51 protein-coding genes and 2 tRNA genes (1 of these 53 only partly in view) are annotated in these 43507 nt (G+C 39.3%); 9 read left to right on the top strand and 44 right to left on the bottom strand.

What is annotated here, in order from left to right; all coding sequences use genetic code 11:
• On the bottom strand, positions 1-554 hold the 5' portion of the coding sequence (locus RZO55_RS25490) for an acyl-CoA-like ligand-binding transcription factor (protein ID WP_318067060.1). It extends 79 nt beyond the left edge of the window; 554 of the gene's 633 nt are visible here — the first part of the coding sequence; it begins with the start codon at positions 552-554; its stop codon lies off the left edge, out of view.
• A gap of 133 nt (positions 555-687) precedes the next feature.
• Here RZO55_RS25490 and RZO55_RS25495 point away from each other — a divergent pair, with 133 nt between their 5' ends.
• Positions 688-834, top strand: coding sequence for a hypothetical protein (locus RZO55_RS25495; protein ID WP_318067061.1), 147 nt, complete (start codon positions 688-690; stop codon positions 832-834).
• A 32-nt stretch (positions 835-866) separates the two neighbouring features.
• Here the strand turns inward: RZO55_RS25495 and RZO55_RS25500 are convergent, their stop codons facing one another.
• From RZO55_RS25500 to rlmD, 19 genes are all read right to left on the bottom strand, one after another.
• The gene (locus RZO55_RS25500; protein WP_439100089.1) at positions 867-1631 is read right to left on the bottom strand and encodes a Fic family protein; all 765 of its coding nucleotides are present in this window, start codon (positions 1629-1631) and stop codon (positions 867-869) included.
• 107 nt (positions 1632-1738) lie between these two features.
• A complete protein-coding gene (locus tag RZO55_RS25505) occupies positions 1739-2215 on the bottom strand; it encodes a hypothetical protein (protein WP_318067063.1) in 477 nt (158 codons plus the stop codon).
• 311 nt (positions 2216-2526) lie between these two features.
• The gene (locus tag RZO55_RS25510) at positions 2527-3291 is read right to left on the bottom strand and encodes a DEAD/DEAH box helicase (RefSeq protein ID WP_318067064.1); all 765 of its coding nucleotides are present in this window, start codon (positions 3289-3291) and stop codon (positions 2527-2529) included.
• 477 nt (positions 3292-3768) lie between these two features.
• Entirely contained in the window at positions 3769-4785 is a 1017-nt protein-coding gene (locus tag RZO55_RS25515) for a DUF7309 domain-containing protein (protein WP_318067065.1), read from the bottom strand.
• 96 nt (positions 4786-4881) lie between these two features.
• A complete protein-coding gene (locus RZO55_RS25520) occupies positions 4882-4971 on the bottom strand; it encodes an SEC-C metal-binding domain-containing protein (RefSeq protein ID WP_318067066.1) in 90 nt (29 codons plus the stop codon).
• Entirely contained in the window at positions 4968-6386 is a 1419-nt protein-coding gene (locus RZO55_RS25525) for a hypothetical protein (protein WP_318067067.1), read from the bottom strand. The genes RZO55_RS25520 and RZO55_RS25525 overlap by 4 nt, the downstream gene beginning before the upstream one ends.
• A gap of 33 nt (positions 6387-6419) precedes the next feature.
• Positions 6420-7373, bottom strand: a complete 954-nt coding sequence (locus RZO55_RS25530) for a HipA domain-containing protein (protein WP_318067068.1) — start codon at positions 7371-7373, stop codon at positions 6420-6422.
• Positions 7366-7824, bottom strand: coding sequence for a helix-turn-helix domain-containing protein (locus tag RZO55_RS25535; RefSeq protein ID WP_318067069.1), 459 nt, complete (start codon positions 7822-7824; stop codon positions 7366-7368). Before RZO55_RS25535 ends, RZO55_RS25530 begins: the two co-directional genes overlap by 8 nt.
• Positions 7825-8116: 292 nt before the next feature.
• Positions 8117-8470 (bottom strand): multidrug transporter, encoded by a 354-nt coding sequence (locus RZO55_RS25540; protein WP_318067070.1) that lies wholly within the window; start codon positions 8468-8470, stop codon positions 8117-8119.
• 213 nt (positions 8471-8683) lie between these two features.
• Positions 8684-10183, bottom strand: coding sequence for a hypothetical protein (locus RZO55_RS25545; protein WP_318067071.1), 1500 nt, complete (start codon positions 10181-10183; stop codon positions 8684-8686).
• A gap of 148 nt (positions 10184-10331) precedes the next feature.
• A complete protein-coding gene (locus RZO55_RS25550; protein ID WP_318067072.1) occupies positions 10332-11480 on the bottom strand; it encodes a hypothetical protein in 1149 nt (382 codons plus the stop codon).
• 538 nt (positions 11481-12018) lie between these two features.
• The gene (locus RZO55_RS25555; RefSeq protein WP_318067116.1) at positions 12019-13206 is read right to left on the bottom strand and encodes an amidase family protein; all 1188 of its coding nucleotides are present in this window, start codon (positions 13204-13206) and stop codon (positions 12019-12021) included.
• Positions 13207-13218: 12 nt separating this feature from the next.
• Complete coding sequence (locus tag RZO55_RS25560; protein WP_318067073.1) at positions 13219-13356, bottom strand: hypothetical protein; 138 nt, start codon at positions 13354-13356, stop codon at positions 13219-13221.
• A 249-nt stretch (positions 13357-13605) separates the two neighbouring features.
• The gene (locus RZO55_RS25565) at positions 13606-13824 is read right to left on the bottom strand and encodes a hypothetical protein (RefSeq protein WP_318067074.1); all 219 of its coding nucleotides are present in this window, start codon (positions 13822-13824) and stop codon (positions 13606-13608) included.
• Positions 13825-14058: 234 nt separating this feature from the next.
• Complete coding sequence (locus RZO55_RS25570) at positions 14059-14847, bottom strand: PHP domain-containing protein (RefSeq protein ID WP_318067075.1); 789 nt, start codon at positions 14845-14847, stop codon at positions 14059-14061.
• A gap of 322 nt (positions 14848-15169) precedes the next feature.
• Positions 15170-15499 carry a RhuM family protein gene (rhuM, locus tag RZO55_RS26095; protein WP_500683317.1) on the bottom strand — a complete coding sequence of 110 codons (330 nt, stop codon included), beginning with the start codon at positions 15497-15499 and terminating at the stop codon, positions 15170-15172.
• Positions 15500-15619: 120 nt separating this feature from the next.
• Positions 15620-15778 (bottom strand): hypothetical protein, encoded by a 159-nt coding sequence (locus RZO55_RS26100; RefSeq protein ID WP_500683318.1) that lies wholly within the window; start codon positions 15776-15778, stop codon positions 15620-15622.
• Positions 15779-15841: 63 nt separating this feature from the next.
• Positions 15842-16525 (bottom strand): hypothetical protein, encoded by a 684-nt coding sequence (locus tag RZO55_RS25580; RefSeq protein ID WP_318067076.1) that lies wholly within the window; start codon positions 16523-16525, stop codon positions 15842-15844.
• Between the two features lie 351 nt (positions 16526-16876).
• Positions 16877-18283: a 23S rRNA (uracil(1939)-C(5))-methyltransferase RlmD gene (rlmD, locus tag RZO55_RS25585; protein ID WP_318067077.1), complete on the bottom strand. Its 1407-nt coding sequence runs from the start codon at positions 18281-18283 to the stop codon at positions 16877-16879.
• Between the two features lie 153 nt (positions 18284-18436).
• Between rlmD and RZO55_RS25590 the strand changes: the two genes are divergently transcribed.
• On the top strand, positions 18437-19027 hold the full coding sequence (locus RZO55_RS25590) for a prolyl-tRNA synthetase associated domain-containing protein (RefSeq protein ID WP_318067078.1): 591 nt from the start codon (positions 18437-18439) through the stop codon (positions 19025-19027).
• A 55-nt stretch (positions 19028-19082) separates the two neighbouring features.
• On the opposite strand, the gene RZO55_RS25595 is transcribed toward RZO55_RS25590, so the two are convergent.
• Complete coding sequence (locus RZO55_RS25595) at positions 19083-19982, bottom strand: GGDEF domain-containing protein (protein WP_318067079.1); 900 nt, start codon at positions 19980-19982, stop codon at positions 19083-19085.
• Between the two features lie 171 nt (positions 19983-20153).
• Between RZO55_RS25595 and RZO55_RS25600 the strand changes: the two genes are divergently transcribed.
• Positions 20154-20495 carry a helix-turn-helix transcriptional regulator gene (locus RZO55_RS25600; protein WP_439100090.1) on the top strand — a complete coding sequence of 114 codons (342 nt, stop codon included), beginning with the start codon at positions 20154-20156 and terminating at the stop codon, positions 20493-20495.
• A gap of 22 nt (positions 20496-20517) precedes the next feature.
• On the opposite strand, the gene RZO55_RS25605 is transcribed toward RZO55_RS25600, so the two are convergent.
• Genes RZO55_RS25605 through RZO55_RS25615 form a run of 3 tightly spaced genes read right to left on the bottom strand, consistent with a single transcriptional unit; the run spans position 20518 to position 24528 of the window.
• Positions 20518-22305 carry an aminopeptidase P family protein gene (locus RZO55_RS25605; protein WP_318067080.1) on the bottom strand — a complete coding sequence of 596 codons (1788 nt, stop codon included), beginning with the start codon at positions 22303-22305 and terminating at the stop codon, positions 20518-20520.
• Positions 22250-23734 carry a dihydrolipoyl dehydrogenase gene (lpdA, locus tag RZO55_RS25610; RefSeq protein WP_318067081.1) on the bottom strand — a complete coding sequence of 495 codons (1485 nt, stop codon included), beginning with the start codon at positions 23732-23734 and terminating at the stop codon, positions 22250-22252. Before lpdA ends, RZO55_RS25605 begins: the two co-directional genes overlap by 56 nt.
• A complete protein-coding gene (locus tag RZO55_RS25615) occupies positions 23734-24528 on the bottom strand; it encodes a Cof-type HAD-IIB family hydrolase (protein WP_318067082.1) in 795 nt (264 codons plus the stop codon). Before RZO55_RS25615 ends, lpdA begins: the two co-directional genes overlap by 1 nt.
• 134 nt (positions 24529-24662) lie before the next feature.
• Here RZO55_RS25615 and RZO55_RS25620 point away from each other — a divergent pair.
• Positions 24663-24736 (top strand) — tRNA-Pro (locus tag RZO55_RS25620).
• A 74-nt stretch (positions 24737-24810) separates the two neighbouring features.
• Positions 24811-24883: transfer RNA gene (locus tag RZO55_RS25625), tRNA-Val, on the top strand.
• 113 nt (positions 24884-24996) lie between these two features.
• On the opposite strand, the gene RZO55_RS25630 is transcribed toward RZO55_RS25625, so the two are convergent.
• Positions 24997-25164, bottom strand: a complete 168-nt coding sequence (locus tag RZO55_RS25630) for a hypothetical protein (protein ID WP_318067083.1) — start codon at positions 25162-25164, stop codon at positions 24997-24999.
• 517 nt (positions 25165-25681) lie between these two features.
• On the opposite strand from RZO55_RS25630, the gene RZO55_RS25635 reads away from it, so the two are divergent.
• Positions 25682-26008 carry a hypothetical protein gene (locus tag RZO55_RS25635; RefSeq protein ID WP_318067084.1) on the top strand — a complete coding sequence of 109 codons (327 nt, stop codon included), beginning with the start codon at positions 25682-25684 and terminating at the stop codon, positions 26006-26008.
• 71 nt (positions 26009-26079) lie between these two features.
• Here RZO55_RS25635 and RZO55_RS25640 read toward each other — a convergent pair whose 3' ends face one another.
• From RZO55_RS25640 to RZO55_RS25650, 3 genes are read right to left on the bottom strand one after another with little or no spacing between them, the layout of a single operon-like run.
• On the bottom strand, positions 26080-26637 hold the full coding sequence (locus tag RZO55_RS25640) for a hypothetical protein (protein ID WP_318067085.1): 558 nt from the start codon (positions 26635-26637) through the stop codon (positions 26080-26082).
• A 31-nt stretch (positions 26638-26668) separates the two neighbouring features.
• Complete coding sequence (locus tag RZO55_RS25645) at positions 26669-27889, bottom strand: acyltransferase family protein (RefSeq protein ID WP_318067086.1); 1221 nt, start codon at positions 27887-27889, stop codon at positions 26669-26671.
• Positions 27879-28754 carry an SDR family NAD(P)-dependent oxidoreductase gene (locus RZO55_RS25650; protein WP_318067087.1) on the bottom strand — a complete coding sequence of 292 codons (876 nt, stop codon included), beginning with the start codon at positions 28752-28754 and terminating at the stop codon, positions 27879-27881. Before RZO55_RS25650 ends, RZO55_RS25645 begins: the two co-directional genes overlap by 11 nt.
• 200 nt (positions 28755-28954) lie before the next feature.
• Between RZO55_RS25650 and RZO55_RS25655 the strand changes: the two genes are divergently transcribed.
• Together RZO55_RS25655 and RZO55_RS25660 are read left to right on the top strand one after the other, a co-directional pair.
• Positions 28955-29560 carry a TetR/AcrR family transcriptional regulator gene (locus tag RZO55_RS25655; RefSeq protein ID WP_318067088.1) on the top strand — a complete coding sequence of 202 codons (606 nt, stop codon included), beginning with the start codon at positions 28955-28957 and terminating at the stop codon, positions 29558-29560.
• A gap of 180 nt (positions 29561-29740) precedes the next feature.
• On the top strand, positions 29741-29941 hold the full coding sequence (locus RZO55_RS25660) for a cold-shock protein (RefSeq protein ID WP_097003956.1): 201 nt from the start codon (positions 29741-29743) through the stop codon (positions 29939-29941).
• Positions 29942-30102: 161 nt separating this feature from the next.
• On the opposite strand, the gene RZO55_RS25665 is transcribed toward RZO55_RS25660, so the two are convergent.
• Positions 30103-30300, bottom strand: a complete 198-nt coding sequence (locus RZO55_RS25665) for a hypothetical protein (RefSeq protein ID WP_318067089.1) — start codon at positions 30298-30300, stop codon at positions 30103-30105.
• A 354-nt stretch (positions 30301-30654) separates the two neighbouring features.
• A complete protein-coding gene (locus RZO55_RS25670) occupies positions 30655-30792 on the bottom strand; it encodes a hypothetical protein (protein WP_318067090.1) in 138 nt (45 codons plus the stop codon).
• 108 nt (positions 30793-30900) lie between these two features.
• Between RZO55_RS25670 and RZO55_RS25675 the strand changes: the two genes are divergently transcribed.
• Entirely contained in the window at positions 30901-31047 is a 147-nt protein-coding gene (locus RZO55_RS25675) for a hypothetical protein (RefSeq protein ID WP_318067091.1), read from the top strand.
• A 113-nt stretch (positions 31048-31160) separates the two neighbouring features.
• On the opposite strand, the gene RZO55_RS25680 is transcribed toward RZO55_RS25675, so the two are convergent.
• The 14 genes from RZO55_RS25680 to RZO55_RS25745 form a co-directional block, all read right to left on the bottom strand.
• Positions 31161-31454, bottom strand: a complete 294-nt coding sequence (locus tag RZO55_RS25680) for a hypothetical protein (RefSeq protein ID WP_318067092.1) — start codon at positions 31452-31454, stop codon at positions 31161-31163.
• A gap of 99 nt (positions 31455-31553) precedes the next feature.
• Positions 31554-32438, bottom strand: coding sequence for an ROK family protein (locus tag RZO55_RS25685; protein ID WP_318067093.1), 885 nt, complete (start codon positions 32436-32438; stop codon positions 31554-31556).
• A 13-nt stretch (positions 32439-32451) separates the two neighbouring features.
• The gene (locus RZO55_RS25690) at positions 32452-33384 is read right to left on the bottom strand and encodes a type I phosphomannose isomerase catalytic subunit (protein WP_318067094.1); all 933 of its coding nucleotides are present in this window, start codon (positions 33382-33384) and stop codon (positions 32452-32454) included.
• An 86-nt stretch (positions 33385-33470) separates the two neighbouring features.
• Positions 33471-34268 carry a DUF7402 domain-containing protein gene (locus RZO55_RS25695; RefSeq protein WP_336624365.1) on the bottom strand — a complete coding sequence of 266 codons (798 nt, stop codon included), beginning with the start codon at positions 34266-34268 and terminating at the stop codon, positions 33471-33473.
• On the bottom strand, positions 34265-35014 hold the full coding sequence (locus tag RZO55_RS25700; protein ID WP_336624366.1) for a GntR family transcriptional regulator: 750 nt from the start codon (positions 35012-35014) through the stop codon (positions 34265-34267). The genes RZO55_RS25695 and RZO55_RS25700 overlap by 4 nt, the downstream gene beginning before the upstream one ends.
• A 73-nt stretch (positions 35015-35087) precedes the next feature.
• Positions 35088-35894 carry a gluconate 5-dehydrogenase gene (locus tag RZO55_RS25705; RefSeq protein WP_318067095.1) on the bottom strand — a complete coding sequence of 269 codons (807 nt, stop codon included), beginning with the start codon at positions 35892-35894 and terminating at the stop codon, positions 35088-35090.
• Between the two features lie 257 nt (positions 35895-36151).
• Complete coding sequence (locus RZO55_RS25710) at positions 36152-36433, bottom strand: hypothetical protein (protein ID WP_318067096.1); 282 nt, start codon at positions 36431-36433, stop codon at positions 36152-36154.
• 81 nt (positions 36434-36514) lie between these two features.
• Positions 36515-38590 carry a ribonucleoside triphosphate reductase gene (locus RZO55_RS25715; protein WP_369293261.1) on the bottom strand — a complete coding sequence of 692 codons (2076 nt, stop codon included), beginning with the start codon at positions 38588-38590 and terminating at the stop codon, positions 36515-36517.
• A gap of 11 nt (positions 38591-38601) precedes the next feature.
• Entirely contained in the window at positions 38602-40623 is a 2022-nt protein-coding gene (locus RZO55_RS25720; protein WP_318067097.1) for a cell division protein FtsA, read from the bottom strand.
• 200 nt (positions 40624-40823) lie between these two features.
• Positions 40824-41342 carry a GNAT family N-acetyltransferase gene (locus RZO55_RS25725; protein WP_318067098.1) on the bottom strand — a complete coding sequence of 173 codons (519 nt, stop codon included), beginning with the start codon at positions 41340-41342 and terminating at the stop codon, positions 40824-40826.
• 212 nt (positions 41343-41554) lie between these two features.
• Entirely contained in the window at positions 41555-41902 is a 348-nt protein-coding gene (locus RZO55_RS25730) for a VOC family protein (protein ID WP_318067099.1), read from the bottom strand.
• Positions 41903-42238: 336 nt separating this feature from the next.
• Positions 42239-42448 (bottom strand): helix-turn-helix transcriptional regulator, encoded by a 210-nt coding sequence (locus RZO55_RS25735; RefSeq protein ID WP_097003946.1) that lies wholly within the window; start codon positions 42446-42448, stop codon positions 42239-42241.
• A gap of 126 nt (positions 42449-42574) precedes the next feature.
• Positions 42575-42994: a putative ABC transporter permease gene (locus RZO55_RS25740; protein WP_318067100.1), complete on the bottom strand. Its 420-nt coding sequence runs from the start codon at positions 42992-42994 to the stop codon at positions 42575-42577.
• A 103-nt stretch (positions 42995-43097) separates the two neighbouring features.
• Positions 43098-43507 (bottom strand): manganese catalase family protein (locus tag RZO55_RS25745; RefSeq protein ID WP_318067101.1); only part of this gene is annotated, 410 nt, incomplete at its 5' end.

Raw genomic sequence — 43507 nt, forward strand, 5'->3', positions numbered from 1 at the left:
ACATCTTTCTCTGTACTAAGCCATGCAGCGCTCCATATTCCGCCAATAACACCGGCAAAGTTACATACTTCAAAGTCATCCGACTTTCGACCAGTCCGTTTTGCTATCATTTCGCTGATTATTCTGGTTTTTCCGGGAAAATAATTCATAGTAGCAACGCGCAACTCTGGAACCGTACGCAATAAAATTACCCGCTCTTCAAGCATCTTCAGACTTTCGTCGGGGCTTTTTAGATACAATTGGGAAAGCGCTGTGCGCAGGGCCTGAATGACACTCATTTTTGCAGGCTCCGACAGTGTAGTCTCAATAACAGTATTATCCATAAAGTCAAGGTCACAAAGAACAACTTCGGCCTTCGTCGCAAAATATCGGAAGAAAGTTATGCGTGAGATTTCCGATGCCTCCGCTACCTGTTCTATCGTTGTGTCATTATACCCTTGTTTTGTGAATAGTCTCAGTGCTTCACGCTGAATAGTGGCTCTTGTCTTGGCCTTCTTCTTGTCCATCCACCCAAAAGACGGCTGAACGTCACCATATATGTTATTTTTTTTCATCACTATATTCTCCCAACTGGGTAATTTCTTTATAATATTATATCACACTGAATTCATTATGCGATCGAAAAATGATTTGTATGGTAATGATTCCATATTAACATAAAAAATCAGGCATACAGACCGGCACGATTTGGAGAAAGAGATCATCCGCAGACACGCCGCCTGTGAAGATGTAACAGAGGAAACCAACATTGAAGTAACGGCAATTGCACCTACGAGGACAAACACTTATGCCTATATTACAAACGTTATGCTTATGGGGCATGGAGAATATTGATGATCCCCCATGATTACTGGAGGTCTTTCTCTTTAAAGTTGTTGCTGTGTTTGTTCCTGTGAAATTGCCATTCCAAGATAGCGGTCAAGCTGCTCTTCCTCTAGGGATGCAATCATATTGGAAAATGGTTCAATATCCCGTTCTACTGCATAAGCTTCCAGAACATTAAAATATTCCAGACGGTTTTCCTTTGCGATAGATATTGGCAAAAAGCCATGAGCCATCAGCTGATAGTTCATAATCAATCTGGAGGTTCTTCCATTTCCATCAGCAAACGGATGAATTCTCACAAACTCAGCATGGGTCCAGGCCGCAAGTTCAATTACATTTTCTATAGCTCTATCCTGCAAATCCATATAAAATGCTTTTACCTGACGATACATTTCGTTAGGGCTCGGTGGAGTATGGGAGGCACCAGAAATATAAACATCTACGTTCCGATATATTCCTCCAATCATAATATTCTCCATTAAAATAGCATGTAAGTCCTTAATGATATGCTCGTCCAAAGACTTCTTTTCTGAGATGCAATCTTTTACATGCTGATAGGCTTTGTTATGATTGATGACCTCATAAATCTCTCGAAGTTTTTTTCCACCTACGGACAGCCCCTCCTCCAATACCACCTTAGTTTCCAGAAGGGTAAGTGTGTTCCCTTCAATTGCTGTAGAATTATGTGTATATTGTAGTTCAAATTGCTGTGAGTAGCTTCTTACCGTTATTTCAGGGAGTGAATCTTTAATTTGTTCGTAGTCACCTCTCTTTTGAAGTAATACTTTATAATCCAAGCTATCCACTCCTTTCTTCTCATTCCTAATATGATATTTTACCATGTTTTGGTTATTTATTCAATGCAAGACTAAGATCTTAATCATATACCATATTAATCTTGAAAAAGTAGTTTTTATGTCTTTTGTTTTCTATTCGACAAATAAATTATAATTGGAATAATAAAAATAATCCAAAACAATACATTACGATGTAGAATTCTCCATCTCCCAAAGCCTTCTGTTAATTCATACCTATTAAAAATTTGTATAAATATCGAAATCCCAATTATCTGAATTACTTCAAATAGTAAATATGAACATAGGTACATTTTTAAATTGATTTTTCTTGTAAGCAATATAATTCCGATAATAATCAGGAAGAAAAAGTTGGCTAATAAAAATGCATTTGTACAATATTGTGAATAATTTTTAAGATTTTCGGCTTGTACGACAATTTCTTTTTGCTTTTCGCCTGTTAGTCCATTTGCACTCAGCATTAATCCTATATAATTATATATAAATTTTAGAGCAAGCATATGAAAAGATAACACTAATATGGATAAGGCTGTAACACCACCAAAATACATCTTTGTTTTTTTATTTATCATCATTCTTTTAGTTTCCCGCTTCTGCACTCATATTTAGAAATTCCCATAGCATTTACAGCTGGCCTATTTTCTATACTAATCTCCACACGATAACTCAGTCTAGAAACATTACTTTCTATATAATTCCGAATTCTTTGATAATCCTTATATTTTATCGCCATTACCATTGCCTTGGCAATAGTAAAATTGCTACTCAATTCGTAAGTGATCCCAAAAAACAACATTTTTCAGAGAATACCAGATTATGCTATACTCCCTGGTCACCGGATATCCCGGATTATTGCAGGCTTCAGCAAATACTTTTCTTTCAATTTCTACTCAACAACAGTTTTTGTCATATCTTTCAATAAACCTGCTGCTGTTTTTTCACTTCCAGTAAGACATTCGCTGTCACCAAATACTAAAAATGAATCCTTTGCTCTTGAAACTGCAACATTCATTAAATTTGCTGCCTTATTAATAAAGAAGCAGCCATCCTCATTACCATATACACTTGAAAATATGATTACTTTTCGCTCTGCGCCTTGAAAGGTATGTACTGTCCCAACATCAATAAATTGTGCATAATCTGGAATCTCTTTTTTTATTATCGTCTTAATCAGAATACTTTGACTTTTAAACGGAGTAATAACGCCAACCAGATCCTTTTCATTGATGTCAGTCTTGCTCTTTTTGCTATAGCAGTCTGCTATGGTGGTATAATGATATTTTAACCAGGTAACAATCTGCACGGCTTCCTCTTTATTCCGTCTGCTTGTACCAGATTTCTGCGATTTTGACACTATAATTTGTTTATGTCCCATTGCCGGGAGAAAATCTATAAGTGCATTCTTGTTGTCCTCAAAAAAGCTTCCACGTTTCGGCTCCAATTTTTCTTCATATACCAATTTATTACAATATGCCACAATCTCATTGTAGCATCTACGATGTTCACTTAAGAATAGACCTTTTTTATATTTATCAAATGCACAGGATAATGCTGCTACCTTCATAATACTGGACTGTGAGCAATTCAGCCCATTTATTTCAAGTTTTTCGTATTGTGTTTTGTCTTCGATAACCCCATTGCTTATTGCCATAGCCTCTTTCTGATTTTTTCAAAAAAACAAACTCCCAGAATTATTTAGAACATAATTCAAGGAGTCATTTTTTTATTGATATGCGATATATTTACTTAACTTTATTATTTTATCTTTCATTAAGTTTAATTCTCCATATTTACCATTCTAATTCTGTATAATCTACCCCAAAAAACCAGACATATGATAGTAAGTCAGCTTTATCAAACAAGTTACTCCTATTTTACCATATTATTGGAAAAAGGTATATTACATATATCTAGTTTTTGTTCGACATATCTCGACAATTATTTCTGTATGTGTTGATGCTGTAATACTGATTCCTGAAAGGCGCACTTTATCCCTGGCGTAGACAATCGATTAACTAATACTAAAGTATATTTCTTATTTCATCTAATAATGGTTTAATAATTTTATTGATTCAACAAATCTCGGTTTCTTTATAAATGGCATTCCGCATCCAACTTTACCGGAATGCTATCTAAACTTTCTCATAGAATTTAGAAAATCATCCATTGCATGCAATCTTTTCACCCTTCTAAGCTTAATTCCGCATATTTCACAGATTTGTTCCAATGCTGCTTCAACAATTACATTCGAGACTCGTATTTCTCTTGGCAAACCATATTTAAAAATAAAATCTATTAGACTATTCGCCAGAATCACAAGAGAATCCTCTTCCGGTTCATTCATTTCAAAGGAAATAGCCATTCCACTTGATGCATCTACGATTCCACTAAGCATTGGATTGGCTGGTCTATCATATTTTTTATCTGTCACTGATGCACCAAGTGGACTTACTTCCATCTCTAAAACAGCTTTACGCTTCGGTGCCTTCTTTAATTTTGCAAGCAAGTCTTCGTCTGTTATAATAAGATTCCCGAAGCTAAAGCTCGTTAATGGCAGTGGTTCTTCTTCAAAATGCCACTTTTCTCTGTCTTTTGATATAAAAAATAAAAACATATTTCCATTCTCAAAATCTATCTGTATCTTTTTTTCTAAATAGTAAGTAAATGCTAATTGAAAATTTTCCAGATGACTCGTTAATCGAAGCACTTCATTTCGATCTAAATTATAAGGATAATAACCTGGTTCATATGACATGAAATACAGCCAGTTGTTTTTCCCTCTAAATTTATACCCCATATCACTTATAATCGCTCTTTGTTTGGTTGACAGTTCCTCTCTGGCTCCCCAATAACAACTCATGCATTTCTGATTGGACATGGCATATTCTACAGATATATTCATACGTTCCTGCATTGTCAACATCATATAGCTATTAAATGCTTCATATCCTTCATAAATAGATATTCCAATACAGCTTCCACCTCTTCCCAATACACTATAGAATACTGTTTCTTCACGAATATCACCGGTCAGTATTCCAAAGATATCCATATCCCACAAGAATTCCCACGGTTTTAACGTCTTAATCCGTGTTGCGATCTCATATAATTTATTCCATTCTTCTATTGTTGCTTCCGTTCTCATATACACTCCCAGCTCTATGCCAACTACACACTGATTATCTAAGTTCAAATTACATTTGCATAAACTTAACTTACCGTTATCTTTTATTACAATGCTTTAAAACTTACCACAGCACTTTTTAAATTTCTTTCCACTGCCGCAAGGACATAAATCATTTGGGTATACTTTTCTCGTAATCTTAGTCATTTTTCCATTAATTCCATTTTCAAATGAAAGAGATGAAATATCAGTTGCAGTTGCATCAAGATCGATATACCCATTTGACCTAACTGTTCCTGCCCTTCAGTCAGGATTGCTGCTGCTCGTGAACTTCCTGGCACAATTGTAGTAACTTCCGGGTGTATTGGTGTCTCTCGCAACACTTCATCAGGGGTACACCCATGGTTGTACCACATTCTAACAGAATTCATAACCTTTATCGCATATCCGAGAAATTCATTTGCTTGATCAATATTTTCAATATCAATGCCATACCCTTGCATGGCTGCAAATACAAACTGTACATATTCCTGTGGATCTCTTTCTTCTCCGGATTTTCCTATGTCGGTTGCCTGATCATGGATTTCCGTGATAAAATCATCCATACATTCTTTTACGGTTACACCGACCTTTTGTGCTACATTTATAAAGTGAGGCAGAAACTTTTTCTCTATATACCTTTGCATTTCTTTTTCTGCATTGGATATTTCATAATAATTTTCATCCGTATAGCGCAGAAACTCCTTTTTAGATGGAAGATATCTCTTCTTTAAACCCGCCTCCTGATATAGCTGTCTAAAAGAAGAATAGCTTACGGATTTATAAAAACGTTCGAGATCTTTTTCTGTTAATCCGCGTTTTGTTCCTTTAAAAAACCGCAACATTTTTACATGTTCATTCTTATATGAATCCCGAAAGCAACTATGAAGCAAAAATCCATCCATCGTTGTACATATGACCGGAACTGAATCTCCAATCAATTGATGCAGCGTACATGTACATACAAATTCAGGAGTAAACATCACTGTATTTTTATAGCTGCCATCTACATGGTTATATCCCTTCTCATCAAATTTATTCTCATATTTATGTATTAGCGTCACCAGTTCTGTAACATGTATCACGCCGTAAAGATTCACAGCTGCCATTGCATAGTCTGCTATGATACGCATGTATTTTTTTCTCTTTTGATACACTTTATTTTGCGCTAATTCGTTATACCTTTCCAGGCAGCCATAATCTTTGCATAACTGCTGCAATGAATCATCTGCTTCATAAAAAGCCAAACAAAATCCTTCAAAAAGAGTATCATCTCCCAGGACCTCTGCCAGCAGCTCCACTCGCTGCGCTTTCTTAAGTCTACTCTCTGAAAATTCCAGTTCTTCTATTTTCTTAAATAATTTTACCGATTCTTTCCCTATTATGGTGTCTAATTTGTAATCTATCCTTTTACCAGTTTCTCTCTCTATTACAGGAATCAGATCATCTTTTCCCGCATTTTCTACCAAACGGAAATCATTATTTTCTAATAGAATTTTAACCATCAGCTCATATAATACTTTCACATCCTGTGCTTTGTATTGTTTTATATAATTTGCAATTTGTTCTCTGCTTTCTCTCATTTTTCTCCTATCCATGGAATTGAATAATACTCATCAGATATGTCGCATGGTAAACTGTTGACCACTGCTTTTTAGTTCCTCTTGTTCTGACTCCTGTCCGTTCAGTTTAATAAGCTGTTTCATGCTGTAATCAAGAATCTTTGCCTTTCGCTCTGAAATCATTACAGAATAAAAATCCTTTTGTATTGGAAGCAGTGTCGGCGTTTCATTAATGAGCATGCATATTTTTTCCATATCAATCCGCGCGGAAATTCTTTTTAGGGCCGCTATGCAGTCCGGATTTTTCATAGAAGAGATAAATTCGAAGTAGGAAATCTTCTTTCCATCCTCCTCAACAGACGAGGCAGGGAAAACATATACCCGCCTGTCGATCTCATCTTCACTGTCTAGAATTGCCTCCATATCCTTGGCTGCAAGCTGCGGGTAAAGGCAGGAACCACAGTCGTAAACAGGAGCAATTTCCGCTGTCTTGGACTGTTCATCTACGAGAATGCCCCAGTTACCATTGTGCCTGTCAAAATTACCAAGCAGTGCATCGGCAATAAACATATCCCAAAAGAACTCCCTAAGTTGATGCGGCGGCAGAAGCGTCTGTTCGTCTATTGCCTGTAGGATGGAGGAAAGCTCTGTGCCATATCCATTCTGTTCACTGCTGATACAGGTATTCTTCAGATGTGCAAACTCAATGAGTTTTTTGCCGCCTTCGGTAAAATCTCCACAGGCTACTACTACCTTTTCCTTCCCACGTGAATCAGTATAAGTTCCGAGCAATGTCTCCTGGGTTTTGAATCCGAGGGAGGCAAAAATATGGCAGGCAAGATATTCACTGATACACCCATTAGTGTAACTCATGGTCTTATTACGGCATGGGACAGGCGGAAATTTAAGCATGTAGCTATTGCCCTCATAAAGAATATTAATTTTATTTCCATTTGCTCCACCGTAGGCTCTGAATTTATTTACCTCACACGATGTAAAATCAATCATTAATGATATTCTCCTTTCCCTCTGTACCAAGATATTTTGCACGCAGATAGCTTGCCTGTTCCTCAGTAATTAAGTCAGCCCAAAGATTGGAATTAATGGCTCCATATAATTCGCCCCACAAGCAATCAAGATAGAGCACCTGTTCCTTTTCACCTTGTAAATATTCTTTTATTGCTTTTTCAACACTCTCCGGCAGTCCGGATTCCAGATAAGTTTTTCTGTTTGGTTTTCCCGTGACTGTGTTTTCTTCCGGTTCTGTTTCCAGTACCAGCAGTTCCTCAATAGTTAGACCAAGTGTTTTGGACAGTTTGGAGAGCGTTCCTGCGCCACAACGGTTAAGATGGGTTTTTCCTGAATAAATATCTGCAAGAGTGGCCCATGGAATCCCGCTGATTTTTGATAAACGATAACGGGACATTTGAGTATCCTGTAAAAGCTGTTGTATTGTCATTTTCATCACCTACAGTCATTATATCGGTGTTCCGATATAGTGTCAATAGAAGTTCCCTTCCCAAATTCAGCAGTTAATGTGTTTTAGAAAATTGTTTTAATGTATCAACTTATCTGTCATAACATTGACTTATCAGAAATATTGCTATTTTCGACAAATCTCGACACAAATCTCACAATGTGTTGATGCTGTAATAAAGATTCCTGAAAGGCACACTTAGTCCTTGGCGTAGACAATCGATTACTAATACTTATTATAAAAAGGATACCTCGCTGAACTCATATATTACAAACTATCTCTCAACAAAGGCACTTACAGTTTCCTTCAGCTCATCACTGAACTCTTCGAGATCTTCGTAGCTAATTGCACCCCCGTTTATAAGTGAAATAATATTATAAATAAGGTTCGACCGGCTCATTTCTAATTGAACACCAGTTTTCTTCCTATCTTCCTTTATTCTCTTGTCCAGTCTCCAAAACTTATCTGATGGATTAGCGTCTTCACTTAATAATTCTATATATTCCTTATTGAGCCTGTTCATATAGCTTTCCTGCCAATCAGCAATATTATTTTTAAAAAGCGTCCAGTCCTTTTTTGTATATCTCTGCTCCTGCAAGACCTCAAACCTCCCAATAGCTTCTTTCATATCCGAATTATAAAATCCCTTTTCCCGGGACAGTTCACAATTTTTTACAACCTGTCGGAATTTCCGACAGATTGATTCTTGGTTAACATGGCAGTTCACAGCAGTTGTTCGGGATTTCCAAACAACTTAAAACCTCCTATCGTAGTTATCCTACAACAGGAGGTCTTTTTGTTATTGCCCTCTTTGGGAAGCAACCCTTTTGGTAATAGCTTATTAAGCATATGCCTCCCAATTGTAATTTTGTTCATACTGGTTAATATTTGAATAATTCAGCCGGTCTGATGATAAGTCACCATTACTCCCAAGCATTAAATCTATATTCTGTATATCACCATTATCAACACTCTGTTTAAAATGATTAATTGTTATCGTATATTTTTGCAAATCACTCATATTTAAAGCATAGGGATTATCTTGCTTGCTTTGGAAAAAGTTATCCCAAGTATATGTATTGAGTATGTTACTCTGATAACGTGCCATGCTTTCATAGGCACTGCTGTCCACTTTTTTATCATACTGCTCTTTTCCATACTGCGCTCCACTTCCCAAAGCTTGCAACATATCACCAGACTTTTGGTATTGATTCATTGTATATTGATAAACAGCGTGAACTGCAGAATGATCCAAGGGAGCATACAATTGCTTACTATTTGAAATCATCGAATGATTAGCATCTTTTTTTAACTGCTCATCAATTTTTTCTAGATAGTTTTCCATATATCCATCAAACGTACGATTAATAAGGGAAGCCATCTTATTGCTGATACCAGAATTTTTAGTAAGATAATCGGTTTTCATGGATTGTACTGCCAGATCAAGACCAATGCTTTCCTCGTTACGGATAACCCCTGTATGCTCCAGGGATTCATACTGTTTCGAAGTCTGTTGCACATAGATACCCGCGACCTCCAGATCGCGCAAAGAATATACCGCTGATTTCGATTCTTCTGATGTTTTTTCCACTACGAGAGAATTATCCATCTTTTCCCGTAGATGCGCTGCCATGTAACCATCATCCTGAAGCAGCCATTTATCGCTATCCGAATCAATTTCGGCATAATTTCGATTGCTTTGTATATAATCAGAATATTCTTTAACACGGTTATTAATTCCAGCATAAATACTATCTCTCAGATTTGCCGTTTCATCTCCTACACCATTTTCTTCCAAGAAACTGCCTACTACATCAACATAAGAATCTACAAGCAATTCTTTTGACTTAGAAAATAAGGTATTCAGTTTGCCCATTTGCTCATCCAGTTCTTTGCCGGAATAATCTGCATTAATGCGATCCTGCAATACAGTATAGCGAGAAGCTATATAATCTGCTTTATTGCTGAATTGATCAACGGTATTTAGTTCAACATCTGTGGAAGAAAAGTCATATTGCACGCTATTCCAATTGATTTCATTCCCAAGGCCTTTTTTCTCCAGATTTTGGCGGAAGGTTTCTACTGCTTTCAAAAAAGTATCATTATCTTCTAAATTTGGCAACCCCAAGCCTTTTATCTCAGCTTTGCCGCTTGCAAGCTCGTCAATCGTAGAGTTAATATCGTATTGTCTATTATACTGATAAATGACCGCATCTTCTTTCGTATAAGTAGTCTCAGATGATACTCCAATACTTTTACTTAATCGAGAATCTGACTGACCAAGTCTTGCAAAATCATGCAAAGAAGGCATCTGCTTCATGCCCAAACCAGATATTTGCATATACTACACCCCTTTCTCATTAATATCTAAATAATATATCGACACATTAATTCCATATTTAACCAATTTTATATATAAATTTTATAACGAAAAAGCAGCGAAAAATGATACCCGCTGCTTTTTCGTATTGAAAATGATTAAATTATTATTAATCAATTTGAGTGATATTACTTAATGAATAAGTTCTTCCACCCTCATTTGTGTAATGGTAGTTAAACGGGCTTAAGAATTCCACTACCTGGAACGTATCAAGATCAATAACAATATAGTGACTACCCCAATTAAAATCTGTAGCCGCTTCTCCTAACCATCTTGGTGTCTTTAAACCAGAAGGATCTGTATAATCTATGACATGCACTACTTCACCTTCGTTATTTCTATAATAACTATTAGAGTAAAGATATGAACCTCTTGATACCTCAATGAACAATGCATTATTGACCGTATAAGGCTTGCTGCTTGTGAAAGAGCCCAAATAAGTTCCACTTGAAGTTATACTGTCAATTACCATATCTCTTGCACTATACCCAAGAGGCAAATACCACGTTTCATGTTCTTCCCATTTTAAATCGGTCATAATATTTGTTCCATTACTCCGAATTATATTATTGCTATAAAATAAAACGACTCGCGAAAGATCTGATGTTCTGTCAATAATGCTACTTGCACCTGAAGGATTGGAAGAATTCCACATCAAAGTGTATGTGCCCGTAGCATTTCCACTAGAAGATCCGATTGCAATTGCATAATTGCCAGCTGCTAATACTCCAAAATTATCACTGCCATTTGCATATGCTCCAAATCCGGTATTTATCAAATTACCTTGAGCATCTACCTTATATAAAACGGCTAATAATTCTGAACTTCTAGAAGCTAGTTTTAAAAATATAGTCGTAGGGGAAGAAGTATTAACTAAATACAGGTCGTAAGAACCCGTTAAGTTTCCATCTCCAACAAATACTGGATCATTAATCTGCCATATACCATTTGTGGTTGCCTCACTCGTGGCATTGCTTACAGTAGCAGATTTTTTCTGACTGTCTAATTTTAAATTAGGCTTAACATTCAGTTGTGGAAAACTGTAATTATCCGTCGTAATTTCCTGTATTTTCTGAGATTCAATTTTTTCCGCTTCATCAAAGTCCGAAGTGCTTATCTGTTGAATTGTACCAGTTAATGGCTCGTTTGCTTTTGGGGTATTCTCCGTTGCGAAAGCATTTGTATTAATTCCCAAAGTCATAACAATAGCCATCACGATCGGTAAGAACTTTTTCAATCTTAACATTTTATCAACCATACCTTTCCGCTATACCGCAAGCACAAAAGCGACTCAGGCTAAGCGCTTGAGTAATGCTTTGTGAAATTGTTGGGATACACTACAAAACGGGTAAATTACAGAGCTTCTGAAGGTTTGGAGACATGGGGCATTGTACATTAAATTATTATGTTTATAAGATGTGTAAGTTGTACCAAAAACTTTGCCTTTACTAGGATGACTTAATTTCTATTCTTTCAAGTTTTGCCTCCATTTGAATTTTACTTTAATTACCAACCGTCGAAGTCAAAAAAAAACAACTTTAAACTGATAGCTTTCTTCATTTCATCACCTTCTTTCAAAATCTCCCTTGAAAGACATATAATAATAAGTTTGTTTTTTAAACAGGTTATTTTTATTTTACTATATTACGAGAATAAGGTATATCACTTGTACCAAGTTTTTTGTCGACACATTTTGACAATTATTTCAGAGTGTGTTAATGCTGTAATTCAGATTCCTGAAAAACGCATTTTGCCCTTGGCGTGGAAATTAATTTGACTGACACTTATATAAGAACTTATAGCTTTGGCATAGTAATAGGCGCACAATACCGTTCAATAGTCAACGCAGCTGCCAAAAGTCGCCTTTCATCTGCTCCGTATAATATAATACCACGTGGTGTTCCATCGCCAGCCATACATAGTCTTAGTGCTAATGATGGCAGTCCAATAAAATGCATGACATTAGTTGGCCCGGTCATCAAGCATGCATCGTATTTACTAATACTTTTAATTACTTCCTTCCGAAGTCTTTTGCGCTCAGTCATTGCTTTTATATATACTATATTATCAAGGTCTCCTGAATCGCATTCTAATGCACCACGTAAATAATAATCGCCGTATTTCATCATTTGATCCGGGTTGGATTCATAGTAACTGACTATTTCCTTGAGTGTTTTAAGTGAGGCTCTGGATTTAGATAAATATTTCTCAAGATCATGTCGAAATTCAAAGCGCATTATATCACACTGATATTCTGTATGAACGTGAGTTACCTCAGTGATCTGTACATGATCTGCTTTTAGTTCATTAAGTTCATTAAGTTCAGTATCATATCTCGCAAGCTGAATCTCGGAAACTTGGTCCCGATTAAAAATATTTATTGCAAGCTTCATTTTTTCAGGTACTATTGGTTCAATCGGCTGCAATGCTTCATCTCTCATACAAGAATATACAAGCAATGAGTCGCTCAGATCACGTGTAATAGGACCAGCGCTGTCTAAGGTTATAGCAATTGGATTGATCCCATCTGAAGACAAAGAACCGTGGGCTGGCTTAAGTCCTGTAACGCCATTTTCCGTGACACACCCAACAATGGAGAAGGATGCATCTGTACCAATCGCAGCAGAACAAAACCCAGCTGACATTGCAACAGCCGAACCTGAACTCGATCCACTGGGATTTTTTGCACGATCATATGCATTTTTAACCTGGCCTCCACGGGAGCTGTATCCCCCTGGCATGTTGTCACCCGTATAGTTTGCAAATTCAGTCATATTGGTTTTCCCCAATATTAAAGCACCATTGCGACGCAAATTCGCAACAATTCGAGCATCTTTTTTGGCAATGTTGTCTGAGAGAGCAAGGCTACCGGCCGTGGTAAGTAGTCCAGAAACATCTATATTATCTTTAATAAGCACCGGTAACCCGAACATGACTCCATTACTGTTAACTTTCATGGAATCCATTTTTTTAGCTTGTTCAATGACATTCTCATTTTATTCTGCTACCGCATTGAGTCCATCAGCTCCATCAAATCTTTCTATCCGTTCAATATATGCTCTTGTAAGCTCTAAAACACCAATACGTTTATCTCGAATGGCACATGCAAACTCAATTGCTGACATATTAAACATTACATTCAGCCCCCCTCTGAATACGTAATTTATTAATTTATATACATTTGCTATATACTAGTAAATGCTAATTGAAAATTCTACCGCATGATGCTTTGAGTCAAATTTCATGAATATTATTATTTTCGACAGATTTCGACACAAATCTCGCAATGTGTTGATGCTGTAATACAGATTCCTGAAAAACGCATTTTACCCTTGGCGTAGATTTGAAACATAGTAAAACCCTCTGTATTTTCTACGGAGATATTAATGCCTTCTCCACCAATCACAGTTCAACGCTTTTAATTGTTCACGAATAAATTCAATTGTTTCCGTCTCATTGCTTATGTTTTCTAACAGAATAAAATTATGGTCATACAATCCTGGTACAATCTGATTACTAAAATAGCTGATATCTTGCACTGTTTTTTTCTGGCAGAATAATTCCATATAACCATCTTCTACCGCTCTTAATTTATTTATCATAAAATAATTCTCCTATCAAAAACTATAAGCTGTCCTATTTCATTTACAGTTTCTAAGATTTACTTATGTTTGCGTATTATGAAATTATGGCAGCTCCATAAATATTTCTATTTTAGGTGAATTTCCAAACCCCACAATGCGGTGAACGGTCAAAAAAAGATGCCGTACCCTTCTTATACCCCCTCGGCGGCTCTTTGGGTAATGTCTGAAGCTAAAATGCACGTATAAATAAACTTATGAATTTACCATAGCTTGAAGTTCTTTTATGTTCGCTCCAACATCACTTTGTTTATGCGCATCTGAAGCGGTCATCAATATCACTTTATTTTCCTTTAGAATTTGCAGAAGCTCTTGATTCAGTCCAAGTTGTAAGTCTTGGTTGTAATTCAGACGCAAACCACCGTTATTTTCCGCATACATGTTATTTCTATTGAGAGCGTGCGCCAATTCATAATAAGTATCTTTTAAATCAAAGGAAGACTGATAACCAAAACATTTGATGCTGTCAGGATGGGCAAGACCGCTGAACAAACCACTGTCACAGAGTTCACACATGATACTGTAATACCTTTTATATATATCATTGAAATTTACTGCTCTCCAAATTTCCTTTTGCTTTGCATGATCAAAACCCCAGCCATCAATCCAATGTACCGATCCAGTAAGAAAATCGAAGTCATATTGTTTAAGGCAATCAGAAAGTCGATCGGCAGTTTCAGGGATATAGCATACTTCCAGGCCGAATTTGACTTTAACCGGATAAATTCTGCCTTTTACGCTTTCAATAAAACTCAGATAACTATCGATAGAGCCGTTCATTCTTTGCGAAATCCAGTCACGCTGAAAGCTGTTATAATTTTTAACAGAAAAATACACTTTTTCAAATTCGTAAAATTGATGCGTATGCTCCAATAAATAAATTTCATCTATATCGGCTTTCAGCGCAGTCGAAATAAACCCTTCAAAAAACTCAATGGAATACTTACCTTGCCCATGCAAGAAATGAACATGAACATCTCGCATATTCATTACCTCCTATCAACAAATTCCGAAAATATATTGCTGTTTATATTTGCTTCCAAAGACTTCAGATTTTTTACTTATTAGCCTTTTCATACTCAAGTAGACAAACTGTCTCTGTGCCTTATGGCGTTGATTCCGATGCCCACAAAACGCAGTTATATTTCCTTTTCGTTCAGACAATTCTTCGCAATGGAAACATCCGCTTTAAAATCTTTTCAGCCGGATCGGCTTCCCAAGTGGTCAATCCCATATGCTATTTCTCTGCAATAGCACGTTTCACAATTAGTTCCGCTGCTGTATGTCTGTAAACAGCCCAGTGCATCTAATTCTGCACAGTCTGAAAAAAACGTCTGGTAGTCTTTTCATCTTTATCATAATCAAAAGCTGTAGAATATAGGTCAGTGATTTTCTGATAAAATCCCCACTCGGAAAGGCGAATTTCACGGTTGTTCTGCAACTGACGCTCAAAATATTCATCCGTGAACATATGACCTTTTTTCAGCCGTTCCTTGTCCATTGACCAGCCTTGAATGGAGTAATCCTTGACGATTTGTCCTGACCACTTGCGGAAACGAACAGCACGGTCATTATTGACTTTAAAGCCACCGGCAATAATCATCTGGAGGTTATAGTGAATAACTTCTCGATTCACTTGCCTTGGGCCTTCGGTTTGAACTATTCGGAATTTCCGAATAGTTGCCTCCTCTTTCAGCTCACCGTCATCATATATTTTCTTAATATGTTCATTACCGTTGAAAGACTTTCATCATACTTACACATACTGTGCAGCTATCATGTTCTGTGTCAGCCATATATTTTCATCTTCATAACGCATTTCCATGCTGTTTGCATTATCTCCAACTGCTGCAACATAATTAAGATATTCTGCTTCTGAACTATGAATATTTATTTCATCTTTCTTTTTTGGCATGGTATTCCTCCAATCTATCATAGCTTTGAACTACTAAGTTTTATTTATAACGCTTACTATCTATTAGTTAAGGTAGTTAGAATCCCGATAATTAAGTGACCAGATTTTAAAATCACCATTATCATCTTTATCAAACCAAAGAATTCCGTTTTCAACACATACACCTTGGTAATTTGTAAATAAATATTTTGTATACATTGTTTCAATCTTCTCACGAAAATCCGTTTCTGCGAATAAAGTATCAATTTGATCTGACATTTCATCCTCATTCTGTACAGGAATAACTTTTTTATTTACTCGAATATCAAGTGGATATCGAAACAATTTTATGAATTTTTCTTTATCTGTCATAGATTCTTTTATCTGTTTGGCAAAATTTTCAACTTCTGTTGATGTCATTTGACGACTCATAATATGATCTCCACTGTAGTAATCATCATGATCATATCCTATAGGCATAAACGTTGACAAATACATACTAATCGTTACATCTTTTCCGGAAATATTGCCGGTGCCTTTTAAATTGCCATCATAAACAGTACCTTTTAAATATCCGCCTTCATTATCATTTAACTCGAATTCCGTTGGACTTTTCATTTCTCCACGAAGTGTTTTTTCATCATCAGTTCGAGTAATATATGATGCAGTCAAAGAATTACCTTCTCTACGGATGTTCATTTGTACCTCTGATTCTCCTATTGTACCTTTAAAAATATTGTGTGTATTATTCCGGATTGGTTCTTCCATGGTGGTTTCAGTATATGTTTCCTTTTCTGTCGTTAACGCCTCAGTCTTAGTTACTGCTGTTAATTGCTCAGTGCTGGTTTGTTCTTACTTAGTCATTTCAGTTTTTCTACAACCCATGCTGATGATACAAATGATAAAGGACACCATTATCATTGCTGAGTGTTTAACGCTTTTTGTCCTAATCATTTTCAATTGCTCCTTTTCATGAAAAAACTTTATTTACTGCCCAATTCAAGAAGAAAAACTACGTTTATCTTTTTCTGCAATACTTAATAGTTCACGACAAGGAACCTACTCAATTAGCTGGACAGCATCTGGTATTCCATTGGCTTGGCAGGTCCATAAATATTACTATTTTCGACAAATTTCGACGCAAATCTCGCAATGAGTAGTCCAGGGAAACATATCCACCCCCCACGCCTTCTTCGCTTCATACCCTTTCTTCTTAAAATACTCTAAATCCCTGGCCAATGTCTCCGGCCCGCAGGACACATATACCACTTTATCCGGTCTCATTCTGGAAACAGAGTCAATAAACTCCTCCGTACTCCCGCTTCTTGGCGGATCCATAAACACAACATCAACATGCTCCCCCGACTCCGCCATATTCACCATAAACTTTCCGGCATCATTACAATAGAAGTTTGCGTTCTTTACCTTATTAATTTTAGCATTTTCAATTGCATCACGAACCGCATCCTTATTTAATTCCACACCAATCACTTCTTTTACATGGCTGCTGGCAACAATACCGATTGTGCCGATACCACAATAAGCATCAATGATCCGCTCTTTTCCGGTCAAACCCGCCGCTTCAATCGCTTTCTTATAGAGAACTTCTGTCTGTACCGGATTTACCTGGTAAAAGGATTTGGAAGATATGCGGAAACGGCATCCACAAAGAACGTCTTCGATATAACCTTTACCATAAAGTACATGTTCCTTATCTCCCAGCACCATGCTGGTTCCCCTGTTGTTCACATTTTGTATCACTGTCGTGATTTCCGGATGGCGTTCCCTCAATGCTTTTATAAAATTATTCTTTGAAGGAAATATGGGAGAGGCGGTTACCAGCACCACCATGATCTCGCCTGTCATAAAACCGCGGCGGATTAAAACATGTCGCAGCAAGCCGTATCCTGTATCCTCATCGTACGTGCGTATTTTAAATGATTTCAACATTCCTCTGATGGTTCCGATGATCTCATCTGATTTCTGATCCTCAATCAGGCAGCTCTCTACAGGAACTACTATATGGGAATTGGCCTCGTATACACCTGAAATGGGATTTCCCTTTCTATCGTGGTCAAAGACAGCATGTACTTTATTCCGATAGTGATAAGGATCGCTCATTCCTATCATAGACTCCAGGCGGCAAAATGGCTTTAACAATGTTTCCAGATTTTTCTGCTTCTGTTCCAGCTGTTTTTTATAGGGCAGATGGAGAAGCTGGCAGCTACCACACCTTCTGTATACAGGGCATTGGGTTGCATTATCATTACTCTTATCAGTTCTTATCTTCCCGGATCGCGGCTTGCCTGTTTGCTCATACCCGTTCTGCCTGGGCACCTTTTTTCCATTCTCTTTTTTCCCGTTCTCCTTCTCCCCCATACGGCCTTTCCTGTCGTTGGAAAATTCTTTCTTTTCCGTTCTTTCCCCAGTTTTCTTTCCTTCGGTTTTCTTTCCTTCGATTTTCTTTCCCCCGGCTTTCTTTCCTTCTATACGAAACGTTTCCTTTTTCAATCGATTATCTATCATTTCATTAAACCGCCTTTTCTTTTCTATTATCAAAAGCTATTATAGTATATTCTTTCCCATAAAACCACCGAATTTCTTTGATTCTTGAAAAACTATTGCTTTTTCACCGTCGGCGGTTATAATAGTTCAAAAGAGAAAAAGGAGGAAAAACAATTGTCAGATGCCAGTAACAACTTCTATATAGATAGAACACTTTATTATGGGAAGCCAGAAGATTTATCTGACCGATTAGAAAAGGAGATCCGCACCTACGATCTCTTAGACCGGCTTGAAATCCCCTATCAGCGGCTCGACCATGCTCCGCTCCCCACCATTGATGCCTGCCGGGAGGTTGATTCCCTGCTAAACATTGATATCTGCAAAAATCTGTTTCTATGCAACGCAAAAAAAACGGAATTCTTCTTACTCCTGCTTCCTGGGAAAAAGAAATTCCGCACTGCCTGTCTTTCAAAACAAATCGGCTCCTCCAGACTTTCATTTGCTGATCCGGAGTTTATGATTGAATTTTTAGATATCACTCCCGGTTCTGTTTCTGTTCTCGGGCTTATGAATGATAAAGACAACAAAGTTCAACTGCTCATTGACAAAGATGTGCTCTTATCTGAGTTCTTTAGCTGCCACCCCTGCATCAATACCAGCAGTCTGAAAATGAAAACAGCTGATTTAATTAACCAAATACTCCCAGCCATAAACCATAGCTTCATCCAGGTAGATCTTCCTGGTGAGTCGGATTCCATTCAATAAAAACTCAACCACAAAAAGGGCAGGATCTCCGTCTCCTGCCTGGTCTGAACTTATGCTACGTGACCTGCCAAAAATTGTCGTGATAGGAAGCTATTCTGTTCTTCCCCGCCTGCTTGGCATAATACATGGCACGGTCCGCCTGTGAAAAAAGCTTCTGGTAATTTATTTCTTTTTTCCCGGCACTGGAAACAATACCGATACTGACAGAAAGGCGCCCTTCTCCATCTGGTACCGCTTTCTTTGCTCGTTTTAAAAGTTTTTCCGCCCGTTTATAAACATTGCTGCCGGATGTAAATACCACAAACTCATCACCACCTACTCTGCCTACCAGGTCTGGCTCCGGAAAAAGGTCACAGAGCATTCCGCCTACCTTCATCAGGATACGGTCCCCTGTAGGATGACCATAACAATCGTTAATTTCTTTGAAATTGTCAATGTCAATCATACATAGCCAGCTTTCCGTCTCATCGCTTAACAGCTCATCAACCCGGTATTCGAATGCAGATTTGTTGTACACTCCGGTCAGACCGTCTTTAATAGACTTTAAAAGCAGCTGTTCTTCTCTCGCTTTTAATCCGCTGATGTCCTGCAGCTTTCCGACCAGCTTATACGGAGCTGTCTTTTTCTCCTCCCAGATAGAAGTTAACTTGCAGCTGCACCAGTGAAAAGGCTCCCCTATCTTTCCAAGACTGAACTCAAATGAACGCATCTCCCCATCTTTTGGTGCATTATCGGTGTGCTTTGAAAGAAAGTGCTGAAATGCCTGCAAATTAATATAACCTTTCGCATTAGCGGACAGATACAGCCGCTTCTCTGGATAGGAATACTCGAACAATACAGTGTCAGTAAAAAGACTCATATTCCCGTACAGCTGTTCCGCCTGGCTGAAACGGTAAAATTCCTGTTCGATTCCCTTACTCTCACTTTCTAATTGTATTTCTGAATTTCCTTTCATGATACTTCCCCCTGTACCTCATGGAATCCTTCATTCCCCGTCTTTTCTAATCGTATATCATACATGATAACGCTTTTCAACCGTATATGCAACTTGTTTTTAGAGCATTATTACGCATATAATACGTAATGTCTGGTTAAAATATCCTTTATGATAAACCAAGAGGTGATAATGTTGGATGAACAATTTGTCAGGAACCGAATTACGGAACTCCGCCTGAAGAAAAATATATCCGAATATCAGATGAGTTTAGATCTGGGAAAGAATAAAAGCTATATACAGGGTATCTCTTCAGGGCGTTCTCTGCCTTCCATGAAACAGTTTTTTGAAATCTGTGATTATCTTGAAATTACTCCCATCGAGTTTTTTAATACAGAAAAAAAAGAGCAGACTCTTTACTGGGAGGCCGCTGCAATACTGAAAGAAATAAGCCATGAAGATCTGGAAGCATTATTTCCAATTTTATTGCGGCTCAGCGCGAAGGCAGACAGTCAAAAACAGGCAGAACCTTGATCGATAAGGTCCTGCCTGTTTTCTATATAGTTCTTGTCTGTTCCTTCAGCCACAATGCTTCTTCTTTTGTAAGATGTGGTGCCACCGCTTCGTAAACCGCCTTATGGTAATCATTGAGAAGCGTTATATCCCGTTCTGTCATCAGGGAAGGGTCAAGTGCTTCTAAGTCAATAGGTACCATAGTAAGGAATTCAAATTCCATAAACTGACCGTACTCATTTGATTCCGCTTTTTTGCATACAATCAGGTTTTCGGTTCTAACTCCGTGACTGCCTTCTATATAAACTCCCGGCTCGTCGGAAGTAATCATCCCTTCTTCCAGAATGCAGTTGTCCTGACGCTCCGGAACCATACGCCATCGGATACCATTGGGACGCTCATGGACATTGAGCAGATACCCCACTCCATGTCCCGTACCATGATCAAAATTGATCCCGCGGCTCCAGAACGGCTCTCTGGCAACATAATCAAGTGTCAGACCTCTGCAGCCATACAGAAACTTTACTGCTGCCAGGCGTAACATACTGATGACTGTAAGTGTAAAATGCTCCCGTTCCTCATTGGTCAGCGGACCTACTGCTACAGTCCTTGTTACATCTGTGGTTCCCTCATAATACTGTCCGCCGGAATCCACCAGATAAAGTCCTTTTGGCTCAATCACTGCATCGCTCTCTGACGTAGCCTTGTAATGGCACATAGCAGCATTGGCTCCGTAAGCAGAGATGGTATCAAAGCTGATCCCTAGATTCCCCTCCTGCTCAGACCGAAGTTTATCTAATAACTCCTGGGCGCTGACCTCAGTGATTGTTTCATGGCCCACATTCTTTTTCAGCCAGTAAATAAATTTCACCATGGCCGTACCGTCTTTCACATGAGCTTTTTTCATATTTTCTACTTCTACAGAGTTCTTCATTGCTTTTGCAAGTACAGTCGGATTCATACGGTCAATGATCCGGTTGGAAGAATCGATGCCCTTTACAATGGCATAATTGGTTCTGCCTGTTTCCATAAGAATTCTCTGATCTCTAAGCTGTCCAACAGAAACGTAGATGTCCTGATATGGGCAGACCGTTACAGACAGCTCTTTTAAATAAGCTTTCACCTCGTCATTTAACACTTCTTCATTGATAAACAGATAAAACCGCTCCATTGTCACCATTGCATAGGAAAGGACAACCGGATTGCAGCTTACGTCATTGCCTCTGATATTTAGAAGCCATACAATATCATCCAGTGTGGTAAGAAGATGAACTGTTGCCTTTTCTTTCTTCATTTCTTCTCTTAAATCACTGATTTTCTCAGAAGCGGATTTACCGGCGTACGTTTCATCAAGAATCCAGACAGGCTCTTTGGATAAAGCAGGGCGCTGACTCCAGATCTGATCCACCAGATCCTCTTCATATACTATAGTCACATGCTTGTCTGCCAGCTTTTCTTCCAGTTCCTCGCCCTGACAGCAGTTGACAACCCGTCCGTCAAAGCCCAGTTTCCCGCCATCTGGCAACACTGTCTCCAGATATTCCATGATGTCAGGAACTCCGGGAATGCCCATTTTTCTCAGTTCTATACCGGTACCTGAAAGCTGCATTCCAGCCTGAACAAAATATCTGCCGTCTGTCCATAAGCCCGCTTCATCTTTTGTTATCACTGCGGTTCCTGCTGATCCGGTAAATCCGGTCATAAATTCTCTCGCTTTAAAATATTCCCCTACATACTCTGATTCATGAAAATCAGAGGTAGGTATCATATAAGCATCAATATGGCGCTCTGCCATCAGGCTTCTTAACTGTTCCAGTCTCTCTTTCATCATTGCCTTGCTCTCCTTTAGTTTCAAAATAATTTTCAATAGCTGCCGTAATGCCCTCACTATACGTTGGGTGGGCACGCATGGCCAGCCGAAGCTGTTTCGCCGTTAATCCGTTTGCAATTGCAGTCGCCATCTCACTGATCATGTCAGTTGCTCTGGGACAGACAATCTGGGCTCCCACAAGAGTACCGGAAAATTCTTCAAATACCAGATGAATAAATCCGTTCTGCCTGCTGGTAATGATGGATTTGCCATTGCCACTCATGGAATAATGGCCGCAGCATACATGCATATTGTTTGCTACAGCAGCTTCCCGGGTAATCCCCACTGATGCAATCTCAGGTTCTGTATAAATGCAGCTGGGAACAACCGGTAATTTCACGAACATTCCGTTGGGAACAACGGACAGGCGGATGGTATGTTCCACTCCAGCGATCTTCTCCACTACATATGTCCCCTGTGCCGCAGCTACATGGGCCAGAAGAATATCTGAGGCTGCATCTCCAATGGCATAGATCCCGGGTTCACTGGTCTGAAATTCCGAGTTAACCTTTAGATGTCCATTCTCCAGTTCCAGACTCACGTCCTCTCCCAGAAGACCTTCCAGGAAGGGTTGTCTCCCTGCTGCAATTAAAATGTGCCCGGTTTGAATGGTATGCTCTTGTCCACCCATTTCAAAGACGCAGGAAAGACCATGGTCTGTATCTTCTTTAATTTCCTTCACATTGACCTGACAGTGAATTGTAATCCCTCTTTGTTTCAATTCCTCTTCCAGTGCCTGGGATACTTCGGTATCCATAGGTCCAAGAAGATGGTCTTCCCGTTCCAGTATTGTCACATGGGAACAGAGCGCACTGAAAATGGTTGCAAACTCCACACCTATGACTCCTCCTCCGATCACCAGAAGGCGGTCGTAATTCCAGTTATCCGAAGCCAGCAGCCGCTCACTTGTCAGGACCCCAGGCAAATCTGCACCCGGTATAGGGGGAATTACACACTTCGCACCTGTTGCTATAATGAGGTAATCCCCAGTATAATAATCCTTTCCCTGCGCACTGTGTACTTCCACCGTTTTATTTCTTCGTATGATACCTGTTCCGGTAAGAACCGTTATATTTTCTTCTTCAATGAGATCCGTAATGCCTTTTCGATAGGATTTAACAGAACTTTTCTTATATTGCTGCATTTTCTTAAAATCAAAAGAAATAAAATCCGTAGATACGCCGAATTCATCACAATTTTGCAGCTCTTTAAATTTACTTGCTGCGTACAGAAGGGATTTTGTCGGGATACAGCCTTTATTTACACAAGTGCCTCCCAGCTTCTCCTTTTCCACAATTGCTGTTCTAAATCCCAGTGAAGCCGCTTTTAATGCAGCGGTATAACCGCCCGGTCCTCCTCCTATAATGATAATGTCATAATGGTCTGCCATTAAATCTCCTCCTGCCGGATCATTTCAAAATAAAGGCAGGCATTCTTTATTCCATCCTGATCGATGGCATCTGTAATATAGTCTGCCGCTCTCTTCAGTTCTTCCATGGCATTGCCCATAGCGATTCCGATCCCTGCTGCCTTTACAATATCGTAGTCATTCATACTGTCTCCAAAGGCCACCGTCCTGGAAAGAGGAATTTTATAATATTCACAGAGTCTGGCCAGGCCTACCGCTTTTGATGCCTTTCGCTCAACAACATCTGCACCTCTCTTATCCGCAAACATATGAACATGAATTTCCGGAAACTCCTCCTCCATCTTTCTTGCGCCGTCCTCATCTCCGATAAAAGCCATGGTTCTCACATCCAGCTTAGCGAGCATATCGGCATCTGCAAAGTTTCTTCTGCATTCTCCCCAAAGCCTCCTGTCATGCTCGTTTACTACCTCTGGATTCACATAATAATCATACTCACCTACGCTGGTTCCTACACTGTAAGGAGTCTGCTTTGCATAGGATAGAATCTGCTTCAAAAGATTTTTATCGAAAGTATGCTCATAAATTAAGGTCTCTCCTACCGTCACCTTGGTTCCATTGAGATGAATAATTGCATCGGGTTGTATCTGATCCCGTATTGCAGTACTGAATATGGAATCCATGTCTCTTCCGGTGGCCAGCACTATGGTATAATTCTCTCTCAGTTTTTCAATAGTCTCCATCGCACTTGCAGGAATCGACCAGTCTTTATGATCAAGCAGCGTCATGTCTACATCAAAGCTAACAATTGGTTTCATCTATCTTCACCTTTTTTTCTTCTTTCTTCTTTCTTCGTCTTCTCTACTCCATCATATATTAAATTTTAAATTTTTTCAACAAATATACTTTACCAATTGGAAATTTTCTGCTATAATGTCTGAGTGTCAGGAAACGGAGTATGGCGTAGCTTGGTAGCGCGCTCGGCTGGGGGCCGAGAGGTCGCAGGTTCAAATCCTGTTACTCCGATTGACAATTGCGAAGCAGTGCCGGATTTCCCAAATGATAGGAAACCGGTGCTTTTAGTTTACTGATAAAGGTATGGAGACATAGCTCAGCTGGGAGAGCATCTGCTTGACGTGTAGAGGGTCGCAGGTTCGAGTCCTGTTGTCTCCATTATTATAAAAATATAGAAAACACCGAGATTCCTTGTAATTACTGGGTTTTTCGGTGTTTTTAATTTTCACGAAATGTTGCTGTTTTTCTTGTCGTGTTGCATTTTTTCCTAACTATGCAACACGAAATGCCCACATTTTGATCCAGTGGAGCAGGAATGTGAGTTTTTCCATCTCCTCTATTGAATAGTCTTGAATATTTACTTCTCGAAAGTTTCGCTGCACCAAGGTTGCTATCGTTTCAGCATCTGACTCTTTGAATTTTCTAATTCTAATTTCCATATTAGCCCCTCCATATCCTATTATTATTCTTCTTATTAAGATACAGCTTAGCTCATATTTCACCAACTATCAATATTAAGTTTCCAATGTAAACTAATACGTTAAATACTACTTTACCTGACTGAACCTCCGTGTTAAATGCCACTTCCAGTCAGTCACCATGTTCTCATGCGCAGCCTGTCCTTGTAATATTTCTATCTCAGAACTCTCGCTCGGATATTCCCAGGTATATTAATACTTGTAAAGAAGCAAATAATCTTTTAATATAAATACTCGTAGGAAACACAGTGCATGTTTGTAGAAACATGGTAGTCGACGAAAATAATAAATGGGTAATAAAACAGCCTAAGAGTTACGCGGGGGATAGATTTAAAGATTATCCAACACCGGTTTTCCTTATAAGAAAAGTTTCCCGGTGTTTTTATTTTTATAATACATTTATATTATAAAACCTTAAGAATTTATCGATAAAGACGATTATACATAAGTAGAACTAATAGAAATGTGAGGGAATGATATGAACGAAGAAACATTAGTATTTGGTAAAGGCATTAAAATTTGGAGCATCATTTGTATTATTTTAAGTGTATTTACTTTAATTGTTAATTGTGTAGCAGGTTTATTTGATTTGGCTGTTGTAGGAGCCTTTGTTATTGCAGCCTATATTCTTTTATTGGTTAAAAAAAGAAAGATTGCTTTTTATGCCATTGTAATTTGTATAATAATTACCATGATTCTGAATGTAGCAATACATCATGTGGGTATTATTTTGGCGTTATCCGGTTTTATTAATCCTATCATTACATTTGCTTTTCTATCGAAATATTGGAAGCAGATGAATTAGGTAAGACGGTGCTAGGACCTTCGTCCTGACACCGTCTTTTACAGTCTGATACAGCATAAGCTGTTACTCCTTTATTCAATATGTCTTTTTTTGTACCACCATATTACCACCACTAAGCATATGGCAAGACCTGCTAATGCAGGAATAATAACCTTCGCTCCAGACGCTCCGCCTTCCGCAACACTCCAGATTATCTTACCAAAGGCAATTCCGATCAGCACACCGATACCAGCTTTTATATTACGCTTCCATAAACCCCATATTAACAATCCCATTGAAACAGGTACGATACTGGTAACTATAATTTTTGCTGCCGTCCAGTTCTCTGTAAGATATTCCCGCTCCATTGCCAGGAGCTCTCCTACTTTCGGATCAATCGCACCAGGTCTGGGAAACCAGAACATACTGGTTAACAACAAAAAGATTGTTGCGCTTATTCCGGTTGCATTTCTTATAAAAGCAAAATAGCATAACGGAATCATAAAGATAGGCCGTATATACCAGCTCAGAATATTTTGATGTCTTGAAAATGCCCATTCAAAGAAAACTGAATCGGTTGCCATCAGGAATACAAAGGCTACAGATAATACTGCAAATAGCAACGCTGTGTTTTTATCTAAACTCTTCATTATTTCACCGTTCCTTTCATATTCATTCCATCTACAGATACATTAAGAGAAATACCATGATTAATGTCATGACAATCAGTGCCTTACGATATGCGGGTTCACAGGCTTTTCCAAAAATTGTACCAATCACAGGTACCTTCTTCAGTAATTTAACAAGCACCAATGAAATTATGATTGTTACAGAAGCTGAAAATACCCCTTTTGCAATAGCAGAAAAAACTACAAATGAAACTACATATTGAATTACAGTAACAACAGCATAATGAATCACATAAATACCCATGGCTTCATCTGCCAGCACATTCATGATTATACTATTTCCTTTTATATAGGAAGTAAATAAACTCATAAATCCATAAAGAGAAAGCAGACTGATAACTACAATCATACTTTGTTCAACAATTAAGACAATGCTTTTAAACAGACCATCTGACATTGTTTCCCCGAAAACATGTATCACAATATTTAAACCTGTAAAACCAAAGGAAAGCAAAAGAAAAATCCACCATTTATTACGGAATTTATCATGATATAAAAAACTATTTTTCATTCCATACATACCGATTACATTTCCAGCTGCAAAGTATAAAAAATACAACAGGATTCGTGAGACCTGCATATTAAATGGTTTAATCAGTGTTGCAAAACCTCCCTCTGCAATATTACGTAACGGAAGGAATAGAATTAAGCCAGCTGCCAGCATAATAATTGTAAAACGATAAGCATTCGCTACATACTTTTCCTGATTAACTCTAAAATCAAGGTTCATTAATCGCTTTGATCGCTCATATAATACCAGGATGATGGAAAACAGAAAAAGTACCCACAAAAACCAAAGATGATTCGCTTCCGTTCTTCCAAAATTCTCGACCAGATACCGAATATATCCAGTCATTGAAAATACAGTGTTTTCCCTTTTAATAAAACTAAAATAATGTGCAACCGGATTAATGAATAATGTTCCAAAGGCAAATGGCAGCATGAGCCGCAGCAATCGTTCCTCCAGATATTCAACCGCGCCCTTCTTTAACAGAGCCTTATAAGAAAACAGCCCTGATACAAAGAAAAAGGAAAACATAAAAAAGGAATCATTATACAGCGCAATAAGAACAAACCCTGCAAATTTGTCACTGTCAGTTATCAACACTCCAGATCCCGTAATACTATAAGCTAATGTGGCATGATGCCAGACTACAAGCAACATTAAAAAGGCTCTGAAATAATCAATACTCCTGTCTCTATTAACATTCATTTTCTCTATCAATAAAATTCATTGTTAACTGCATCACCTGTTCTATACACGCTTTATCATTGGTGTAATTGCCAGAATAGATCATCTGGCAGTTTTCATCGAAATACTTACCTGTGACATGTTTTAATGCAGGATCCGTTGCCAGATAAGTATAAGTTTCTGCCATACGATCAGGCTCAATTGCTTTCTTACTCTTTATACTGTAAGCAAATCTCTGAAATGCAGATATATCGGGATGACGACTTAAGTCCACTCTTACTGCCGTAACTCTGATGGAATTGACCGATATTTTCTTTTCCTTCCATTGATCCGAAAGCCAATACGTAAACATAATCTGAGCCAGTTTTGACTGATAATATGCTTTTGCTACAGAAAATTTTCTTCTCCGGAATTCCGGATCCTCTATATTAACTTTTAAACCAGGCATTGCCAACAGACCTTTTGAGGCAATGGTAATAATGCGTCCGTCGTCACTCTTTTCCATCATATCCTGGAGCTGCTGCGTTAAATATACAGGTCCGATATGATTGGTCATCCAGACCGTTTCATAGCCTTCTGATGTGTATTGTGCTTTCTTTTGAGATATATCAAAAATTGCTGCATTATGAATCAATACATCGATATGATCAAAATGATCATACAGATAGTCGGAGCAATCACGAACAGACTGAAAGAGACTCATATCCACTGTTACCAAGCTAATTGCATCAGACTGGCTTCTTTCTTTGATATACGCAAGAGCCGCTTCGCCTCTGAATAAATTTCTGCAGCCAATTATTACACGAAACCCCTGTTTTGCTATCTGTATGGCTGCTTCTCTGCCTATCCCGGCATTCCCTCCAGTAATCAAACATATTTTCTCCATATAATCACCTCACTGAATCATTGAACCGGCTCAATAGACCACGTGGTCTATGTATTAAATATAACACTGTCACATCGCGCTGTCAACTAATTTTACTCTGTCTGAAAATTATACTGTGGAACAAATGCCATATTTATGCCTGTTAATCCATTTATTCTGTGATATAATCGAATCACTTACTAATATCATTGGAGGTAACTATGAATCCGAAGACTTTTGAACGGAAAGATCAGCTGATGGCTGCAGCACTTGAAGAGTTTACAGATAAGGATTATGAGAAAGCTTCTTTAAATACAATTATTAAAAATGCCAAACTCAGCAAAGGTGTTTTCTATTATCATTTTCAAAACAAGGAATCACTCTATCTCGCTCTTCTTGAGGACTCTTTCACAAAAAAATGGCAGTATATAAAGTCGCATACAGATAACGAGAATTTTTATACTCAGGATATTTTCGACAGATTTATCTCTCAGGCAAAAGCAAGCATGAGATTCGCCAAAGAGTACCCTCAGTATTATAAATTAGGACGGATGTTTCAGAAAGAAAAAGGGAACCCCATCTATAGGACAGTATTGAAGCATATTGAGTCGTCTGATCCGGATATTCTGGATGAAATGATTAAAAAGGCTTACCAAAAAGGCGAAATTAACAACCAATATCCCGTTGAATTTACAATCAAATTAATGCATCATTTATTTCTGGAATTTGAAACCATTTTTTTTCAGGACATGGATCACGATTTACAGGATATTACAGATATACTGGAAAAATATGTATTATTTATGCGGCATGGACTGACTCCATAGAAATCTTGGTATTTTTTTTATTGACATTTCATTTATTATGTGATAAACTAAGCAAGTATTTTAATAAAGTTTTGATTTCGCATATATTTGTAAGTCATTATTCTATTGATGGTTTACAAGTATATGCGATTTTTAGTTTTAAGCAGAATACAGAATAATTATTTAAGGAGGTATCTTTTCATGAAAAAAGGTACAGTAAAATGGTTTAACGCACAAAAGGGTTTTGGTTTCATCTGTGATGAAGAAGGCAACGATATTTTCGTTCATTTCTCTGGTCTTGCTATGGAAGGTTTCAAGTCTTTAGAGGACGGACAGTCTGTTGTTTTCGAAACAATCGATGGTAACCGCGGTCTTCAGGCTGTAAATGTTCACGTCGCTTAATTTCATACAGATATAGCAGCCGTCTGTATTATAAAAAGTCAGAGATATTTTTATTTGTTACAGCTAAGCCAGCAGGGTTTATTTTATATTCCCTGCTGGCTCAAACTATTTGTTCATAAATTAAATTATATTAATTATTAAATATACCGCTAATTTAAAAATTAATTACATCCACAATCATCATAATAATCATTGTCAAAATTATTATGGCACCGAGGATCATTACATCCAGCTCTATAACCAGCCCAGTAAGCTCTTCTTACTTCCTCTGAGCAGTCTACTTCATCATTGTCATTACCGTTGCAATTCCAATTACAGTTGTTGCTGCATCTGTTTCCACAACCCCAAAAGCATCCCATGTTTCATACCCCCTTTATATACTGTAATGTATTATATGGTGCATTAAGACAAGATGTGAATCGGTGGGTTTATTCGATTGGTAAGGCTGTCGTGAGACATTTCCGCTTGTTCACACAATATAAGAACATGCATATATTACTATTACAGAACAAGATATCAAAACAATAACGGAAGTTTCAAATACGAGCGCAAACTGCCGCATAACCGCCTTACCAATGTTAAACAACTCATTTTTCCGCGCTGTCAGATATTGTATTTCCGGTTGATGATGATGAGTTCTGTAAACTGCCCGATCATAAGTATGAAACCTCAGCAGGGCGAAGACCAACGCATCCTGGTTTTCGCCCTTTTTACTATTCTGGTCTTCTTTTGGTATTCGGTCCCATACCTTCCCTGCGGGAATTATGGGTCTGATTCTGATTCTCAATTTTCCCTTTTTCTTCCGGATTATGATTCACAGAATTGGTTTTTCTCGTATTATCCTTTGACATTCATCTCACCTCATCCCTAATATGTCAGCAGCATTTGATTTTTATACGGTTTTGATTAAAATGCATAATTAATTCCACCTGGTACATTCTAATTATGAGGTGATAAAAATGTCATATATAGCTCCTGCAGTCCAGGCAAAATTTGAAACGCTCTCCGTTGATTTAAAAAACGAGATCCTGGAACGAAATGTGCAGATTAACACCATTCACGATCTCATCCGCGTTCTGGAGGAAATCGTAAATGAAGGGAGCTAATCCCTTCACTGGCAGCCACAGACCGCAATGGCCTGTGGCTGTTTACTGTCTAAGAAAGAAGCAAAAATAAGGGCCGCCCCCTGAGGTACGACCCATGAAAAAATTATTTTCAATTATCTGCAGCTTCTGAAAGAAGAAAACTGACCGAAATTACAGTTGCTTCTGGAATTGTAAGTTGCGCCTTTTTGACCGCTATTGCTGCAGTTAGAGCTATTTCCATTGCTGCATCCATATTGGCTTAACAGACTGTTTAAAGACTGACCATAGCAGTATGAATTATAGCAGTCAGATGATGAATAACAGTTTGGTAAAGATCTGGAACAGGTTGCTGCCTGTGCGGTCATTGGGACACCTGCTACGGTTAATACAGTTGCTGCTGCTAAAACAAGTGCTGGTAATTTTCTCATGGTAATATCCTCCTTATATGTTACATAATTGTTACATTTCTTTTACAAAATGTATCATAACATACATAAATTGGAATTACACTAGGAGAAAATTGGCAATTATCCTATGTTTTCCAGTTTGTATTCTTCGACTGCAAGTTTCAGTGCGCCCATAATTCCCTGGTTGTCATTCAGGCTCGGTAAAACAATATAATGCTCCATATCCTCAAGCTCTTTTGTCTTGATATAACCGCCCAGCTGACGTGCTACTTCTTCTCTTACCAACGGCAACAAATGTTCCTGGTGCATGACACCGCCCCCAAGTATAATACGCTGGGGAGACAATACCATGATATAATCCACAAGCGCCTGAGCAATATAGTAAGCCTCCAGCTCCCATACTTCTTTTCTGTCTGCCAGCTGTGCCCCCTTCATTCCCCATCTTGCCTCAATAGCAGGTCCTGCTGCCATTCCTTCCAGACAGTTATTGTGATATGGACACGTTCCCTCAAAGGCATCCTCCGGGTGCCTGGAAAGAAGAAGATGTCCACCCTCCGGATGAAGCATACCGTGAAGCAGCTTTCCATTGCTGATAATGCCTGCTCCCACGCCTGTTCCGATGGTGATATACATACTGTTCTCAAGCCCCTTTGTGATACCCCAGGTAGCCTCACCGAGGGCAGAACCATTGACATCGGTATCAAATCCCACCGGCACATTTAAAGCCTCTTTAAATGTGCCCACAATATCGAAATTCAGCCATGCAAGCTTTGGCGTTGTGGTGATGTAGCCATACGTATCTGAATTTCTATTAAGATCAACAGGACCGAAACAGCCGATCCCCAGTGCTTCGATTTCCTTATTCAAAAAATATGCAATCAACTTGGGCATGGTAATCTCAGGTGTTTCCGTTGGTATGGAAACACGTTCAAAAATCTCGCCGTTCTCATTGCCAATAGCACAAACCATCTTTGTGCCTCCTGCTTCTAATGCACCCAATCTCATAGCTTCTCCTCCTTTATTCCGGATTGGAGCAGATGACGGACATCGTTCCCTCAAATCTGCACTCTCCGCTCTTTGCCGGTATAATAAAATTCTGCCCTGCTTCCAATGGTATTCCATTGATGCAGCCTTTGCCGCTTATTACACTGACATTGGTAAAATACCTGGAAAATTCTTTTGTAAACACCCCTTCAATCTCATACTTGTCTACAGAATAATACTTACAGGTTATTAAATGCGTATGCTCAGCTCCGGATAGTTTCTCTGTAACAGTTGCTACTTCAGTATCTTTAAATGGTGCCCTGATCGTAGCAATACTCTGTTCCACATGAAGCTGCCTTGGTTTTCCGCCTGACAGGCGGTCATAATCATAAACACGATACGTGATATCACTGCTCTGCTGAGTCTCAAGGATTAAGGTTCCACCTTTGATTGCGTGAACACAGCCAGGATTAATCTGGAAAAAATCGCCTTTCTTTATGGGGACTGTCCGGATAAACTCCGACCACTGACGGTTTCTTATCATGAATTCCATCTCATCCCGGTCTTTGGCATGATGGCCGATGACAATTTCAGTACCTGGCTCACAGTCCAGAATATACCAGCATTCAGTCTTTCCCAACGAGCCATTCTCGTGAATTTTCGCATAGCTGTCATCTGGGTGTACCTGAATGCTTAAATCATTCTTTGCATCAATGATCTTTACCAGAAGAGGAAACTCGTCCCCCGGATAAAAACCAAAAAAATCCGGTTTATCCTTCCATAAACTACTTAAAAGTTTACCGTCAAAGATGCCGCCGGCAATCCGGCATTTACCATTATTATGAGCACTTACTGCCCAGCATTCTCCTGTAGTTTCGCTTGGTATATCATATCCGAATACCTCCCGCAGCTTAATACCGCCCCAGATGGCTTCCTTAAAAACCGGTTCCAGAAATAAAAACTCCATCGCTCTTCCTCCTTATGTGTCAACCCTGTATGCTTACTTCCTATATTTTACATGAATATCAGGAAAAGGAAAAGAGGTAATTGAAGTTACAGAGAATCTTTTCCATATACCTGGATCTGGGTAAGTGCCGGGAATGGGGAGGGATCATCTGCTTTTATTAAATGACTCAGTTTCAGCCAGGTAATATTTTTCTTTTCCAATGAAAATACATGTGGTTTTACGCTCTTTTCCATTTTCACAACCTCTTTCGTTCCGTCCGAGAATGTGATGGTTGCCTCCACCCACCAGTTATCGTGAGGAAAGTCAGCCCGTGTATATAATACAATCCGGTCAAATTCCACTCTGCGTCCAAAATCCAGGGTGATTTCCGCATCAGCCTGGCGGTTGATACCCCAGGACTCGTAAGGCCATTCTCCATGGGATTCATTGGCAATAACTCCGTCTATGGCATTACGTGCCGCAAATACAGCCTCACCTCTTGTTTCCACATTCGCATAGGCATGTGGATAGCAGCCGGTATCACCATGCTGGTCCATCACATTAACAGCCAGGTTACGGTATTTTAATATCTCCCACTCTTTTGCTTTTCGAATGGTAAGATAATGCCTTGTACCGGTAAATGCCCTGGGATTGTAAGAAACCTTTTTATCACCAAATGGGATGGTAAAAATCACCTCCGGCTTTGTCAGATAAACAAAGGATTCATCCATACAGTCATCGATCCTGATTACGTAGTGGCCACCCGGCTGATCTGTACTGCAGACAATAAGATCGCCTTCCTCGTAGATGCCTTCATACACCAGAACCGCCTGATCTTCTCCTGATGCAACAGCCTTTATGGTATCACTGGATCCCTTTACAGTTATGGATACATTTGTCATCATTCGTCCTCCTGCTCTTCCTGTTCAAAATAGTTTTTATACTCTACTTCAATCTGGTGCTTCATGCGCTTCATACTGTAAGTTAAATGCTCTCTGAGGGATTGCTCCAGACCTTCAATATCCTTTTTTTCCAGTAATTCAAAAAGCTCCGTATGTTCTCTTATAATTCTTGTAAAATCTGTTTCCGTCACAAAATCCAACATACGGAATCTGGTATAATGCAGCTGTTGTGCCTGTATCATATCCCAAAGCTTTCTTTTTCCAGTCGCCCTGTACCAGATTGCATGCATCTGAGCATCCATGCGGTAAAACTGCTCCGGTTCGAATCCTTTCTCCAGGATGAGTGCCTGCTGCTTTCGAATCATATACCGGACATCTTCCATCCATAATGGAGTGGCCATATTGGCAAAATCACGCATAACCATGGTTTCTACAGCAACACGCATATAAATCATCTGTTTAATGGTGTCCAGATTAAGAAGCGTGACCTGCGTACCGGAATAAGGTACGGAAATGACAAACCCCTGTTCCTGCAGCTTTCTTACCGCTTCTCTTACAGGGGTCCGCGATACACCAAACCGCTCGCAGATCTCACTCTCGCTTATGATCTGACCAGGCTTTAATTCCAGATCCAGAATTTCCTGTTTTAACGTTTCAAATACCAATTCGCCACGGTTTCTATAGGTCTTGGTTTTTCCTTCCATGGAACCCTCTCCATCCTCTAAATTTACAAATATAAAAGATGCCATGACTCCCGCCTTTTAAGGGCGGGCATCATGGCCATGTTTATCCCATCCGGGACTTCCCTGTAAGGGCATACAATTACTGTGGCTGTTTACCAATGTAAGCTAAAATACCGCCGTCAACATAGAGAATATGTCCATTGACAAAGTTTGAAGCGTCAGAAGAAAGGAATACTGCAGGACCTGCAAGATCCTCAGCCTCACCCCAGCGTCCTGCCGGTGTCTTAGCAATAATGAACTGGTCAAACGGATGTCTGGAACCATCTGCCTGAACCTCGCGCAGAGGTGCAGTCTGTGGTGTGGCAATATATCCTGGTCCGATACCGTTACACTGGATGTTAAATTCGCCATACTCAGAAGCAATGTTCTTTGTCAGCATCTTCAATCCGCCCTTAGCAGCTGCATAAGCAGATACAGTTTCACGGCCAAGTTCAGACATCATGGAGCAAATGTTAATGATCTTTCCGTGTCCTTTTTTAATCATTGATGGGATCACTGCTTTTGCTACGATAAACGGTGCATTTAAATCGACATCAATTACCTGTCTGAACTGTTCTGCTGTCATATCACACATAGGAATACGCTTAATGATACCTGCGTTATTTACCAGGATGTCGATCACGCCTACTTCCTTTTCAATCTGTGCAACCATGGCATTCACGCCTTCTTCACTGGTTACATCACATACATATCCGTGAGCAGTAATGCCTTCTTCCTTGTAAGCTGCAATACCTTTGTCCACTAATTCCTGCTTAATATCATTAAAAACAATGGTAGCACCAGCTGCTGCAAGAGACTTTGCAATGGCAAAGCCAATACCATAAGAAGCGCCTGTTACAAGTGCTACTTTTCCTTCAAGAGCAAACTGCTTTGTAAAGTTATCCATAATCGTGATTCTCCTTTGCTTTTATTTGGGTCAGTTATTTCGTCATTAGATAATTGGTTTGTATTCAAACATAAAAGTTTGTATACAAATTCAATGACTTGTATTTATGCTAACATAGTGTAAATATTTTTTCAATATACATATTAGACAAAGTGGACTATTTTTATTTAGTTATAATTTTCCAAATACTGGGGTTACCCATAAATAAAAAAGTTCCGGTCTTCATTAAATGAAAATCGGAACTTTTTTATAATGCATTATTTGCAACCGCAGCTTGAATCTGTAGTCCCCATGACGGAGGAGCCATAGGTTCTTCCACATCCGTTTGCACTCCAGAATCCATCACGGAATCCGGTTTCATAACCATCTTTAAAACCACATGCATACCCCTGGCGATAGCACATATTCATGCTGCCATTTCCGGTTGTCGCATCGCTGACATCGCTGCATTTGTTGTTGCAGCTGGTATTACAATTATTCGCATTACTATTTCCACTCGGGCAATTACAATTACAATTACATCCATTATTCCAACTCATTTTTATATACTCCTAATTAATCAGTTCGTAGTATATCTTATGCCCTTAGCTTTCATTTGTGAGTTAAAATAAGAAAAATCCTTATTCCAGAGTCATCATTTTTCTGTTCTTAAACTCCTCAGCCCTGCCTTCATTCCAGTCACTTACCGGGCGGTAGTAACCGGCAATTCTGCTGTAAATATCTGTCTGACTCCCGCAGTTGGAACAGATCTCATGCTTTCCGGGCAGATAACCGCAGTTCTGGCAGACAGAATAAACTGGAGTAAATGTAAAATAAGGGATTTTATACTGGTCTGTCATATTCTTTAATGCATCTCTGACAGTCCTGTAATCATCTTCCTCCTTTTCCATATAGACAGAGAATACTGTACCCGCCGTATAGAGCGGCTGTACCTTATTCTGATTATTCAAAGCATCCGAAAGACTTCCGCCCCAGTCCGCTGCGAGCTTAGTACTGTTGGTGTAATAAGGGGTTCTGGAATTTTTACTTGCAGTTATGATTTCCGGAAACTCTTCCCGGTCAATCAAAGCAAGCCGGTATGTCGCTGATTCTGCGGGCGTTGCTTCAAGACTGAACAGGCTTTTATACTGCATCTGGTACCCAATCAGTTTTTCCTTTAAATGTCCCATCACCTGTACTGCAAAGGCCTGGGTCTTCTCCGATTCCATACCCGCGCCCAGCCAGCACGCATTATTCCCCGCCTCATTCATACCTACAATACCAATTGATGAGAAATGATTAGTGAAGTTTTCCAGATAACATACTGTATAAGGGTAAAGACCGTTATCCAGGAGTCTGGAAATAACCTTTCGCTTAATATCAAGAGACCTGGCTGCCAGGTCTGCAATCCGGTCCAGGCGGCGGTAAAAATCAGCTTCGTCAGAAGCTGAATATGCTATTCTGGGAAGATTAAGAGTAACCACTCCAATGGAACCGGTATGCTCCCCATATCCGAAAAAACCACCTGCCTTATTACGCAGTTTCGTTAAATCCGGGACATTGCCTGAAATATAAGCCCGTACATCTCCCTGGAAAAGATTACCATTTACATAATTAGAAAAGTAGGGAGTGCCATAATGGGATGCCAGTGTAAATAATAGACGGTTTCTTTCCGAATCAGACCAGTCAAACGCTTCTGATATTGATAAAACGGGAATCGGATACTGAAATCCCATTCCTCCGGCATCTCCCTCCAGCATCGTTTCTAAAAAAGCACGGTTTATCATATCCATCTCCGCCTGGCAGTCTCCATAGGTAAAATCCATATATCTACCGCCTGCAATGGCTTTTTGGGATTTCATATCCTCCGGCACGGTTAAATCAAGGGAGATATGGGAAAATGGAGCCTGCGTTCCCCAGCGGCTTGGAGTATTAACTCCAAATACAAAGGCTTCCATGCATTTTTTCACTTTGTCATAAGTCAGTCCATCTGTTCTCACAAAGGGAGCCAGATATGTATCAAAGGATGAAAACGACTGGGAAGCCGCCCACTCATTCTGCATGATACCGAGAAAATTCACCATCTGATTACACAGCGTCGCCAAATGCTTCGCTGGTGAAGCTGTTATCTTTCCACTGATTCCTCCCAGACCGTCAAGAAGAAGCCTCTTTAATGACCATCCGCAGCTGTAACCGGTCAGCATGGAAAGATCATGGATATGTATCTCTCCATGATTATGCGCGTCTGCAATCTCCTTGTCATAGATTTCTGAAAGCCAGTAATTTGTAGTAACCGCTCCGGAATTATTCAGGATAAGACCGCCTACGGAATAGGTAACCGTGGAGTTTTCTTTCACATGCCAGTTCTCGACTTTCACATATTGGTCCACAACATCCTTATAATCCAGTGTAGTGCTGCCTAAGTTTCTTATCTTTTCCCTCTGTTTCCGGTAAAGGATGTAAGCTTTTGCCACTTCTATATAGCCTGTTTCCTCCAGAACCTTTTCCACACTGTCCTGGATATCTTCCACAGGGATGCTCTCTGTCTGGACCTTATTCTTAAAATCTGAAGCGACTCTTAAAGCCAGAAGTTCTACGATGCTGTCAGTATAATACTTGCCAGTGGCTTCAAAGGCTTTTTTAATCGCCGCCTCGATCTTGGATAATTCAAATCCAGTGACCGTTCCATCCCTTTTTACTACATTTAACACGCCCATACACACCCCTTTTATTCGTTTACCTGATAAATCAGGATACGGTCTCTGCTTTTTAATTCCTGCTGGAAATATCCGCTTTCTCCATTTACTTCCAATACTACCCGTCCTGTAAGATTCTTAAAATCAAGACCGGAATATTCCAGCATATCCATCAGATAATAGGGACGCTGGTCCGCTTTCACAGGGAGTGTAATTGGTTTGTCGTTTAAGAAAAATGTGATTTTCCCATCGCTTTTATGGAAGGCAGTTTCCGGTTGAACGGAGTCCTGTGGATGCCGCTGATCAAGCTTTATGCCTGTGGATACCATCTGAGCCGGAGGAATTAGAATTCCAGGTACATTCTGAGGTGCAGGAGCGGGCTCATCAAACTGCTCCTGCTCTTCATCCGTGTTATCAAATAAAACCTGCTCCGCCAGATCTTCTTTCGCCTGAACAGTTTCTATTATAATACTATCACCGGTTTTTAACGAAACCTCCTCCTTTGCCTCGATTCCATTAACCAGAATCTTCTTTCCAGATCCTGGTTTTTCGATATCAGAAAGCATGGCAGAGGCGCTTTTTCCGTGACTGGCAGGAACAAACACAATCCAGTCCTCCGCACTTACCTGATCAGAAAGCTGTGCTTCCTCTCCATTTAGCGTGAGAACAGATGGTTCCGCCTTCTCTCCGTAAAAAACAGTTCGTTTTCCATTTACACTGACAACCAGATTCTGACCGGAACGACCGATCATATCCTGGTAGTTATAACCGTTCATCATTAATACATCCATAACTGTAAAGGTCCCGCCGCGGAAAAGCTTTGCAGGCCGGTCATTTAAAATAACCCGGAAACCATCATTGACAATATTAAATCCAGCAGAAATAACAATTCCTAAAGGGGTGGCATACTCCGGATTCTCCAGATCATATTCATCAGAATAAGCATTGATTTTAAAATTATTGCCTGCAATTGCAACACGCTTGGCATCAATTTTTAAATGTTCCACGATTCCCTCTTTCAGTCCGGACAGCCTGCTGCCGCCGCCTGCCAGAAAAACTGCCGACGGCATACCGCCGTTAACCTCCAGAATCTTTTCAGAAATCTCCTGGCAAAGTCTGTAAGAAGCCTCTTTGATACTGCCAAAGACTGCTTCCCTGGTAATTGTCTGCTCAAATCCGAGAATATCCGTAAACTTCAGTTCTTCTGCTTCATCGATCCGGGACTTAATTTTTTCCGCAGTTGTGAAGTCCACCAGGTATTCTTTCATAATTGATTCCGTAATCTCATCTCCTGCAAGTATCGCCATGGTATAACCGGTTACGCTCCCATCCCGGCAAACAGCAATATCTGAGGTACCCGCACCGATATCTACCATAGCCAGGTTTAACAGGCGGATATTCTGCGGAATTGCCGCATTAATAGCTGCAATTGGCTCCAAAGTAAGACTCGCCACTTCCAGACCGATCTTATGCATGGCTGCATAAAGGCTTTCAACAACCTCAGTGGGAAGAAAAGTTGCAATAATATCTGCCTTCAAGACCCTTCCGTGGTGTTCAAGTAAATTGGAAATCATGTAATTATCCAAAAAATATCTGCTTACAGTATAGCCAACCAGATAAAACTGACGCTCATTATCCCGGCCTTCTCGGTTCATGAACTGCTTTTCCGCCTCGCTGATGGCTCCTGCTTCCAGTCTGCTGACGGATTCTGCATCAATTTTTTGTGCTCTGGCAAGCTCCATCTCAAAGGTTACACTTTCTGTTCTCAGTGCTCTTCCTGCTGCTGCCACACAAACCTTTACCAGTTTGCAGCCCAGCTTTTTTTCCAATCTTTCCTTTACCTGTCCGGCAATTTTTGCAACCTGATCAATATCCTCAATCTGCCCGTCAATCATTGCCCGCTTGGTATGCTCGGCCCTCTCTATGGCAACGATATGTATTCTGTCTCCATCCGGAATCCCTACCATACCAATGATGCTTCTGGTTCCAATATCCAGAGCGAAAATAGCCTGATCCGGAAGTGTATCTGTCAAAATGCTATTTCTGTTATCCATAAATAACGCCCCATCCTCTTTCCTATTTGTCTTTTATTTTACTAGTATAAGAGGACTCCGTCAATCGAATAAAGGAAACTTTTGTTGAAAAAGAAAGATTTTTGATACAAAACATTTGGTCTATATATGTAAAACGGTGGATTTGTTACCGATTAAAAGTTAATTTTTAAATATTAACCATCGGCTTAATTTCGGTTTCATTATTGGTTCACCAGCTCATAAAACGGGTGATACAATCCTGTTGGTTTATAAAGCACCGTGCCAGTCAATTGGAATCCCAATTTTGTTATCAACTTCTCTGATGCCTTATTTTGTGGGTGATGGCCTGCATACAGCTTGTCAGCTTTTAAGACACGAAAACTGTAATCTATAGCGGACTTAGCAGCCTCTAAGGCATACCCCTGTCCCCAATATTTTTTCCGCAGGTGAAAACCCAGTTCAAAGGAATGTGATTCGGATTTAAACGGGCGTATGCCGCAGCAGCCGATGAGTTCGCCCGTTGACAGTTCAAATAACGGCCAGTATTGTAAATGATACATTTCGTTATTATGGAGCTCCGTATTCAGACGGTCGGAAATATCCTTCCCGGAAAATGTCCCACTGGAGCAAATGTACTTCGTTACTTCACTTTCTCCCCATAGCTGAGTTGCCAGATCCAAATCCGAAGCAGCCCAGACCGAAAAACCTATTCTTTTTGTTTTTATAAAATATTCCCGCATCTTTCCTCTCCTTTGTAAGCAAGTGATCTACTATATTCTCTGATCTTGTCCCGTTTCACAGACTCTTCACAAATCTATCAAAATCCCTTCACATTTCCACAGTATAGTAGTAAATGTTAAGAGGTTAACATTTAAATAAAACTTTTTTTCATACAGCCGGCAGGACCCCCCTCTTGCCGGCTTCCTCCCTTTTGTAGGCTAACGCTATTATTTTATTCAGGAAAGCAACGAAATACAATCAAATTATTATCTGGATCTAAAAAGCTCATGTTTTTTGCCCCCCATGGTCTCAAGGTAGGCGGTTCGACAATTTTAACACCAAATGCCTTTAATCTTTTAGATTGAAACTCTATATCCTCTACCGTAAATGCGATGCAGATGTTTTGAGCGTTTGTTTTTCGTTCTGTTCCATCATTGTAAACAGTCAACGTTGTCTCCTCCGAGATGATAAACTGATGAATTTTATCATTACTCCCATTATCAATATCAAATAGCATCTTATAAAAATTTGACAGCCGGATAACATCATTCGTAAATAAACATACTTCCCCAATCTTCACACGCCCGTCCCCTCTCTTTTCACACACTCTTCACAGAACTATCAAAATCCCATCACACTTTTCCAGTATATTAAATACTGTAAAGAGGTCAATAACCTTTTAAATAATACTTTTTTTCATACAGCCGGCATGATCACCCCATCTTGCCGGCTTCCTCCATTTTATGGGCATTTAATTTTACAATAAATGCCGTCGTGCTTATTTTATCTCACTATCACCAGACGTCTCATCGACTTCTGATTCAAGTTTTTTCACTCTCTTTTTATAGATGTAAGCAAAAAACGTTAATGCCGCGAAGAACTTTTGTTCCTGCATCTCATCTAAATTATTCTTTTTTTATTCATTATTTTCCTCCTCCCAAAACAATTCATCAAGACTCTTTCCCAATACCCGGCAAATTGCCCGGCATAATTTAATCGTTGGATTGTATTCACCCTGCTCTATGGCATTCATAGTCTGCCGAGAGATGCCTACTTTTTCTGCCAACTGTTTTTGTGTAAGATCCAGTTGGGCACGGGCAACTTTTATTGGAATATTTCGACCCATAGTATTCACCTCCACAGACATATGTTACTATATATAATACAAAATGTCAATTATATATTACTTTTTTGAAATTGTGAGCAATCATTGGCAAAAATTCTACCACATCAGTGACGTTAACTATTTTTATTATAATATCGTATAACGGGGACACTTCTCTTTAAACAGCCAGTACCTCAGCCAATCATCTAGTATAATCCCCACCCCACTAACCCAAAACCATATCAGGCTAAACTGAGGGCAGATCTGTCCCATAATGTTTCCTGTCATGCCGCTGTAGTCCCATACATTCCAACCCAGCCATATATTTACCACACACCCGGTAAGCAGCTCAAGGAATGTGATTATAAGCATTCCAAAAAACATTTGCTTAAAAAGGGATATCTGCCACGGAATCCATTCATTAATCAATCCCAGGACAACAAAACAAATCCCGCCTAACGTAAACATAGTCCAGTGAGAACGACCGCGAAGAATCACCTCCATACCTATGTAGATAAATCCCCCCACTAACCATAAGAATAAATATTTTAAAATCTGTTTCATCATTTTCCTCCTACAGTCATAGACACATATCTATTATCTAAAAAAGCACCGACCCACAAATAGTGAATCGGTGCTCTCTTTCATTATGTCTGGGTAATCATTACCCCTATTTACATTTTGTTTTGATATCAAAGCTGGGATTAAATGCATAAAAGTTTTTACTGTCCAGATTATCCTGTGTGATTCTAAGAGCTTCACCGAATCTCTGGAAATGGACAATTTCACGCATCCTTAAGAACCGGATAGGATCACAGATTTCAGGATCAGTAATTACACGCAAAATGTTGTCGTAAGTACTCCTGGCTTTTTGTTCTGCTGCCATATCTTCTACCAAGTCGGTGATTGGATCCCCTTTGGACTGAAATTCACATGCATTAAACGGAACTCCACCCGCAGATTGAGGCCAGATACCAGTGGTATGGTCAATGTAGTATGGACCAAATCCAGATTCAACTACCTGCTCTGGGGTCAAGTTTCTGGTCAGCTGATGAACTATGGTCGCTACAATTTCAAGGT

It is taken from the genome of Clostridium boliviensis, assembly GCF_033342255.1.
Classification (GTDB): domain Bacteria; phylum Bacillota; class Clostridia; order Lachnospirales; family Lachnospiraceae; genus Lacrimispora; species Lacrimispora boliviensis.

Bases quoted from the DNA above. Each gene is read 5' to 3' on its own strand.
- RZO55_RS25505 (WP_318067063.1), bottom strand. From the start codon at position 2,215: ATGATGATAAATAAAAAAACAAAGATGTATTTTGGTGGTGTTACAGCC.
- RZO55_RS25510 (WP_318067064.1), bottom strand. From the start codon at position 3,291: ATGGCAATAAGCAATGGGGTTATCGAAGACAAAACACAATACGAAAAA.
- RZO55_RS25515 (WP_318067065.1), bottom strand. From the start codon at position 4,785: ATGAGAACGGAAGCAACAATAGAAGAATGGAATAAATTATATGAGATC.
- RZO55_RS25520 (WP_318067066.1), bottom strand. From the start codon at position 4,971: ATGACTAAGATTACGAGAAAAGTATACCCAAATGATTTATGTCCTTGC.
- RZO55_RS25525 (WP_318067067.1), bottom strand. From the start codon at position 6,386: ATGAGAGAAAGCAGAGAACAAATTGCAAATTATATAAAACAATACAAA.
- RZO55_RS25530 (WP_318067068.1), bottom strand. From the start codon at position 7,373: ATGATTGATTTTACATCGTGTGAGGTAAATAAATTCAGAGCCTACGGT.
- RZO55_RS25535 (WP_318067069.1), bottom strand. From the start codon at position 7,824: ATGACAATACAACAGCTTTTACAGGATACTCAAATGTCCCGTTATCGT.
- RZO55_RS25540 (WP_318067070.1), bottom strand. From the start codon at position 8,470: ATGAAAGAAGCTATTGGGAGGTTTGAGGTCTTGCAGGAGCAGAGATAT.
- RZO55_RS25545 (WP_318067071.1), bottom strand. From the start codon at position 10,183: ATGCAAATATCTGGTTTGGGCATGAAGCAGATGCCTTCTTTGCATGAT.
- RZO55_RS25550 (WP_318067072.1), bottom strand. From the start codon at position 11,480: ATGGTTGATAAAATGTTAAGATTGAAAAAGTTCTTACCGATCGTGATG.
- RZO55_RS25560 (WP_318067073.1), bottom strand. From the start codon at position 13,356: ATGTTTAATATGTCAGCAATTGAGTTTGCATGTGCCATTCGAGATAAA.
- RZO55_RS25565 (WP_318067074.1), bottom strand. From the start codon at position 13,824: ATGATAAATAAATTAAGAGCGGTAGAAGATGGTTATATGGAATTATTC.
- RZO55_RS25570 (WP_318067075.1), bottom strand. From the start codon at position 14,847: ATGCGAGATGTTCATGTTCATTTCTTGCATGGGCAAGGTAAGTATTCC.
- RZO55_RS26100 (WP_500683318.1), bottom strand. From the start codon at position 15,778: ATGCCAAAAAAGAAAGATGAAATAAATATTCATAGTTCAGAAGCAGAA.
- RZO55_RS25580 (WP_318067076.1), bottom strand. From the start codon at position 16,525: ATGGAAGAACCAATCCGGAATAATACACACAATATTTTTAAAGGTACA.
- rlmD (WP_318067077.1), bottom strand. From the start codon at position 18,283: ATGATAGATAATCGATTGAAAAAGGAAACGTTTCGTATAGAAGGAAAG.
- RZO55_RS25595 (WP_318067079.1), bottom strand. From the start codon at position 19,982: ATGAAAGGAAATTCAGAAATACAATTAGAAAGTGAGAGTAAGGGAATC.
- RZO55_RS25600 (WP_439100090.1), top strand. From the start codon at position 20,154: ATGTTGGATGAACAATTTGTCAGGAACCGAATTACGGAACTCCGCCTG.
- RZO55_RS25605 (WP_318067080.1), bottom strand. From the start codon at position 22,305: ATGATGAAAGAGAGACTGGAACAGTTAAGAAGCCTGATGGCAGAGCGC.
- lpdA (WP_318067081.1), bottom strand. From the start codon at position 23,734: ATGGCAGACCATTATGACATTATCATTATAGGAGGAGGACCGGGCGGT.
- RZO55_RS25615 (WP_318067082.1), bottom strand. From the start codon at position 24,528: ATGAAACCAATTGTTAGCTTTGATGTAGACATGACGCTGCTTGATCAT.
- RZO55_RS25630 (WP_318067083.1), bottom strand. From the start codon at position 25,164: ATGGAAATTAGAATTAGAAAATTCAAAGAGTCAGATGCTGAAACGATA.
- RZO55_RS25635 (WP_318067084.1), top strand. From the start codon at position 25,682: ATGAACGAAGAAACATTAGTATTTGGTAAAGGCATTAAAATTTGGAGC.
- RZO55_RS25640 (WP_318067085.1), bottom strand. From the start codon at position 26,637: ATGAAGAGTTTAGATAAAAACACAGCGTTGCTATTTGCAGTATTATCT.
- RZO55_RS25645 (WP_318067086.1), bottom strand. From the start codon at position 27,889: ATGAATGTTAATAGAGACAGGAGTATTGATTATTTCAGAGCCTTTTTA.
- RZO55_RS25650 (WP_318067087.1), bottom strand. From the start codon at position 28,754: ATGGAGAAAATATGTTTGATTACTGGAGGGAATGCCGGGATAGGCAGA.
- RZO55_RS25655 (WP_318067088.1), top strand. From the start codon at position 28,955: ATGAATCCGAAGACTTTTGAACGGAAAGATCAGCTGATGGCTGCAGCA.
- RZO55_RS25660 (WP_097003956.1), top strand. From the start codon at position 29,741: ATGAAAAAAGGTACAGTAAAATGGTTTAACGCACAAAAGGGTTTTGGT.
- RZO55_RS25665 (WP_318067089.1), bottom strand. From the start codon at position 30,300: ATGGGATGCTTTTGGGGTTGTGGAAACAGATGCAGCAACAACTGTAAT.
- RZO55_RS25670 (WP_318067090.1), bottom strand. From the start codon at position 30,792: ATGTCAAAGGATAATACGAGAAAAACCAATTCTGTGAATCATAATCCG.
- RZO55_RS25675 (WP_318067091.1), top strand. From the start codon at position 30,901: ATGTCATATATAGCTCCTGCAGTCCAGGCAAAATTTGAAACGCTCTCC.
- RZO55_RS25680 (WP_318067092.1), bottom strand. From the start codon at position 31,454: ATGAGAAAATTACCAGCACTTGTTTTAGCAGCAGCAACTGTATTAACC.
- RZO55_RS25685 (WP_318067093.1), bottom strand. From the start codon at position 32,438: ATGAGATTGGGTGCATTAGAAGCAGGAGGCACAAAGATGGTTTGTGCT.
- RZO55_RS25690 (WP_318067094.1), bottom strand. From the start codon at position 33,384: ATGGAGTTTTTATTTCTGGAACCGGTTTTTAAGGAAGCCATCTGGGGC.
- RZO55_RS25695 (WP_336624365.1), bottom strand. From the start codon at position 34,268: ATGATGACAAATGTATCCATAACTGTAAAGGGATCCAGTGATACCATA.
- RZO55_RS25700 (WP_336624366.1), bottom strand. From the start codon at position 35,014: ATGGCATCTTTTATATTTGTAAATTTAGAGGATGGAGAGGGTTCCATG.
- RZO55_RS25705 (WP_318067095.1), bottom strand. From the start codon at position 35,894: ATGGATAACTTTACAAAGCAGTTTGCTCTTGAAGGAAAAGTAGCACTT.
- RZO55_RS25710 (WP_318067096.1), bottom strand. From the start codon at position 36,433: ATGAGTTGGAATAATGGATGTAATTGTAATTGTAATTGCCCGAGTGGA.
- RZO55_RS25715 (WP_369293261.1), bottom strand. From the start codon at position 38,590: ATGGGCGTGTTAAATGTAGTAAAAAGGGATGGAACGGTCACTGGATTT.
- RZO55_RS25720 (WP_318067097.1), bottom strand. From the start codon at position 40,623: ATGGATAACAGAAATAGCATTTTGACAGATACACTTCCGGATCAGGCT.
- RZO55_RS25725 (WP_318067098.1), bottom strand. From the start codon at position 41,342: ATGCGGGAATATTTTATAAAAACAAAAAGAATAGGTTTTTCGGTCTGG.
- RZO55_RS25735 (WP_097003946.1), bottom strand. From the start codon at position 42,448: ATGGGTCGAAATATTCCAATAAAAGTTGCCCGTGCCCAACTGGATCTT.
- RZO55_RS25740 (WP_318067100.1), bottom strand. From the start codon at position 42,994: ATGATGAAACAGATTTTAAAATATTTATTCTTATGGTTAGTGGGGGGA.